The sequence below is a fragment of the Neorhizobium sp. T6_25 genome (assembly GCF_002968555.1).
GTDB lineage: Bacteria > Pseudomonadota > Alphaproteobacteria > Rhizobiales > Rhizobiaceae > Neorhizobium.
Map to the genome: position 1 here is coordinate 286158 of NZ_PVBL01000001.1, position 57671 is coordinate 343828.

Below are 57671 nucleotides of genomic sequence, written 5' to 3' on the forward strand. Positions count from 1 at the left end.
ATGTCGATCGGGCCTGCCTCGCCAACCATCGCCTTCACGTCCGCAGCATCCGTGACGTCGAGGCCGACGATCTCCATGGCGGACGAACGATCGGCAAGATCGGCCATCTTGGACGGCGTGCGGCTCGTCGCCACGACCGTCGCACCATTTTCGGCAAAGGCGAGCGCAATGGCCCGGCCGATGCCTTGGCCGGCACCTGTCACTAGAGCGCGCTTCTTTGCCAAACGACCGACCATCCACCTTCCTCTTCCACAGGCGCAGGCTAAATGACTAGTGTGCACACTAGACATAATTTGATTTTTGGCAAGGCGGTTTTTGGATCACGAGATGGCGATCTGCGGTTCGGCCCGTGAAGCCGACGAATTGAAGGGATGCATTCGACCTGATAGTTTCCTTGCCTTGAGGCCGCTTGGAGGCGGCCCAGGCGTCGAAAGCGGGGGCCGGAAGCAGGGAGGCAAGATGGTGGACGAGCGCGTGGCCAATGCGGAGAAGCGTCGGCCGAAGGTCGCGGGCGGTGCTGCGCCTCGTCTCTACCAGCAGGTCTACGAGATCATCGCAGGGCAGGTTTCGCAGGGCGCGCTTCCGCCCGGCAGGCGCGTCACCGAAAGCGCGATCGCCGAGCAGTTCGGGATCAGCCGGGCGCCGGCAAGGCAGGCTCTGGCAGAGCTGGAGCGCGAAGGGTTCATCGAGAAATCGGCCGGCCGCGGCTATCAGGTAAGTGCCTGGGAGCCGGGAAAAGCAGCGCGGCCGGCGGGGCTTTCCCATATGGGAGATGAGCTGCGCCTCACCCAGTTGTCGAGCTGGGAAAGAATCTACGGCGAGGTGGAAAGCGAGATTGCCGCACGATGTTTCTTTGCCGGCTGGCGCGTCAACGAGGCAGAACTTGCCCGCTTCTACGATGTCAGCCGCACGGTGGCCCGCGACGTCGTCGGTCGGCTGCAGCAACGCGGCATCGTGCGCAAGGACGAACGGGCACGCTGGGTCGCGCCTGCCATGACGCCGGATCACGTCGGCGAACTCTACGAACTGCGCTGGCTGCTGGAGCCCGTGGCGCTTGAAAAGGCGGCGCCAAGGGTCTCGTGCGAGGACCTCGGCGCCATGCGCGACCATCTGCAATCGGCGATGGACAACGCGGCCAAGCTTACGGGCCCGGATCTCGACCGGCTGGAGGAGGAGCTGCATGTCACGCTGCTCGGCCATTGTGACAACCGCACGCTAATGCAGGCGATCGGCCTTCCGCAGGCGCTGCTCGTCGCGCATCGCTTCCTCTACCAGTGGATGCCGCGGTTGTTCGGCTCGGAGCCTTTCCTGCCGGAACATATGGAAATCGTCGAGCGGCTTCAGGCCGGCCGGGTGGGAGACGCCGGGGCCTCGCTGCGACAGCACCTGCAGATTTCGCGTCAGCGCGCGATCGACCGCATCACGCGGGTAACGCGCGAAGTGCATCCGCATGACCTGCCCTATCTGGAAAAATTCGACTGACCTCCGCGCGGCGCGGGGAGCGGCAGCACTGAAGACCGGCAGATTTCGCCGGCACCGGGTACCTTTGCGCAGAACTGGATATCGCTTCACGCGCCGTCTTCGACCAGAAGCCGAATGACGCTCTGCTTCATGTGGAAACTCATGAGTTCGTGTGCCCGCACCGGGTCGCCGGCCTTGATGGCTTCGAGCACGCGTTGGTGCTCTTCGACGACACGCGGCGCCACCTGGTCGGGCGGCCGTTCTTGCAGCTTGCGGGTGAACTCCATCATCAGCTTGATCTGGTTGCGCATCGTGCCGAGCGCAAAGGGGAAATACGGATTGCGAGTGGCTTGCGCCACGGCCATGTGAAAGGCGAAGTCTGCTTCAAAGACGCCCTCACCGGGCGGCAGGGTCAGCATCCGCCGGTGCGCTTCCTCGATACCGCGGATCCCTTCGGGATCGCAAAGCCGCGCCGCGTCCTCCGCTGCCGCACATTCCACCACCTGGCGAAACCGCATGCAGCGCTTCATGTCGAACACCGTCTGGATCGACAGCCCCTGAATGTCGGCGGCTGACGGCACCACGTCCGCCCGAGGTTGTACGAAATTGGCCGAGCCTCGCCTGGAAATGATCCGGCCGGCGTCGCGCATCTTCACCAGCGCCTTTCGCAGGACCGGACGCGATACGCCGAATTGACGGGCAAGCTCCGCCTCCGGAGGCAAGCGTCCGCCGCCCTGCCAGGCCGGTGCCTCCAGCATTGCTTCCAGCCGGGCGAGCACATGCGACGACAGGTCCCTAACGGCGCGGGTTTGCTGAATTATCTCATCCATTGCCACATCCTATCCCCGGCATCCGCCCTTTCCAATAGCGTCGGACGATTACTAATATTTACTTATATTGACAAATGAGTTCGCCTGCGCGACTTAATTGAGGATTGCCGCGCAAGGCGGCTGCCTGAAACCCGCATGACCTGAGAAGTGCCCGACATGACAGAGGACCGGATGTTCATCGAGCCGAATTCGTCGACCCACGCCGCAAACAGCCATCTCGCCCGGCATACGCCGCGCATCGTTTCCGTGCGGGCGATCCCGGTTGCGGGACGCGACAGCATGTTGCTCAACCTCAGCGGCGCGCACGCTCCCTTCTTCACCCGCAACCTGGCGATCATCGAAGACGATTCGGGTCATGTGGGCATCGGCGAGGTTCCGGGCGGCGAGACGATCCGCCGCACGATCGAGGAAGCAGGCCCTCTCCTGATCGGCCGGACGATCGGGGGTTATAACGGCCTGCTCGACCAGGTGCGCAAGACTTTCGGCGACCGTGACAGCGGCGGCCGCGGACTGCAGACCTTCGATCTGCGCACGACCATCCATGTGGTGACGGCGCTGGAATCGGCGCTGCTCGATCTTCTCGGCCAGCATCTCGGCGTGCCGGTGGCGGCCCTTCTCGGCGACGGCCAGCAGCGCGACCGGGTCGAGATGCTCGGTTACCTCTTCTACGTCGGCGATCGCCAAAAGACTGACCTCCTCTATCGTGATGGCAAAGGCGAGACCGATGCATGGATGCGGCTGCGCGACGAGGAGGCGCTGACGCCGGAAGCGATCGTTAGGCTCGCCGAGGCGGCGCAGGAGCGCTACGGTTTCCGCGACTTCAAGCTGAAGGGCGGCGTCTTGCGAGGCGACGAGGAGATCGAGGCGGTGACGGCCATCGCTCGCCGCTTCCCCGAAGCGCGCGTCACCCTCGACCCCAATGGCGCCTGGTCGCTGGAGGAGGCGGTTCGCCTCTGCAAGGGACGCGGCGACGTGCTCGCCTATGCGGAAGATCCCTGCGGCGCCGAACAGGGCTATTCCGGGCGCGAGATCATGGCGGAGTTTCGCCGTGCCACCTGCTTGCCCACCGCCACCAACATGGTGGCCACCGATTGGCGGCAGCTCTCGCACGCGATCCAGCTGCAATCGGTCGACATCCCGCTCGCCGACCCGCATTTCTGGACCATGCAGGGCTCCGTGCGCGTCGCACAGGTCTGCCAGACCTTCGGCATGACCTGGGGCTCGCATTCCAACAACCATTTCGACGTGTCGCTGGCGATGTTCACCCATGTCGGCGCGGCAGCGCCCGGGCGCGTGACCGCACTCGACACCCACTGGATCTGGCAGGACGGACAGCGGCTGACCCGCGAGCCGCTGAAGATCGAGGACGGGCATATCGCGGTGCCGGACCGGCCGGGGCTCGGCGTCGAGCTGGACATGGAGCGCGTCGAGGAAGCCCACCAACTCTACCTGAAGCACGGGCTCGGCGCGCGCGACGACGCGACCGCCATGCAATATCTCGTCAAGGACTGGCGCTTCGACAACAAGCGGCCGTGCCTGGTGCGCTGACGAAAGAACCACCGTGCCGCCATGCGCCGCGGCGGCCATCACCAAGAAGCGGCGTCAAGGATCATTGAGGAGGATGAACCATGAAAGCACGAACACTGCTCGCCATTTCGCTTAGCCTCGGCATCGCTCTTGCCGCAGGCGCTGCCAGGGCATTCCCGGACGGCCCGATCACCATTATCGTGCCCTTCCCGCCAGGTGGCGCGACCGATACGACTGCGCGGTTCATGGAGCCGCACATGTCCAAGGTATTGGGAGCGAACATCGTCGTCGAAAACAAACCGGGCGCCACCGGCGCGATCGGCGCCGGTCTGGTCGCCGATGCGGAAGCCAACGGCCAGACGCTGCTGGTCGCCTCGCTCGGCACCTTCGCCACCAACCCCTATCTTCAAAAGAAGCTCTCCTACGATCCGGTAAAGGACTTCGATCTGCTGACCGTCGCGGTGAGCACGCCCAACGTGCTGGTCGCCACGCCGAAATTCAAGCCGGGCAGCGTGCAGGAACTCGTGGCTGCTATGAAGGAAAAACCGGAAAGCGTCACCTTCGCAAGTTCCGGCACCGGCTCATCCGACCACCTGACTGCCGCGCTCTTCTGGCAGGCGACCGGGACCAAGGGCGTGCATGTGCCCTATAAGGGAGGCTCCGCGGCACAGGCCGATCTCGTCGGCGGCCATGTGGACGTGTCCTTCCAGAACCTCGGTGCGATCATCAATTTCGTGCAGGGCGGGCAGATGAAGGCGCTCGCACAAACGGGCGAGAAACGTCATCCGCTGCTGCCGAACGTGCCGACGCTCACCGAACTCGGATACAGCAATATCGTCGTCAACGCCTGGCAGGGCGTGGCAGCCCCGAAGGGTCTGCCGGCCGACGTCAAGGCAAGACTCAACCAGGCGATCCAGGCTTCGCTCAAAGATCCCGAGGTCGTTGCCAAGTTCAACAAGCTGGGCTTCGACGTCGTTGCCAATTCGAACGAGGAATTCGGCACCTATCTCAACAAGGAGATGGCGCGCTGGAAGGACGTCATCGAAAAGGGCAATATCAGCGCGGAATAACCTGTGGATTCACGGGCCGCCTAAGTCTCTTGAGCGGCTTCCTCGCAACATCGGGGAAGTCGCCTCACGGTCTGAAAGAGACCTCTCCGGCATCCGGCGCCGCATCGGCGACCTCGATGCGAAAGAGATCTTTGATCGACGCTACCACGTCTTCGATCCGTTCAACGGGGCTGCGGCTCTCCAGCTCTACCGGTACCACCTCCAGCACGCTTGACAACTTGAACGATCGGACACCGTCAGTCACGGTTGTGTACAATCTCCCGTTTTCAATCCTGATGCCTTCAGCAAAAAAATCGTCACTGTCCTCGACTGCCACCAGAAACATTCACAACTCCACGCGTCTTCGGATAGCCCATAAGATCGAGCGGAATGCATCATTTCAAATCGAGAAAACGAGGTAGGCCCGGCTGCTCCTTTCGGTGGTGCCGGGTGAACATGTCCACAATAAGCTCTGTTCAGCGGCAGGCGCGGTTTTCTTCCACATATGGAGGCGGAAATAGCTCGTCTGGTGGATATGCGAATCACCAGCAGTCAACAATGATGGCGATGCGGGAAGACCCCCCCATCAGCAATGGTCCCGCCTCGCGACTGGAGTCCGGAATCCAGTCGCTTGGGCTCAATCGTGCAAGGCCAGGGGGACCGGTGTTAGCGGTTCCGGCAGTCGAAACTTGCCGCGCTGTCGACATTTCCGTCCCCCTTGTAGTGGGCGTAAGACGGGTAGGGGCATAGCGGACGGGTCCGACCGGGGAAAGCCTTTCCCGAAGCTTCGACACTTCGTGGAGCTTCATCCTTTTCCACCCAGTCGACCAGCTCGGTCAACATGTCGAACTGGTCGAGACCGGCAGGGCCGCCACGGCAATGGGCCATGCCTGGAACGAGATAGAGCTTGGCCCAGTCCTCCACACGCTTGCCGGTCTTGGTCGCCGTGCTCATCCGGTTGAAGAAATCGACCGTATCGTTGGAGGAGAACCACGGATCACTAACCCCATGGAAGAAAATGATCTTGCTTCCCCGGGTGGCGAAGGAACTGAGGTCCGTCCATTGATCGGCGTTGATCAGCCGCTGCTGCGGATCGCCGATATCGGCTTTCTCGACGGCATCGTCCACATCGAAACTCATGGCGTTATTCTTGAACTGCCGGTTGCGCTTGTCATCGAACCGCATGAGTCCTGGAATGGAATCTGCCGTACTGATGACGCCCGTATCGTAGGGAAACGCTACATAGGCAGGCCGGCCTGATGCATCGAGCGTCGGCGAAAACATCTCCGTCACCACGTCCACCTGCTGTTTCGTCAGGCAGCCGTCGGCTTTACCGGCAGGGCAAAGGAGGCTCGCCGGATCGAATTTGCAAGCGGCCGTATTTGCGATCATTCCGTCCTCGATGCCATCAAGACCATCGCAAGACTTCACTATCCCCTTGAGAACCAGATCGCGATCGGCATCCGAGAAGGCTTTCGCTCGGTCCGGCGCGCCGTCAGGGCCGGCTGGAGATATCTTGTTCATCGCGACGTTCTTGGCGGCGAGCGACATGTTCGAACGGCTTGTGCGCATGGCAGGAGCCCCGGCGATAATGCCGTCGAACAATGTGGGAAAGCGTTGCGCCGAGGCCATGGCCTCGCGCCCGCCGGTCGAGCATCCTGCGAAATAAGAGCGATCGGCGACTTTGCCGTAATAGGCGGCGACCAGCGCCTTGCCGAGCACCGTGACCTTCTCGACCGACCAGCCGGCGAAATTCAGCGTGGCAATCTGATCCGCCCTGAAGGAGGCGTCCCAGGCTTCGCCCTTGTGGCCGCTATCATGCGAAATGACGGCGAAACCACGAGAAAGGCCGTTCTGCGTTCCGGCGGCCACGTCCCCCAGGGCTGCCCGCACGACGCCATTCAGGCCTCCGCCGCCTTGGACCAGAAACCTTCCCGTCCAACTGTCCGGCAGGGCAATGGAAAAACCGATGGCATAAGGCTTGCCGTCCGCGCCGGTGCGGTGTTCGAACGACCCGCTGACGAGACAATGCGCCGGCCCCTTGTCCTTGATGTGATCGGCGCTTGCGACCTTCATGTCGAACCCGGGCAGATGCAGGGTCTTCGCCGCCGAGCATTTGGCTTCAGGCGACGAATCCGCGGCGACGGCCGGGGTCAAGCCGGGCACGAGGGCAACAAAAGCTGTGGCAACAACCAGCCTGATCATATCCGATCGTCCTCCTCCATGACGCTGCTTCCTCAAGCCGCGCCGCAATCGCACCAGATTTCAGGCTCCCTGTCAATCAACGGCGGCGCTGCTTGCCTGCCCCCAGTCGGCTATTCAGGCTGCCCGCCGATCGTTTCCAATTGAGCCGGCGGAACGGATATGGACGGCCACTTGATAGCGGTTCTCACTTCCTTCATTGCGGCTACCCGACGCGTTGTCTCGACGAAATCGAGCACGATCTTCGATTTTTCCTCCGCATGCCAGGCGACGAGCAGTTCGACTTCGGCGGGAATGTCGTCAAGCCGCCTGTACACGAGAAAGGGGCTTGGGTTGTGGGCAAGCCAGGACGGCGCGATCGCAATCCCGACGCCGGCCGCCACCAGCGTGCCGATCGCCAAGGTATGCGACACCTCCTGCACGATGACCGGATAGACGCCGACGCGGCGCAGTGCACCCATGATTGCATGATAGTAGCTCGCCCCGACAGTCGGGGCATAGGTGATGATGGGCTCGCCGGCGAAATCCTTGACCGTCAGGTCTTCCTTCTGCGCCAGCCGATGATCCCTGGGCAGCACCGCCACGAAACCTTCCTGCAGGATATGCTCGGTCTTCAGGAAACCTGCCGGATTGGTCGGGCGGATGAAGGCCACCTGAACCTTGCTGCTCTGGAGCAGTTCGAGCTGCTGGGCCGTACCCAGCACCTGCACGTCGACGGTCATAGCCGGATAACGTTTTCGAAACTCCGAAATTACCGGCGGCAGGACATGCGATAGCGCCACATGCACGCCGCTGACGGAAATCGTTCCGCTATCGTCACCGGAAATGGAACGGGTATGCGTGACCGCCCTGTCGATGCCGCCTAGGATTTCCTGGGCGTGACGCAGGAAGATTTCCCCGGCCGGCGTCAGCTTCACCCGGCGGGTGGTGCGGCGGAAAAGCTTGGTGCCGAGGCGATCTTCGAGCTGCCGGATCTGCTGGCTGAGCGGCGCCTGCGCCATGCCGAGCTTGTCGGCGGCGCGGCTGAAATGCAGCTCTTCGGCGACGCAAGCGAAATAGTGGAGGTGACGAAATTCGATGCCGTATTTCATATCGGAAACATATCAATACCCCCGTGATTTTGTAATAGATAATAGTTTATTCCCGTGATTAGTTTCCAAAAAAGACAACAAGAACTGGAACAGCTGGAGCTTCGGCTTCCGAAACGGAGCGTGAATGACGCGTTTCTGGGTGTTGAAAATTCTGCGGACCGTGTTGACGCTTTGGTTCGTGGTGACTTTCGTATTCGTGGTGCTGAGAACGTCCGGGGATCCGGTCGTGGCGCTTGTCGGCGCCGATGCCACGCCTGAGGAAGTCGAACAGTTCCGCCAGCTCTGGCGTCTCGACGATCCGCTCTGGATTCAGTATTTCCGCTACGTTGTCCAGATGGCGACCGGCCAGTTCGGCATTTCCTATCGCGACGGTCGCGAAGTCATCGACATCATCGCCGAACGGGTTCCGTGGACGCTGATCCTCGGCCTTTTTTCCTATATCGGCGCCATCCTGATCGGCGTGCCGGCCGGCGTCGTTGCCGCCATCAAGCGCGGTTCGACCTTCGACAACCTGATCATGGCGACGGCGGTTTTCGGCTTCGCGCTGCCGAACTTCTTTCTCGGCATCCTGATGATCCTGCTCTTTTCGCTGAGCCTGCAATGGCTGCCCAGTTCCGGCACCGGCACCGTATTGCACCTGATCATGCCCGCCATCACGCTTGCCACCTTCACGGCCGGCACGCTCGCCCGCTTCACCCGCTCGGCGATGCTGGAAGTGCTCGACAAGCTCTATATCCGGGCCGCCGCCGCCAAGGGCGTCGGTTACTGGAAACGCATCATCTTCCACGCGCTGCCGAATGCCAGCATCCCGCTCGTCACCATTATCGGCCTCAATCTCGGCGAGTTGATTGGCGGCGCCATCGTCGTCGAGACCGTGTTCGCATGGCCGGGCGTCGGCCGCTTGCTGGTGACGGCCGTCTCCTCGCGCGACCTTGCGGTCGTGCAGGGGCTGGTTCTGATCATGGCGGTGACGATGGTGCTAGCAAACCTCGTCGTCGACCTGCTCTACGGCCTGCTCGACCCGCGCATTCGCGTGCAGAATTGAGGGCCGGCGGATGAAGCGCGTTTCCCCGATTCTCGTCTTTGCCATCGTCATCCTGGCGATCGCGGTAGTCGTCGCCATCATCGGCAATGTCTTCACGTCGCACGGCATGTCGCAGCAGAACCTGCTCGCCCGCCTGAAGCCGCCGGCTTTCATGACCGGCAGCAACCCAAATTTCCCGCTCGGCACGGACCGCATCGGCCGCGACATGGTGGCAAGAGTGATTGCCGGCCTGCAGATGTCGCTTTCGGTGGCGATTGCCGGCACGATCATCGGCGCCGTCTTCGGCTCCGTCATCGGCTTCATCTCTGCGCATTTCCGCGGCTGGGTGGAGGAAGTGCTGATGATGCTGGTCGACTTCCAGGCGTCGCTGCCATTCATCCTCATCACCCTGACGCTGCTTGCCTTTTTCGGCAACAGCATGACGCTGTTCATCATCCTGATGGGCCTGTTCGGATGGGAGAAATACGCCCGCCTCTCCCGCGGCGTGGTTCTTTCGGCGATCAACCAGCCTTATGCCAAGGCGATCGTCGCGCTCGGCGCCGGCAACGGCCGGCTCTACTTGAAACATGTGCTGCCGAACGTGGCGAGTGCCCTGATCGTGCAGGTAACCCTGACGTTCCCGCAGATCATCCTTCTGGAAACCTCGCTGAGCTTTCTGGGCCTCGGCATCCAGGCCCCGCAGACCAGCCTTGGTCAGATCCTCGGTGATGGCCGGGACTACCTTTCGACCGCCTGGTGGATCTCGATCTGGCCTGGCCTGGTCATCTTTCTCGTCACGCTCTCGATGAGCATCGTCGGCGACTGGCTGCGTGACCGGCTCGATCCGATGCTGCGTGCCCGAACAACCTGAAAATGCCGTTCGAACATAAATGAATAAGGGAAGGTGGAACGATGTTTACAAGACGTGAAGTGGGAAATCTCATTCTCGGAGCCGGAGCGCTGTCGATGGTGGGCAGCCTGCCGAAAGCGAATGCGGCGGACAGGCCGTCGCTCAATATCGCGGTCGACAATCTCTGGGCCAATATGGCAACGATCAACGGCATCTCGACGACGTCGCGCCGTATCTTTCCAAATTTCTACGACAATCTCGTCGACCGCGACTACATCAAGGACGAGAACGGCCTGATCTTCGCGCCGAAGCTCGCGACCAAATGGGAGCAGAAGGGTAATATCTGGACCTTCACTTTGCGGGAGGGCGTGAAGTTCCACGACGGCACCGAGATGACCGCGGAAGACGCGGTCTTCACGCTGTCGCCAGAACGTCTCTGGGGCGCAAAACCGTTCGAACCGCGCGGCAAGACTTTCACCGCCGGCTTCAAGCGCGTCGCGGCGACCGGGAAATACACGTTCGAGATCGAGACCGAGCGGCCGGACCCGAACATCCCGAGCAAGCTCACCGGCTATATCGGCTTCGTCGTGCCGAAGAAATATTACATGGAAGTCGGCGTCGATGCCTTCGGCCAGAAACCGATCGGCACCGGCCCCTACAAGGTGACCACCTTCCGCTCCGGCGAAATCATGGTTCTGGAGGCCTTCGACGACTATTGGGACGGCCCGCCGCCCGTCAAGCAGATCTCCTGGAAGATCGTTCCGGAATTCGCCGCCCGCATGGCCGGTCTGGTCTCCAAGGAATTCGACTTCATCGTCAACATTCCGACCGACCAGGAAGCGGCGCTCGAAAAATACCAGGGCGTGACGCTAAAGCGCGTTCTGGCCGACAACTACCCGGCCCTTGCCTTCAACACGCGTCCGGACCCGGTTGACAATCCGCTGGTCGATCCGAACCTGCGCTACGCCATGGTCCAGGCGATCGACATGAACGCGATCGTCCAGGCGCTCTTCAACGGCACCACGGAACATCCGGCGGTTCCGTTCAACTTCACGGAATACGGCAAATTCTATGACCCGAACTTGCCGGTGAAACTCCCCTACGATGTCGCGGCCGCCAAGGCGCTGGTCGCCAAGACCAAATACAAGGGTGAGAAGCTCCTCTGGCACATCACCCGCCAGTATTATCCGAACTATGAGGCGGCAGCCGAAATCATGGTCGAGCAATGGCGCGAGGTCGGCATCAATGTCGAGGCGCAGATCCTCGACAATTTCGAACTCGTCTATCGCCGCCCCTACCATCTGATGAACATGTCGATGAGCTCGGATTTCATCCCCGGCGATCCCTACCAGCCGCTGTGGCTCGATTGGGGCCCGACCGCATCGCGCTCCACCGCCACCTGGAAGACCTGGGATCCGACGCCGGAATATCTGGCTGCCGGCAAGAAGTTCGACGAGGCGATCGAGTTCGAGGACCGCAGACGAGCCTATCTGGAACTTTCGGACGCCTGGCAGAAAGTGACGCCCGGCTACTACATGTGGAAGAGCGTCTACAACTGCGCCCACCGCGCCGGCATCCAGTTCAAGTTCAAGCCGAACGGCGAAATGCGCATCTACGGCGATTACTTCAAGTTCGTATGATGAGCATCAAACGCAAGCATGCGCTGAAGGACATGACGTTCGCGGAGTTCCGCGAACGTCTTTCCGAAAAGCCCGTCATCCTGCTGCCCTTCGGAAGCCAGGAGGAACAGGGACCCCACGCCCCGATGGGCGATTTCATGCTAACCGAAGCGGTGGCGGCAAAGGTGGCGGAAGCGTCCGACGCAATCGTCGCGCCGATCATCCCGTTTGGTTATGCCGATTTCTTCAAGACCATTCCCGGCGGCATCCAGTTCCGGGCCTCGACCTTCTCGGCCGTGGTCGAGGACACCGTGACCGCATTCCTGGATCACGGCATCGAGCATATCCTGATCCTGAACGGCCATACCAGCAATGCGCCGCTTTTCGACCAGACGCTTCGCCGTATCCGCGCCGAGCGCGGGGTTTCGGTCGCCTTCATCAATCTCTGGCAGGCAATCCCGGATGCGCTCTGGAAGGAGCTGCACGGCTCTGCCGCAGCCCGTGGCCATGGCGGCGATCCGCTGACGTCGATCTACCTGCATCTCTTCCCCGAACTGATGCGGATGGACCTCGCCCGCCCCTCAGTGCGCGAAAAAGCCTTCGGCCTGCCGACCGGCGGCGTCAACAATGTCCAGTTCGAGGGCATACCGGTGCATGTGCCGCTCAATTGCGACGAGGTGAATGCCGACGGCATGCTCGGCGGCGACCCTTTGCTTGCGAGCGCCGAGAAGGGCGCGAAAATGGTCGAGCATCTGGTCGGCTTCTGCGCCCGCTTCGTCGAACACCTGCGCCGCTGCGACATGCGCTCGGTGACGGCCTTTTCACCGCAGGCGGAAAAGGCGGCATCATGAGCAACGAGCGGCTCTCGATCGAACATCTGAACGTGCCGTTGCCAAAGGGGGCCGATCGCGCCTTTGCGGTCGAGGATCTGTCGCTGTCGGTCAGCAAGGGCGAGATCCTCTGCATCGTCGGCGAATCCGGTTCCGGCAAATCGCTGACCGCCCTCGCCACCATGGGCCTCCTGCCCCGCAACCTCGGCAAGCCTGCAGGCAAGGTGATGTTCGAGGGCAAGGATCTTCTCACCCTCGACGAGGCGACCCGCCGGGACATTACCGGCCGGCGGATCGCCATGATCTTCCAGGAGCCGACCGCCGCCCTCAACCCGATCTTCCGGGTTGGAGAGCAGGTGTCGGAGACTTTCCGCATCCATACGTCGCTGAGCAGTGCCAAGATCCGCAAGAAGGTCATAGATCTCTTCCGCGAAGTGCAGCTCCCCAATCCGGAGCAGATCTTCCATTCCTATCCGCACCAGCTTTCCGGCGGCCAGTGCCAGCGGGTTATGATCGCTACCGCCCTTGCCCTCGATCCTTCGGTGCTGATCGCCGACGAGCCGACCACCGCGCTCGACGTCACCACCCAGGCGCAGATCCTCAAGCTGATGCTGGAGCTTCGCGCCAAGCACGATACCGGCATCATCTTCATCACCCATGATTTCGGCGTGGTCGCCGAGATCGCTGACCGCGTCGCCGTCATGCAGACGGGCAAACTGGTCGAGATTGGCACCCGCGACGAAATCCTCAACCACCCCAGGCAAGACTATACCCGCCGCCTGCTCGCCGCCGTGCCGACGCTGACACCACGGAAAGAACGCGAAGGCCTCGGCAAGCCGGTGCTGATCGCAAGGAACATCGTCAAGACATTCGCCCGCTCCGGCCTCTTTCGCGGCGGCCGCACCGTGAAGGCCGTGGACGACGTCGATATTACCATCCGCCGCGGAGAGACGCTGGGCCTGGTCGGCGAATCCGGTTCCGGCAAGTCGACGCTGGCGCAATGCGTCATCCGGCTCGTGCAGCCGGAAAGCGGCGACATCCTCATTTCCGGCGGCGATTTCGCCGGCCTCAACGGCAAGGCGCTACGCGAGGCACGCCGCAAGGTTCAGATCGTCTTCCAGGATCCGTACACTGCGCTCGATCCGCGCCAGAAGGTCGGCGACTCCATCGCCGAAGGTCCGGTCATCCATGGCCTCGACCGCAAGGCGGCGATGGCCCGCGCGCTCGACCTGCTCGAAGCCTGCGGCCTCGACCGCGCCTCGGCCACCCGGTTCCCGCACGAGTTCTCCGGCGGCCAGAGGCAGCGCATCTGCATCGCCCGGGCGCTCGCCGTCGAGCCGGAACTGCTGATCGCCGACGAGAGCGTCTCGGCGCTGGACGTCTCGGTGCAGGCGCAGGTGTTGAAACTGCTCGCCGACATGCAGGAAAGACTTGGGTTCGGCATCCTGTTCATCACCCACGACCTGCGCGTTGCGAGCCAGATCTGCGACAATATCGCGGTGATGCGCAACGGACGGATCGTCGAACGGGGCGATCCCGCCTCGCTGTTCGGTGCGCCGAAGGAAACCTACACCAAGGAACTGCTCGCCGCCGTGCCCGGCCGGGGCTGGCAGCGCCACGCCAGTGAAAACGAGGCCGGGACGGTAAAATCCCGGGAGGAAACCCCATGAAGAAATATCATATCGGCAGCGTGCCGAAACAGGTCGACCCGGAACTGATCGCCAAATTCGAAAGCGTCGAGGTGGCGACCATCGGCCATTTTCGCCACCGCGGTTTCGTGCATCATTCGATTTCCCCCGTTGTCGAGCCGGGCAGGACGCTGGTCGGCACGGCGGTAACGGTGGCGATCCCGGCAACCGACTCCACCCTTCTCCACCACGCGATCGGTTTCATCCGCCCTGGCGATTTCCTGTTCGTCGACAGGCTCGGTGACGACCGGCATGCCTGCATCGGCGGCGGCGTCGCCTTCGCGATCAAGACGGCCGGCGCCATCGGCGTCGTGCTCGACGGTCCCTGCACCGATGTCGAGGAAATTCTTGAACTCGATCTGCCGTTCTGGTCACGCGGCGTCTCCGGTATCACCACACGGCTCAACGATCTCGGCGGCTCGCTCAACCTGCCGATCTCTTGCGGCAACGTCCCGGTCATTCCGGGCGATATCGTGGTTGCCGATGCGAGCGGCATCGTGGTGATCCCGGTCGATGAGGCGGAAGACGTCGTCGAGGAGGCAATCGCGCGTCAGGCACGGGCGGGCCGCAACAAGGACAAGATCGCAGCCGGCGAAAAGCTCGGCGATCTCTCCGGTGCCAGCCGTCTGGTTGCCGCTGCGCTGGAGAGCAAATGATGGAAAACCCGCAATATAATCATCTTCGCGTCGAGCGCGGTATCTATCGCAAGATCGCCGGCGTCAGCGAACGCGGCGTCGTCACCTCCCAGCACTACGCGGCGGCGGAGGCTGGGGCGGCGGTCCTGTCGGCGGGCGGCAATGCCGTCGACGCTGCGGTAACCGCCGCCTTCACCTTGCAGACCGTCGAACCCTGGATGACCAGCCTGGCGGCCTGCGGCTACATGCTGATCGCCCAGCCGGACGGAACGGTCGAGGTCGTCGAATTCACCGGCCGCGTGCCTTCGTATTTTGACGAGGAATTCTACAGGCCCGATCCCAGCATCAAGACCTTCATCGGCCACCCGGCATCGGTCGACAACCGCAATGTCCGCGGCTTTACCGCGGCCGTCGTGCCCGGATGCGTGCGAGGCTTCGCTGAAGCGCTGAAGCGCTACGGTACGATCGGCTTCGACCGGGCCCTGACCCCTGCGATCGAGCGTGCCCGCAAGGGCATGTATGTGGACTGGCACACGACGCTGGCCATCACGATCGCCGAAAGCGAGCTCGCCATGGATCCCGGCGCCCGTTCGATCTTTCTCACCGGCGGCCACGCGCCGGAGCCTGGAGCGACGCTGCCGCTCGATCAGCTCGCCAGGACGCTGGAGCAGCTGGCCAACGAAGGCCCGGATTCGCTCTATGGCGGCGCGATCGGCGAGAAGCTAATCGCGGACCTCAGTGCCGGCGGCAGCTCGATCACCCTGGAGGACTTGGCCAGTTACGCCCCCCTCCTCTATCCGTCCCGGACCATGCCATTGCAGGGCAAGACCGTGCATGTGGCGGGGGAAACCAGCGCCGGCCAGCGGCTCTTCGACGCGCTCGATCACTTCGACAGAAAGCGCGGAAAAGGCCCGGTCGACGCTGGTTTCTTCACGGCCATGGCCGAAGCCCTCTGGGAAAGTTTCGGCGCCCATCGCAAACGCCTCAATCCGGCCGAGACCACCAACAAGACCAGCACCACGCAGGTCAACGCGGTGGATTCCGAAGGCCGGATGGTGGCGATCACCTTCACGCTGCTCAACCGCTTTGGCGCCCGCGCCCTGTCGCCCTCGACCGGAATCCTCTTGAACAACGGCATGTCCTGGTTCGACCCGACACCCAGCCGCACCAATTCGCTGACGCCGAACGCCTACGCGCCGAGCAACATGTGCCCGGTGGCGATCACCGACGAGAACGGCACATTCGCGGCTTTCGGCGCCGCCGGTGGCAACCAGATCGTGCCGTCGTTGGCCCAGCTGACCGGCATGATCCTGCATGCCGGCCTCGACATCGAAGAAGCGATGAACATGCCGCGCATGACGACCGGCCCGCATAACGACATCATCGTCAATGTCGACATGCCGGCCGAGCAGATCGAGGCGCTCGAAAGGATCGCCACCGTGAAACCCGCCGCCGCGGTCGTCTATCCCCGGCCCTTCGCCGCGCCGGGCATGGTCGGCCGTCGGGGCAATGCCTTTATCGGCATGCCCGACATCACCTATCCCGCCGCTTATGCCGCCACAGCCTGAACGAGACCAAGATGACAGAGCTGACTTTCGCCCCGGTCGATATCGACGGCGTTCTCAAGATCATTCCGCCGACGGCACCGGCTGTCCCGCTGGTGTTCGACTCTCCCCATAGCGGCCTGACATTGCCGGATTTCGAGCGCACGGTTTCCGACGAACTGGTGCGCGTCGCCGCCGACACCCATGTGGACGACCTCTTCGGCTTTGCTCCGTCGATCGGCGCGCCGCTGCTGATCGCGCATTTTCCGAGGAGTTTTCTCGACCTCAACCGGTCGCGGAAGGATGTCGATCTGGAAATGATCGAGGGCGAGTGGCCGCATCCGGTCCGCGACAGTGCCTCGGCCCGCCGCGGCATGGGCATCACCTGGCGTTACGCCTGGGGTAACACGCCGATGTATGATCGTAAGTTGACGGTGAAGGAGCTGGAAGGCCGCATCGACACCTATTGGCGGCCCTACCACCGCGAGTTGGTTCGCCTGCTTGACGAAACTTACGCCGCCTTCGGCAAGGTCTATCACGTCAACTGCCATTCTATGCCGGCGATCGGTCATGTGCTCTCGCCCGATCCGGCCGGCACCGTCCGCAAGGACATCGTGGTCGGCGACTACGAAGGCATGTCGAGCGAACCGGATTTCGTGAAACTGGTGGTCGAGACGCTGGAAGGGTTTGGCTATTCGGTGTCGCTCAATGTGCCCTTCAAGGGCGCCGAGCTGGTTTCGGCCTATAGCTCGCCTGGAAAAAACCGCCACAGCATCCAGATCGAACTCAACCGCAAACTCTACATGGACGAAGATACCCGCGAGAAAATCGCCGGTTATGAGGAGTTGAAAGTCAATCTCGCCAGGCTCGGCACGGTCCTGCGAGATTACGTCCTGCACAAAAGCTGAGGGGCATCGGGCGCCACCCGGTCCAGCGGCAAGCGCGCATAAGCTCTCCTTAACGCTCAATACGTATTGTGGGCATGCAACAGGCCAGTGCGGAATGGTAGGCGATCTTCTTGACGACAGCGGTTCCCCTTCGATTACATTCATCGTCGCTGCCCGAGGCTCCGGAGGGCTGGGCCGCTCCGATGGCGGTCGACCAGAACATCGCTTCTCGACGGGCAACTGTTCTCGTTATAGGCACAGATGCGGCCAAGCTGGATCTGCGTCAGCTCCCAGCAGAACACATCGAGCTTTCGGTTGTTCCAGCGGAGGACCGCCTGGAGAACCACCAAGCAATCGTCGAGGCGTCACAACCCCACCTTATCCTGCTCGACATTCAATTCGCAGACTTGTGCGGCGTCCACATCTCCCGCCGGCTGAAGCACAGTTCGGTGGCGTCTGAAATACCGGTGATCCTGGTCACTGCCGAGGGCGATATCGAGGGAAGGATCGCTGGTTTTGAGGCCGGTGCGGCTGACTGTGTCTCAAGCACGATCGACAGCAGGGAACTTGGTGCGCGCGTCATCGCACAACTCGCATTGAGCCGCAGTCGCAAGCAGATCCTTAGCCAGGACGAACAGCTTCGGACCGCACTCGCCAGCATGAGCCAGGGCGTGTGTCTCTTCCACGCGGACGGTACACTGGCCTTGTCCAACAGTCGCTACGCCGAGGTTTATGGAGTCGATCCGGCCTTGATCCAACCCGGGCAGTCGCTCGAAAACATCATAAAGTTGAGGGACGAAGTCGGAGCCGTTCCAAAGATGTCCATGGAGGAATACCTCGAATGGGCGCAGGACACCAACGCCGGCGATTCGTCGCAAGTCTGGGTCAAGGAACTTAAATCCGGCAAGGTCATCCGGGGCTGTCATCAGCGTACGGCTGACGGGGGCTGGGTGTCGACGCATGAGGACGTGACCGAGGCGCGACTAGCCGAACGATCTCTTGCTGAAGCTCATGCGCAGGCCGAGCGCGCAGAGCAGGAGGCAAGAGCAGCCCATGCGCGCCTGCTCGCCGCCTTCGAAGTCGTCCCGGAAGGCCTGGCACTGTTCGATGAAAACGATCGGTTTGTGATGTGGAACCGCCGCTACGAACAGCTTTACGCCGATAGCGGTGCTCCCCTCGTCAAGGGCATGGGTTTCGAGGACAGACTTCGCAGCGGGCTGCAGCGTGGCCAGTATCCCGACGCGATCGGCCGCGAGGAGGAATGGCTGACCGATCGATTGGCCCGTCACGCCGAACCGAACAGCGCCCATGAGCAGCGCCTGCCAGGGAACCGATGGGTCCGAATAGAAGAACGACGCGTTTCCGGCGGCGGAAGCGTGGGGATTCGCGTCGACATCACGGATCTCAAGATGCGCGAGGCGTCCTTCCGGCTCCTGTTCGAAGGAAACCCCCTGCCGATGTGGGTTCAGGACCGGGGGACCCTTCAATTTCTCGACGTCAACCAGGCGGCACTTGATCACTACGGTTATGATCGCGACCTGTTTCTTTCCATGACACTCCTGGACATTCTTTCACCGGAGGACCGGGAAAGAATGAAAACCGCGGTCCCGGGCGCGGAGCATGGGAGCGACGCCGATCATTCTCAGCGGCATCGGACGGCTTGCGGAGCCGAAATCGAAGTCTTTATCTATTCGAGCCAACTTGCCTTCGACACTCATCCGGCCTCACTGATTGCCGCAGTCGACGTCACCGAGCGAAAACGTGCGGAAAGGGCACTGCTTCAGCATCGTGACGTTCTGGAGGAAACAGTGCGCAGCAGAACCGCGGAAATTGCCCGTCAGGCTGCGGAACTGGAACGGATGCTCGATCAAGAGCGGCAGGTCAACGAACTGCAGCGGCAATTCGTCTCCATGGCTTCTCACGAATTCCGGACACCTCTTTCGATCATCGACGGCGCGGCGCAACGTCTCGTTCGCCGCAAGAACGCGGTGACATCGGAATTCATCGGTGAGAAAACGGAGCAGATCCGCAGCGCGGTTTCGCGAATGCTGGAGCTGATGGAGAGCATTCTTGCGGTTGGCCGCCTGGATCACGGCCACATCGACGTCGGCCGCCAGCCATGCGCATTGGGCGATATCATCAGGACCTGCAGTGCGCGGCAGGAAAGCATACGCAAATCGCACCGGTTCCTGCTCGATCTGGAGCGGCTTCCCTCGACTATCTATGGCGACGGCGCGGCACTGGAGCAGGTGTTCACCAATCTCTTCTCAAATGCCGTTAAATACGCGTCCCATTCTCCAGACGTCTATGTCACGGGGTGGCAGCAAAACGACTGTGTCCAGATTACCGTTCGCGACGAGGGTATCGGCATCGACGCGGACGACTTGCCCAAGATGTTCGGGCGCTATTTCCGGGCGAGAAGTTCATCCGGCATCGCGGGGACGGGTATCGGCCTCAACCTGGTGAAGCAGGTGGTCGAGTTGCACAGCGGCGAAATTCACGTCGACAGCGTCAAGGGTGAAGGAACCGTGTTTACAATCAAGCTGCCGATCGCGACGCCTAAGCAAACGGAGGAAGACGCAGGCCAGATGTTGACCGACCAGATGGGCCTGCCGATCGAGGTCCAGCCCTAAAGTAATAACAGATAAGCTCGAGGTGATTGCGGGACGCGGCTCCGATCGGTTCAACGGCCCGTCTTGTCCCCGGTCATCTGGGCCCTAAATCCGGCACATGGACGCTGAGCGAATCACAGGTTCTACCAAATCGGCAAGACCGTCTTCGCGGAAACCTCTCCAGAGGCCGAGCCCGGCCATTGTGGAACAAGTCGAGCGCCTGCTGGGTGGGCGCACCCGGAATATCCGGCTCAACGGAGAGCTGGCCCGGCTTTTTCGTGAACGCTCCTGGCCGCAGACTGCCAAGATCATTCGCGCATGGATGATTTGGGTCAGCGTGCTCGACGTCCTGACGTTGGGCCTCTACGCGATCCTGCTTCCGACCGAAACCGTGAAGTCGATGCTTGGGCCGGCATCCATCCTTCCCCCCGCAGCTCTCGTCGCGGCGGTGGTGTTTCTGCGGCCGCGCGCTTTGTGGCTGCAGGGAGTTTTCCTACTCTCGGCTGTCTTTTTCATCCTCCTGTCCGTAGCCCTGGTGGGCGTCAGCGCCGGTGGCGAGTTTTATGAGCGCCATCTGACCATCATGCTTTTTGTGGCCGTCACTGCGATCATCATATTCCCCATCCTGCTTGGCTGGGCCATGGCGATCGGTGCTTCGGCCCTTGGTATCTACCTCGTGTTTCAACTGCACAATCCAGGTATCGAGGTGGGCAGTGCTCTGGCCAGCGCTCTGTTTTTCGCAAGCGGTGTGGCAGCAACCATCGTTGCCCGACGCACCGCAACGATCCTGGCTCACAAGAGCTTCTTGCTCGAGTTGCGAGACCGAAGTCGCCTTGCGGAGCTTGCTGATGCCAATTCCCAGCTGGAACTGCTTGCACGAACCGACCCGCTGACCGGTGTCGCCAACCGGCGCTCGATGATGGAAACGCTCTATCGTTTCTGGAACGAGGACCTTACGCGAACGAGTGGTGCGGCGATGCTGATGTGCGATGTAGATGACTTCAAGCGCCTCAACGATAGCCTCGGGCATGCCGAAGGCGACCGCTGCCTGGTGAAGGTTGCCGGTATCATTCAGAGCAGCATGAGAGACGAGCGGGACGAGGTCGCCCGCTACGGCGGCGAAGAGTTTCTCGTCTTCCTCCCCGGCGCTGATGAACAGGAGGCCAGGATTGTTGCCGAAAGAGTCCGCAGCCGCGTAGAAGCGGCGTCGCTTCCGAACCCCACCTCCCGCGTCGTTCCTTATGTTACGGTCAGCATCGGGGTAGCGGCGCTGATGCAGGACCGCGAACTCGTATCGGCGGAGCATCTTCAGCGCCAGGCGGATGCCGCGCTCTACCTTGCCAAGAAGGCCGGCCGGAACTGTCTGTTAGTCCATGCCCCGGAGACCGGCCAAACCTCCGATTAAACCTGCCGTGCCATGGCGGTTAGCTGGGGACGGAATCAGGTTCCAGCATCCCGTCTGCCGAACGAGCCAGCGAAATCCTCCTTGAGCAGGAGTGACGAACCCGGCTATCGATCAACCGCAAGCCGGCGAGCCCAGCCTTACAACATCGAAGTCTACATATGATGATGGCTTAGCGGTTGCACGCCAAGCCATCATCCCCTCTTCGAAAGAGATAGTGCCGTTTACGGCGAAAGTTCCTCCAGAACCTGACCCTTGGTCTCGACCGCGAAGAGGGCCGTCACCAGGGCACCGACGAGAAGGATCGCTGCGAACGCGCCGAAGACATACTGGATGCCCATCGACGACATGACCCAACCCACCGCGATAGGGCCTGCGGAGGATCCGAGACGAAGCCAGGCGCTGCCTGTGCCCGTGCCAATGGCACGAAGGCGGGTCGGATAGATTTCCGCCGAATAGAGGTAGAGCGAGAAAGTGACGGTCTGGACGATGGCGTAAGCGAGACCGGCCAGGATCAGGACCTGTGTTGCCGACGTCGCACCCAGCCAGGCGAGGATGACAAGCGGGATCGGCGCGATCAGAAGGGCACCGGTGTACCAGCGCTTGCGACCGACCTTGTCGATGAGCAATGCGCAGATAACCGCCGCGATCACGCCACCGACCGAGGTGATAAACCCGTATAGGATACTGGTTTCCAGCGGCAGGTTGAATGTCTGGCGATAGAGGGTCGGAAGCCAGGTGATCGTCCCATTGGCGACCATATAGGCACAGAACCACATCGCCCAGATCGACAGTGTGCGCTTGAGATAGATGCCCTGGAAAAGTTCACGCCAGTCCGATCGACGACGGACGGGGGCGGCAATGATTTTCGGCTCCGGCAGCTCCTTGCCGGCAGCACGAGCGCTGTTCTCCAGCTTGGTGACGATCCGGTCGGCTTCCTCATAGCGGCCGTTGGCGGCGAGCCAGCGAGGCGATTCATTGAGGAACCAGCGCAGCGGGATCATCAGGACGGCCGGGATCAGGCCGACGACGAACATCGCCTTCCAGCCATAGGCCGGGACCATGAAATAGCCGATCAAGCCCGCGCCGACGAGGCCGAGCAGAAACATGACCTCATACAGCAGGAAGAAGCGGCCCCGCCCCTTCGAGCTGATCAACTCGTTGATATATGCACTCGCGACCGGAACTTCTCCGCCGGTTCCGATGCCTTGGATGAAACGAAATGCCATCATCATGCCGGCACCGGCCGCAAAAAGGCATGCGACGTCCATGCTGACGAATAGCAGGATGGTGAATAGCAGCACTTTGAGACGGCCGATGCGTTCGGCAAGCCAGCCAAAGCAAATGGCGCCGATCAACTGCCCCAGGTAGCCCATCGACAAGATCATCCCCGTCTGTCCCGGGGTCAAACCCCACTCGCGGACAAGAACCGGCATGGCATAGGCTATGGCAATGACGGTGTAGCCGTCAAAGAACGTCGCTGCGCCGACGATATTTCGAGCCCAGAAGACCTCCCGGGTCACTGGCAGCCGTTCCAGGCGGGCGCTTATTTCAGCTTGGGTATCGACGGCCGGCGACTGCGCGGCCATCCGTTGTTCGATATTCATGTTTCCTCCCTCTGCCTGGCCCACTCTCCCGGCCTGGCGTCGAACCTACGCGTTGGATGTCTTAAACTTCGGGACCCTTTGGCATGGTGTGGTTGTGGATCCGGAAGGCGTGGCTGTCTCATCGGCTAACCAGGCACCAGCGTGACTGACGGTGCGACCGCGGCGCATCACTCCCCGATGCGCCCGCAATCCCCTCCCCGTAAGACGCCCCCGCTCGAGAGGCGGGGGCGTCCTCAGTCATTCAGCTGCCAGAAGCTGCTCAACCCGGCCGATGCCGGCAGCTTCAAAGGCTGCAAATATCTCAGCTTCGGCCTTTTCGCCGAGGTTCTTCAGCGGCTCGCGGATGGTGGCATGGTCAAGCACACCACGATGGACAAGCCCAAGCTTGAGGGCGACGGTGCCTTCCATATGGGAACCACGGTGGTAGACGGCACGGGTGACCGGAAGGAGACGTTCGAAGATCCGACGGGCTTCCGGATAGTTCTGCGCCTTTCCTGCCTTGATCAGGTCAATCAGCAGCTCCGGTGTGATATTGCCGTAGCCGACAAGCAGGCCGTCGACATCGAACATGGTCGGCAGCAGCCATTCGTCATGGCAGCTCAGGATCTGCAGGTTCGGGTTGGCCTTCTTGAGTTCCGGAATCTCGACGTACCAGCGCTTCATGTTTCGAACGCCGTTTTTGGTGGCGACGACGCCATCCTGGGTCGCGATCGCAAGCTGGGTGTCCAGGTCATAGGAAGCCTTGGTGGCATCCGGGTACTGGAACAGGATGCACTGCAGGCCCGATTCCTCCCAGATCGCCTTGTAGCGATCCTGCGGGGCGCCTTTCTGGAACCCGAAACGCAGCCAGCCGTGGTTCGGATAAACAAGTGCACCCGTCGCGCCGGCAGACTTGCACTTTTTGGCTTCTTCAGCGGCGACCTTGGTGCCCTCGCCGGTGATGCCAGCAATGATTGGAACCCGACCATCGACGGCTTCGACATAGGTGCGGATCAGCTTCAGGCGCTCTTCCTCGGTCAGGAACGTACCCTCGCCGGCATGGCCAAGGATAACCAGGCTCTTGACGCCGTCCATGCCTGCAAGCCATTTGGCGATACGGGCATTGGCCGGATAATCGACCTCTCCGTCGCGGGTAAACGCGGTAACGGGTGCCGGGCTCAGACCTCTCAGATCCATCGTTGGCATAGGTTTTCTCCTCCTAGATAGCCGCTGTCCGCCTTCGTGATCAGCGATGGGATCGTTAATGGGAACGTTCCCACTATCGTTTCCGATTTTACTGGAGTCAACATTTTTTTTGTTGCATGGTTGGTGCGTTGATCGCGAGAACGCCGCAGATGGAAAAAAGCGAAATGGAATCAAAGCCCGAAGAAGCGAGCCGTCAGACACGGGTGACCATCCTTGATGTTGCGTCGGCAGCTGGCGTTTCGAAATCCACGGTATCGCGCATCCTCGATGAACGACTTCCCCGATCCGACAACGAAACCTCGCGCCGCGTCCGGAAAATCGCCGAGGACATGGGTTATGTCAGAGATGTCTCCGCGGCGAGCCTCCGACGCGGCAACACGATGACGGTTGGCGTGATCGTGCCCCGGCTGACCGATACCGTCATGGCAATGCTTTATGAAGCCCTGGCAAAAGCGTGCAGCAAAAGTGGCCGCTTCGCGATTGTCGCAACGACAGATGACAAGCCCAAGGCCGACAGACTTGCTGCCGAGTCTCTTCTGAAACGAGGCGTCGACGGCTTGATCCTTTCGACTGCACGCGAGGATGACGACTTTCCCGACGAGCTGGGGGCCCGAGGCGTACCGTTTGTCCTGGCGTTGCGTACCGATGGACGGAGCCTGTCTTCGGTTGGCGACGACCGGCTGGGGGGATATCTGGCGACGCGCCACCTCCTGGATCTCGGTCATCGTCGTATCGGAGTAATTGCCGGTCCTTCATATGCCTCCAGCTCGCGCGGGCGCGTCGAAGGCTATAGGCAGGCACTGGAAGAGGCCGCTATCTCGGTCCGCCCGGATTGCATTGTGCCGTCGACCTTCGGGATCGACGCCGGAGCGGATGCGGCCCTGGAGCTCATGCGCCTCGAAGATCGCCCGACGGCGATCTTCGCCGTGAACGACAACACCGCAATCGGCGCTCTTTCCGGCCTGTCACGCCTAGGAATATCCGTACCCAACGATGTTTCAGTCGTCGGATACAACGATATCCCGATCGTCAGTCATCTTCCGACCCCGCTCACGACACTGCGCGTCCCCTTCGAGCAGATTGCTTCAAACGCTTTGGATCTGCTCACAAGCGGTGCCACTTCGGCTGACGATCGAATCCGCATTTCGGCACCGACCCTCATACCCAGAAAATCGTCCGCCAGGCCCAGGTCTTGAAGGACGTTGAACTATTGCCCTCCTGATCGCTTGGCAAGACGGCAGCGCCGTGCGCCGGCCATTCAATGGAAGCGCCGCTCCGACTGCCGCATCTGGATGGGACCAAATTCACGCTACCTGCCTCCATCGTGCCCCGACTTTCATGCCCACTATAACCATACGAGCGGCATCCTCCGCCGCCCGCGCAAGCAGTTTTGGCGCGAACGAAATGGCATCTTCCAACGAGCAAGGTCTGCTCAATATCGAGGCGAAGGCATCGATACCGTGCTCGAAATTGAGCCGTACGCCCTTTCCGATGGTCCCGGCGAGCGCGATGACAGGCACACCGGCGCTTTTTGCCCGTGCGGCCACTTCGGCCGGCACCTTTCCAAAAGGGGTCTGCCCGTCAAGACTGCCTTCCGCGGTGATGACCAGGTCGGCCTGCCGGATGAAACGGTCGAGCTCCAGATATTGCATGACGATGTCGTAGCGTGGGTGCAGCCTGCCGCCGAGGAGACCGAGGACCGCGGCACCGAGCCCGCCCGACGCGCCAGAGCCGGGCGCCAGGCCGACATCGAAACCCGTCGAGCTTTGGATAGCGCCGGCATACGTCTCCATCGCCGCGGCCAGCAGTTCCACCTGTTCCGGCGTGGCTCCCTTCTGTGGTCCAAAGATCCGCGCGACGCCCCGCTCGCCGAGAAGCACATTATGCCAGTTCACGGCAGCGTCGACGCGCACACGGCCAAGGCGCGGATCTCGGCCGCTCACATCAATTGCGGCGAGGCGGGTAAGTGCTGCGCCGCCACGAGGCAAAGCCTCGCCCGACACGTCAAGAAGCCGGATACCGAGTGCTTCCGCCATACCGGCGCCGCCGTCATTGATACCGCTGTCACCGCAGCCAAGAAGGATGCGGTGCGCGCCCCTGTCAAGCGCGGCGCGGACGAGTTCGCCAACGCCGTAGCTTGTCGTTAGGCAGGGATTGCGCTGGTCGCGCGGCACGAGGCTAAGTCCGGCGGCGGCAGCCATCTCGATCACGGCAGTTGGCTCGCTGTCGCCGCCCAGGAAGCCGAAATGTGCCTCGACCGGATTGTTGACCGGACCGGTCACCGTCAGATGATGCAGGGTGCCGCAGGTCGCCTTAATGAGCGCCTTGGTAAACCCCTCGCCGCCATCGACCATCGGCGCCTTGAGGACGGTTGCGCCGGGAAGGGCGCGCAGGACGCCAGTCTCGATGCAATCCGCTGCCTGATCGGCCGAGAGGCTTTCTTTGAACCCGGAGGGCGCGACGAGAACCGTGAATGTCATGGGGTGTTCCTTCCATTGTGACAAGGATGTGACGGGGGAGGAACGGGGCAGAACCTAGTCTATTCCGGCAGCGTCAAAATAAATTAGCCGACTAACAAAAAGGCCGCACGCTGCGGCCTTTCCCTTGTGTTGTCCCGACATTCAGTGCAGCGGCAGGCCCTGCAGCGGCCAGGCGAGCGTGGCAAAGACCACAATCAGCGCGAGGAACGGAACGATCAGCAAACCGGCAAACCGGATCAGGTCGGCTTGTCCGAAAGGCGGCGGATCCATGGCGGCAAATAGCGCCACCGGCTTGGCGGAGACCATCAGCGTCTGACAAAAGCCGCTTCCCAGTGTGACAACCATCACCAGATTGAGCGGATCAACACCGAGGGCTGCGGCGGGCAAGGCAAGCGCAGGTATGAGGACGGTTACCCTCGCCGTGCGCGAGGTGATGACGAGATGCGAGAGCGTCGAGACGATTGCTGCGAAGGCAATGATCAGCGCAGGCCAGGTGCCAATGCCATTGCCTGCAAGCCCAACCACCCGCTCGGCCAGCACCTGTGCCGTCCCCGTCTCGAGCAACGCCTCGCCGATGACGAGCGTGCCGGCCAGGAAGAGCAGGAGGTTCCACTCCACGGCCTTGAGAGCTGTTTTCAACGGCAGGCCGGAGACCCTTTGGTTGGCCATTAGAAGGGCAGCGGCGATGCCAATGAGAGGCGTGCCGATGCCGTGCATGGGCTGGGCCGCGAAGAGGAGGATCATTGCGCCGGTGATGGCGAGAACAGTCCATTGCTGGGGTGTCAGGGAGGTGGGAGTTTCGTCGGCGATCGGCTTCGCGATCGCCATCGCCCGCTCGTCCGCGGTAAGGAAAAGGCGCAGCAGCACCGCGCAGGCGCCGAGCGAACACAGCAGCGAGAACGGGCCGGCCAGCGCGATCCAGCCCAAAAAGCCGGGACTTTGCCCGCGCAGGTGCTCCATCATGCCGGCGGCGACGAGATGGGCGCCGGCACCGATCAGCGACGCTCCAGCGGAAAGCAGGATGACCGAGGGAAAAAGCAGCGCGAGCGCCAGGTTGACCCGCGCATTGCCGATCGCCGCAGCGAGGCCGAGATAAACGGGCGCCAACATCGCCGCTCGGGCCGAGGTCGAGGGAATGATGAAGGCGGTGGCGAAGATCAAGAAGGTGAGCGCCCAGAACAAGCCCTGCACGGTCCCGAACCGTGCGAGCAGCCGGCGGATGATGTGTTCGATCACGCCGACCTGCCGCAGCACACCGGCAACGACGAACGCCGCCAGCATCAACCAGACGATTTCATTACCGAGGGAGCGATAGAGCACGTCCTCGTCGATCGCGCCGAAGACAGCCAGAACCCCGGCACCGGCGAGTGCAACGGGCGTATCCGGTAGGTCGAGAATGGTCCAGGCGGTCGTCGTTGCGACGAAGACAGCGAGCGTCAGCCGCATGGGCATGGTGAGGCCGTCAATTGCCAGGAAGATCAGCATGGCGCTGAACGTGAGCACGATTGCCGCCGCGATCTGCTTGACGCGGGTAAGCGGTACCATGCGCTCCAAGGTCGGAGACGGTTCCCCACGCCGATCGGCGTGGGGTCCGGGAGGGGCGATTGCATAAAGGGCCATCATACCCTCCTTTCAGTCTCTCAGGCTGCGGTTCAGTCGTCGTCCGACGACGAATTCGAAGAGGAATTGGAAGAAGAATTCGAATTCGAGTTGCTCGATGAGTTAGACGAGCCGTTCGAACTGGAATTGCTCGACGAATTGGAATTGCTGTTGGAGTTCGAGTTCGAGCTGGAATTGCTCGAGGAATTCGACGAGCTGTTGGAATTGCGGTTCGAGCTCCAGCCACCGCGCCGATCGTCATCCCGACTGCGGCTGTAGCGGACGTGGCTCGCCGCGTTGCTGCGCGTCATTTTCTGCAAAAAGCGATGCACCGGGTCGTCGGCGACAGCAGGTGCAGGCGCTGTGGCGCCGATCAACAGGAACGCGCTCAGGGCTGAGATGAACTTCTTCATGGCAGTTCTCCTTTGAGGGACAGCCTCGTTGGCTGCGAGTGAGAAACGGCACCGGGCGCGGATTATTCCAGGTAAAACAGAATATTTTTCAACGCGATAGGCCATATACGGGGGTCCACGCGGCACCGCCGCCGCTGTGCGAGCCAGCGACGGGCAGATCGGGCGGTCCTCGTAGAAAGGTCATCGCTGGGCGCGGGCGAACCGGCGATACCAGCCATCGGCGGCAAGCGTCTTGCGCAAGATTGTCTTTCGCACAGTGCCCTCGGCAGCGCTTTCGGCGCGGATATCGGCGGCGAGGTCGGATGTCTCGCGGCGGAAGGGGATAACCTGGACGATCGGCGTGCCACGTTCCAGCACATGCAGGCCGTCCTCGCCGGTGGCGAAGAAGGGGAAGTGAATTTCCGATTGGTAGGTGTCTGTGTCGACGACGCCTGCGACGACCTCGAAGACACCGTTCGGGCGGTTGAGCGGCGGCACGAACAGGCAACTCCAGCCGGGTGGAGTGCGGATGGTCCAGTAGTTGTGGAATTTACAGGGCGGCATTGAATCACGCGGATGGCCGGCGACCTGATGGCCGGCGTGATTGCTGACCATCGTCCGGTCGAAATCCCAACCGCAATCGACGTCCTTACCGTCAGCAGAAATTTCCAGCCGGACAGTGGCTGACAGGCCGATTACCCAGCCAGCGGCCATGGCGTCGAGGAACGGCATGCAGCGCTTCACCGTCAGGCCGCTGTTTGTGGGGGAGACATGGGCGTGGTCCACCGGTGGAAGCTTCCGGAACCAGTCCGGGAGCGCCGTTTTTGCCCGAATCGGCGGCGGGATCACTCCTTCGTCTTCCTTGCGGCACGAAAAGATCAGTCGGGGCTGTGGCTTCCTCAGAAGGGTAAGTGCCATGGCGGTTCTCCTCATGAATTGATGCGAGAAGAACGACGCCGGGAGAGATTTATTCCTGATTTGCGAAAATAATCGTCAGGGTGCGAGGGCCGCTCGCTCCTCTTCGGCCGACAGCGGTGTACCGGCCTGGATCGACGAAAGATATGCATCGATCGTTTCTTGCGAGGAGGCCGGCACATAGCCCTCGGTTCTCGCAGATGTCAGCGCGAGCTGTGTCACCCAGGCTTGATCCTGTCGGCAGGCGATGGAGAGCGTGCTGCTCGACGGTTGCTTCAATTCGTACTCGCGGCAGAGAGAGCCGTTTTTGTCGCGAAAGGTGGCGATGATATGCAGCATCTCCCCGGACCCGAGCGCGATATCCCGACCGGACGCTTCGCGGTCCAGCACCGCGGCGACCTGGGCGCTGGAATTCATCGTGGATGGGTACAGATTGAGGCCTACTGTGAAACCGACAACACCCGTGATCACCAAAACAATACCTGCCGCCAAGGGCATGACCCAGCGGTGCTCTGCCCAGCGCTTCACCTGCGGCCTCGGGCGCAAGTCCACAACGTTGCTGGCTTCGGATTGCCTGCCTTGCGCTTCCTCCGCTATACGGCGCACCGATGCCAGCAGCGCCTCCGGCAACGGCTCGTCGATCAACGGCTTCAACGCGCTGGCGACCAGCAGGCGGCTTTCGAGGAACACAGCCAGCCGCTCGGCCAGTGCCTCGTCCGCTGCAAGGGCTGTTTCAAGCCTGACGCTTGTCGCCTCGTCGAGCTCGCCGTCAGCGAACGCCATCAATGTCTCGTCGTCAAAATCATATCGGGTCATACGATGCCGCCTTTCGCATCGGACGAACGTCGTTCCCCGAAACTTATTCCTGTCAGCTCTGCAAGATTTTTTCGTGCCCGGGCGAGACGGCTCATCACAGTTCCAATCGGGATCGACAGCACTTCGGCTGCGTCGTGGTAGCTCAGCTCTTCGACACAGACCAGCACCAGCACTTCGCGCTGTTCGTCTGGCAGCTTCTGTAGCGCAGCGGTGACGTGGAGCAGGTCCAAGCGAGCAAGTGATGCGGCTTCGCCGGATGGAACGGAGATCCCGCTTGCTTCCTCCAGGTCGGCTTGGGGACCGGCCGTTTTTTGTCGCCTCAGATGGTCGATCCACAGATTGCGTAGAATGCGAAACATCCACGCGTCGAACCTGCTGTCGGGCGCAAAACTGTCAGCGGCAAGGATCGCGCGCTCGCACGCCGCCTGCACCAGATCGTCGGCAAGCTCCCTCGAGCGGCAGAGCGATATCGCAAACCGTCTCAGGTTCGGCAGGAAGGCAACCAGCCGTTCCGGTACTGTCTGCATGTCGGTGGCCATCCCACTTTTTTGCATGGCAGGGAATAAGCTGTCGAGTCAAACGTACTTCCGGGAAAGTTTAATCGGAAGCGGCTTCGCAGTCTGAGAAACTGGATCGGGAAAGCTGCCACGGAGACAGATCATGCTGCTCATAGTCATAGTAAAATCATTGCGCTGCCTTGTTGCCGTCATCACCGTGGGAGCAATCATGGCCATGCCCCTGCCCTTGAGCGAAGTTCTATTCACCATTCCCGCCGCGCTTGCCGATGACGACGATGGAGATGACGATGGTGGCGACGATGACGGCGGCGGTGAACGTGGAGGACGCGGTGGCAGCGACGGATATTATCGTGGTGGAGGCGGATTAAACGACCTACGTTCGCTCTTTCGCTGGCCTTCCCGCGAGCGCCGTGCACCCGCGAGCGGTGCAATCCCAGTGCCAGTACGTTCGCAAAACGAGCTTGTCGCGATGGGCCTTGAGGAAGCCGCTATCACCGGGTTGATCCAGGAGGGGTTCGTCCTTGAAGATCGCACCCAGGTTTCGATCATTGGCAGCGAAATGGTCCGGCTTACCGTGCCGCGTAACATGACGCTCGATGCAGCGCGTGCTGCAGTTGTTGCTCGCAGCGCGACGGCGTCGGTCGATTTCAACCACTTCTATCAGCCGCAAACGGAAAACGGGGGAGGCTGCACAGGGCATGGCTGTGCCCTTGTCCGCGAGATCGTTGGTTGGCCGGCTGGCGAAGTCGCGGGATGTGCGAAGCAACACCGCATCGGTCTCATCGACACGGCGATCAATATCGACCACATGGCCCTGATGAATACCCGGCTGGAGGTCATTCGTCTCGGTAACGAGGAGGAGACGAAATCCGGGGCGCAGCATGGCACTGCTGTCGCCGCCCTTCTGGTCGGCGCCTCAGACAGTCGGGTTCCAGGCCTGCTGCCGGGAGCCGAGCTCATCGCCGTCGATGCCTTTCGGCGATTTGGCAGATCGGCGGATATTGCCAGCACGTATGATCTCGTGCGCGCGCTCGATCTGCTAAGCCAACGTGACGTCAAGGTCGTCAACCTGAGCTTGACCGGTCCGGCAAACGCGCTGCTGGAGAAGTCAGTGGAAGCGGCGACCGCCCGCGGCATGATCCTCGTGGCGGCCGCCGGCAATGACGGTCCAAATGCCAAGCCCGTTTACCCTGCGGCCTATGGTGATGTGATTGCCGTGACGGCGGTCGACAAGGCGCGCAACCCTTATCGACGCGCCGTTCGTGGCGACCATATCGACATTGCTGCTCCCGGCGTCGGCGTCTGGACCGCCGCGTCCATTTCCGGAGCCCGGCAGAAAACCGGAACATCCTTCGCCGCACCCTTCGTAACGGCAGCAGTCTCGATGTTAATTGCTGAGGAGCCAAATATGTCGCTTGAAAGACTGGAAGCAAAGATAAGTCAATTGACCGACGACATCGGGGAGCCCGGGAAAGACCCTGTGTTCGGTTGGGGTCTCCTAGACGCAAGCGGGCTTTGCAAAGGCAACGGCGAGATCAAGCCGTCCGCACTATGAGCCCCAGCGTCGTCGCTCGTGTCCTTCGGGCGGGAACGGCTGGAACGCGGAGCAGAGAAATTGCGGCATTTCAGCCGCGCGCGGCAACTGTGGACTCACGGGCCATGCCAACCGAAAAGATTACGCGGGCGAGATGGCAGCGCCCTACTAGGCCCTGCCAAAGATTGAGGACCAAAAGCGCTCCGGCGGACACAGGAAAGGCTCTAAGCCAGACGGCGACGGGAACTCTCCTATCTGCGAAGGGTAAACGCAGCGCGAAATGCCTCGAGGGCACCCTCCGGATCGTCCTTTGCAAAAGCCTCCATGCCGACGGGCCCGCGATAACCCATCTCGTGGAGCGCGCGCGCTATCATCGGATAATTGACCTCGCCGGTACCTGGCTCGCATCGACCGGGCACATCGGCCACCTGCACCTCGCCGATCCACGGGAGGCAGGCACGGCAGGTTTCGATCAGGTTCCCCTCGCCGATCTGCACGTGATAGAGGTCGAGGTTGAGGCGTAGACGCGGATGGTTGACCGACGCGACCAGAGCCAGGGTATCCTCGGCACGTCCGAACGGCGTGCCGGGATGGTCGACCGGCAGGTTGAGGTTTTCCAGTGTGAAGACAACATTTTCCTCCTCCGCCATGTCTGCGATGCGGCAAAGCGTGTCCCTTGCCTTCAGCCACATCCGTCCTGTCACCACATCGCTGGGTCGGGCCGGGAGCCCGCCCTCGCCAAGCCCGGTTCCATGCAGGTTAAGACGCGCGACGCCGAGCCGCTTGCCGACCATAGCCGTCTCGCGCGCGGAACGCAGCAGCTCGTCGGCGCCCTCGTCGTCGGCAAGTCGGCCGGTAAGATAGCCATTCATGATCGAAAACGTGGCCCCCGATCTCTCCAGCCTGGCGAGATCGTGGTCCGGCCAGTTCCATAGACCGACTTGAAAGCCCAGGTCGGCCAGCCGCGCGCAGCGCCACTCGATCGGCTTGTCGCGCCAGAGCATTTCCGCGCAGGCGGCAAGCGTGAAGGGTTGATCCATGTTTACTCTCTCGAATGTTGTGGGGCGAAAGAAGGTGCGTCTTCAATCAGGCTCGGCGCTGCCGCAGGCGAAGTCGGCAACCGTGCCGGATGCCGACGACATCACGCGCTCCCTTCACGTTTTCTGGCTTTCGATGCGGATCACAGCGCCATTCGAGGCAGCCATAGCGTGAATGACCTTCTCGATGTCCAGCCCTTGGGCGAAATCGGGACCTGAGTTCCGACCGCCAGCGATCGCCACCAGCAGGTCGCGCGCCTCGACCACCTTCTGCTCGTTGAAGCCGAAATTGTGTCCCGGCGCCGGACAGAAGGCGGTAAAGTCCGGCTGCCCGGGTCCGGTCAGATGACGCACGAAGCCGGCCTCGCCAACTCGATGCACCCACAATTCGTTCATGTTCTCCTGATCGAACACGATCGTGCCGTCGCTGCCATGCACTTCCCATTGCAGCCGGCACTTGCGGCCCCGCGCCACGCGGGAGGTGGCAAACGAACCCTGAGCACCCGAGGCGAAGCGCAGGAGCGCCAGAGCACTGTCCTCGTTCTCGACCCGTTTCGGCCCATCCGGAGAGGGGCGCGTGGGGATGGTGACCTGGGTCTGGGCGACCACATCGGTGACCGGCCCCATCAACGCCAGCATATGGCTCACGAGGTGGCAGCCAAGGTCGCCGAGTGCGCCCAGTCCGCCACCCTCGTGAGTCATCCGCCACGACCACGGGAGGAGCGGGTCGGCCGAATAGTCTTCATCATAGACGCCGCGGAAGGCGACCGCCCGCCCGATCGCGCCGTCGCGGATCAGGCCACGCGCCGCCTGGAAGGCCGGGCTCCTGAGATAGTTGTAGCCGAGGATGGTCACCTGGCCCGGATATGCGGCCGCCGTCGCCGCCATCGCCTCGGCGTCTGCGAGCGTTAGCGCCATCGGTTTTTCCAGCCACACGTGCTTGCCGGCCCTGAGCGCCGCCTCGGCCATCGGGCGGTGCATCCCGTTCGGGGCTGTGATCGAGACGATGTCAACCTTCGAATCGGTTACCGCTTCCTCCCAGCGCGCGGAGGCGCGGGCAAAGCCGAACTGGCGGGCAAAGGCCTCGGCACTCTCCGGCGTGGCATCCGACAGGATCTCAAGCCGGTGATGCGCGCCGCCGAATACCGCGGCGACGTTGCGCCAGGCCATGGCGTGGCACTTGCCCATGAAGCCCGTACCGATGAGGGCGACCCCGAGCGGAGTTTGAGGCAGTGAAGATTTATCCATTCGGGCTACCTCAGATCGTTCCGCCGAGCGAGCCTTCGAGCTCGGCCATTTCCTGGCCGCCGGCCATCAGATCCTGCAACTGGGCGGCAGTGATTTCGCCGCGCGTAGCGGTGCCGAGCGTCTGCCCGCGGTTGAGCACGGTGAAGCGGTCGCCCACGGCAAGCGCATGGCGGACGTTGTGGGAGATGAACACGACGCCTATTCCCTGAGCACGCACGCGCTTGATGGTCGCAAGCACATTGGCGGTCTGTCGCACCCCAAGCGCCGAGGTCGGCTCGTCGAGGATCAGCACCTTGGCTCCGAAATAAACGGCACGCGCAATCGCCACCGTCTGCCGCTCGCCACCCGAAAGCGTGCCGACCGCCTGGTCGGGACCGCGCAGGTTGATGCCCATCTTGCGCATTTCTGCCATGGTGATCTCGTTGGCGGCGTCGATATCGAAGCGCTTGAACAGGCCCCGCCCCTTGGTCGGCTCGCGTCCCATGAAGAAGTTGCGAGTGACGGACATCAGCGGGATCATTGCCAGATCCTGGAACACCGTGGCGATGCCGGCCTCCATGGCGTCGCGCGGGCTGTCGAAGGAAAGCGGCCTTCCCTCGAAAGTGATGGAGCCTTCGGTCGGCTTGTGCACGCCCGACATGGTCTTGATGAAGGTCGACTTGCCGGCACCGTTGTCGCCGAGCAGGCAATGGCATTCCCCGGCGAGCAGGTCGAAGGTCACGCCATTGAGCGCGATGACGTTGCCATAGTGCTTTTTGATGTTTTCCATATGGATGATAGGGGCGGACATCTCAGCGCTCCCCGGTCACACGTCGGCGGATGACGTTGTTGAAGATCACGGCGAGCAGCAGCATCGAGCCGAGGAACACCTGGAACCAGTCCTGATCGAAGCGGGTATAGGTCAGCCCGATGGTGACCATGCCGAAGATGATCGCACCGAAGAAGGCACCGATCGCGGAACCGTAGCCGCCGGTCAGGAGGCAGCCGCCGATGACCGCGGCGATGATCGCTTCGAACTCCTTCATGAAGCCGCGGCGGGCATCCGTGGAACCGGCATCGATCACAGTGATGATGGCAACGAGCGCGGCGGCCATGGCCGTCAGCATGAACAGCGAGATCTTGACCCGACGTACGGGCACACCGGAATTCTGCGCCGCCAAGGCGTCACCGCCAGTGGCGAAAATCCAGTTGCCGGCCGGCGTGCGCAGCAGGACATAGGTTGCGACCAGCGCGAAGACGATAAACCAGATAATCTCGACCGGGATGCCCGGCACCTTTGGCACGCCGGATTTGAAGCTGTCGACAAGACCCGCCTTTGCCATCCATGTCAGAATAAATCCAAAGGCATCGCCGGAAAAGATCGGCGCCAGGAAATCGCCCTCGACCGCTTCGCGGATACCGCGCAGCTGGGTCGAACCGCCGGTGAAGATTTTCAGGCCGACCAGTGATGCGCCCCGCAGCACGAAAAGACCGGCCAGCGTCACGATGAAGGAAGGCAGCCCGGTGCGCAGCACGATCAGCCCGTTGGTCACGCCAAGTGCCGCGGCGAGCCCCATCGTCAATGGTATCGCGATGATGAGCGGCATGCCGACATTGACGACGAAGACGCCAAAGACCATGCCCGCAAAGGCCACCATCGAGCCGATCGACAAATCGAATTCGCCGCCGATCATCAGCATGGCCGCGGCGATGCCGAGAATGCCAAGCTGTGCGGCCGGGGTCATGAAGTTCATGATCCCGGATAGCGTGAACATGGTGCGGTCTGCGGTCAGGAAAAAGAACACGGTGACGAGAACGACCCCTCCGATCGCCCCCAGTTCCGGCCGCTTCATGAGTTTCGTTGCGAAGGACTCGGTTTTGATCCGTTCGTCCGCTCGCGCCAGCGTTTCTGTCGACATTGACCTGTCTCCTGATCGGTGGCCGAGCCGCGACGTGGAACGCTGCGGCCCGGCAATCAACTGCGGTTAACGGATGCCCTTGGCCGAAAGATCGATGACCTTGGCGGCAGCCTCCTTGGTAACGAGGTTCGGTCCGGACGGAACGTCGCCGCCTGGAACAAGGCCATACTGCGCATTGAGCGCGAGGAAGGCGACCGGCAGATAGCCCTGCAGGAACTGCTGCTGGTCGATTGCGAATGCCGCCTTGCCGTCCGCGATGAACTTGAGAAAGCCGGCCGAAAGGTCGAAGGTGGAGATCAACACGCCGTTGCGTCCGACCGCCTGCGCCGCCTTGACGCTGGGCTCGCCAACGAGCGAGGCGTTGAGTGCCAGGATTACATTCAAGTCCGGATCGGACTCCAGCGCTGCGCGCACCTTGGCTTCGACTTCCGCCGGATCGTTGGAGGTCGGGAGCACCTTGACTGCCTTGCCAAAACCCTCCTTGAAGCCGGCGCAACGCAGGTCGAGCGAAACGTTGCCGACTTCCTGGTTTACGCAAATGGCCTTTTTGCCGCCGAGCTCGGCAAGCTTCTGGCCGGCGATCTTTCCGGCGTCGAATTCCGATTGACCGACATGCAGCAACGCACCGAGTTTATGCGCGACATCCGAACCGGAATTCATGGAAATGACCGGAATGCCGGCGGCAACTGCGCGCTTGATCGCCGGACCCAGCGCGTCGCCATCAGGAATCGAGACGACGAGGCCATCGGGGTCCTGGTTGACCGCGGCGTCGATCATCTGGCCCATCTGGACCATGTCGAAGGTCTCCGGCGAGCGGAACTGGACTTTAACGCCTGTGTCCTTGGCCGCCTTTTCGACGCCGTTTTTCACCACCGACCAGAACGGATCGTTCGCCTGCCCGTGAGCAACGACGATGATGTCAGTTGCAAGGGCCGGACCGGCCATGGCGACTACCGCGGCGATGGCGACGGATGCTAATAATTTCTTCATGCTAACCTCCCGATTAAGTCCCCTTGGACGTCACTCCCGTACGTCCATTCCTCCGGCCAGGCAGGCCGGAACCGAAAGCCGGCGGCGACACCTCCCGTGCGCCGCGGCAATGCGTGCACGATGGCCACGGCCACCGCGCTGATGTTTTAAGGCGCCAGATCGACCGATTGGCCAGACCGTGCCGATTGGGTCGCAGCCTCGGCCATCGCCAGCGCCGCAACGCCGTCCGCCAGCGGGACCGGGATGGGGGCACCGTCGAGAATGGCGTGCAGGAAGGCATCCCATTCCGCAGCATAGGCGCGCATATAGCGCTCTAGGAAAAAGAACTCTGGCTTGGCGCTTGTCACGCCGGCCTTCGTCGCCTTGGACACCGTGTTTTCGAGCACGTTTGCCGCCGACAGCAGTCCCTCAGCGCCCAGCAACTCGACGCGCTGGTCATAACCGTAGACGGCGCGGCGGCTGTTCTTGATAACTGCGATGCGCCCGTCGGCGTAGGTCAGCGTCACGACGGCGGTATCGACGTCGCCGGCCGCGCCGATTTCGGCATCGACAATCGACGTGCCAGTCGCGTGAATGGTCTTCGGCGCGTCTCCCATCAAGAAATTCGCCATGTCGAAGTCGTGGATCATCATGTCGCGAAACAGTCCGCCCGACACCTTGATATAGCTGACCGGCGGCGGAGCCGGGTCGAACGAGGTAATCGAAAGCAATTCCGGCTTGCCGACTTCGCCGGCGTCCAATGCCGCCTTGACCCTTGCGAAATTTGGATCGAAGCGGCGATTAAAGCCGATCATGACCGGAACGCCGGTGGCCGAAGCCACCGCCAAGCATGCCCGGGCCCGTTGAAGCGAGAGGTCCACCGGCTTTTCGCAAAGTACGGCTTTGCCGGCCCTCGCGGCCTCCTCGATCAGGTCGGAATGGGTATCGGTAGAGGTCGCGATCAGCACTGCGTCGATCGAGGTGTCCTTGAGGATCGCCTCGGAACTGAGTGCCTTCGCACCGTAGGAGCTGGCCAGAGATTGCGCAGCCTCTTCGTTGACGTCCGACACGGCGACCAGTTCGCTCCTGGCATGACCGGCAATATTAATGGCGTGCACACGGCCAATACGGCCGGCACCGAGCAGTCCAATTCTCAGCACTGACATCCTCCTGAAAGCGGCCTCCCGCTGCCTTGAAACGGACTATCTCTACATTTGCTCGCGCGAGCAAGAAAAATCTGCTCCCGCGAGCAAAAAAGATGGGATAAAGGAAAAAGGCGCTATCAATGGAGGCTAAAGCAATACAAAACAGAGTCGGGAGATCGGAATGCCAAACGAAAAGAGACCCCCTTTTGCCGAAAACGTCACGGCGGACGATGTCGCAATCGCCGCAGGCGTGTCGCGCTGGACGGTCAATCGCGCCTTCCGCAAAGATGCATCCATCTCGCCGAAAAGCCTCCAGAAGGTGATGGTTGCGGCAGAACGCCTCGGCTATCTGCCTGATCTGCGTGCCGCAAGCCTCGCCTCGGACAGATCCAACCTGGTAGCGCTGCTGATCGACGACTTCGCCAATCCGCACAAGCTGGTCATGATGGAGCACCTCACTCGTATCCTGCGGCGCGAGGGCTGGGACATCCTGCTGGTAAATACGCTGAACAGAGACGATGCTGGCCATGCGCTTTTGAATGCAAGCCAGCGGCGCGTCGACGCGGTAATCCTGATCGGCATCCAGTTTGACGACGACGTGCTGGAAACCGCGCTCCAGGCTCGCCGCTTCCGCAAGCTGATCGTCTTCGCCCGTAGTTCGGAGAATCCGAACACCATCTCGATCGCGGTCGATGATGTCGGAGCAATGACAGAACTGGCGCGTTACGTGCATCAACGCGGATACCGGCGCCCTCTATTCCTTGCTGGGCCGCAAAGCTATTCGGCACATCTGCTCCGGAAAGAAACATTCCTGGAATACTGGGGGAAACATTTCTCGTTCCAACCCGAGTCGGTGACGGTTCCTGCCTATGATCCCGCGCTGGCCGGAACTATCATGATGGAAACGCTAAGCCGTCGAGGGCCATCAGAATTGCCGGATGTAATCGTCTGCGAGAATGATGCACTCGCAATGGGGGCAAGTGACGTTATTCGGCACAAGCTGGGACTGGAAATTCCCAAGGATATCGCCATTACAGGCTTTGACGACGTGCCCCAGGCGGACAATCCAAACTACCGCCTCACCACCTATCGGCAGCCCCTTACGGAAATGGTTGAATACCTCGTCAAAGTTTTGGCGGATCCGGAAGAACGGGATCTCAATCGCCTTTTTACGGGAAGACTGATACCGCGACACAGCGCTTAGACCCCACGGTCTCTAGTAAGCATGCGGGTCATAACCCCTAATTACGCCCCATGGCGATCGACGTCCACGGCTCCAGATGATCCCAGAATGGGACAAACTCCATCCTTTCCGCGGGGTCGCTCGTGATAAGTAAGCAGACTGGGTCCGACCTGTCCGATTTCTTCGGTCATTTCGCGTCCACGCGCTAATCGAGCAGTTTCCGCTTGCGTAAATAGTCTAGATACTTTGGCTCGGAATCCTCAAAAATCTCCTCGCCTTCTGCCATATACGCCCGCAGAAGCGGATCCGTAGACTCTTCCAGTCGACCAAGGTCATAGAGGCACGTCCCGATGCCAAGTTGCACGAAGCCGTTCGCATAACCGTCAGCCCTGGCGGCGGCTTGGTGGAAGGAGGAGAGCGCTTCCTCCGTCTCGCCTTTCTGCTGTTGCGCATCGCCGATAGAGGCATAGAGCCACATCGTGGCATCCCATTTCTGTCTTGGCTCCGGTAGGAGAGTCAGGGCCGAGCGCCAGACCGCAATCGCACCATCGGCATTGCCCGCATCCAGCATATCGTTTCCCTGTTCCGACAAATCGGTGACGCGGTCATGAATTTCATCCGGAAGTTCTTCTTCCATGTCACAGTTCTTTCTGCGCGCGTTCCTTCAGATAAAACTCGAGATAGGACATATCTTCGCCGGCAAACCCCTCACGTCCATAAAGCTCGTGAACCTTGGCAAAGATGTCATAGGCCTCAAAAGTCAGACCGAGCTGATAGAGCGAGCGGCCCTCCAGCATCAGTACAAGATGGTCGCGATGCTCGGGATCGTCGTACATCCGATAGGTCGTATCGATCCATTGCTTGACACCTGCAGCATCCCCCACAGCGGCATATTTCGTAACCAAGCTGCGCGACATGATCTGCGGATAGAAATCCCATTGCTCCTGTGGAGCAGGCAAAAGCGACCATGCCGAAAGACCAAGTGCGATCGATTCCGATACATTGCCCTCGCGGTTTTTTGCTCCCGCCTCTCGCAACACACCATCGATCTTCTCGGCCAGATCGGTGCGCAGGGTTTTCTTCTCCCTCATGTAGCTCCTCATTGCGTTAAGGGGGGCAGATAGAGATGAGGTCTGCCCGCCGAAAGCTGATGCATAGCAACATCGCCCACGGCGGGATTTATCCAACTTTTAATTCAGCGTCGCCATTGTGTGAGACCGAGAATCTGAAAACTGTTCCAGTATCGCCGAGGCCAAGTTCCTGAAAGCTCCCCGATCTACAGGGGGGCGAAGCGCACCCATAACCGATTTTCGTCCGCCTGTTCGGGTCAACGGCGCCTTACCCTATGCGGCGAACAGGCACCACATCACTCGGGGTAATCTTCATCAGGCTGAACTCGTCAAGTTGAGCAAGAATGCTGAAGTGTTCGAGCGCCGACAAGCGCTTGATGTTCTCAACCCGTTGAAGCGGACCAAATGCCCCGGATATTGCCAAAGCCGGCACGAAGCCGAAGCATTCGCCTTTCTTGAGCGCTCCGTAGGCGGCAACGCAGCGATCGAACATTGGCTCGCCGTTGACATCCAGGAAGTCCGCATCCTCGCGATCCGGTACCATTCCGCTTGCCACATGATCGGCTGAGGCCTTCTGCTGCCAGCCGGGGATCGTCAGCGGCGGGCAATATAGGGTTCCCAACGGCAGCTCGATATCGACTTCGAAGAACTTTGGAGACCAGCATCGCAACCGGCCAAAAGCCGTATACCCAACGACATGGCATTCATGATGATTGAAGTCCGGGTCCGCCTTGAATATCAGCGCCAGAACGCTCTTGAAGTCTTCAGGGTCGCAAAGCTGAAAAAGGCCCCCGTGAAATGAAGGAAACCCATATTCCGATATGAATTCGACCAGGGATGCGGGGTATATTTCGGACAGGCGGGAAATGACCGCTGGATCAGGCTTTTCTCCCGCAAGGGCCGGGTTGTATTTGTCCAGGTAGTATTTGAAATTTTCGTGCATCTCGAAGCCCTATTCGCAAACCTTCAACTCGACATTCATTTTTTCGCCAGATCGACCGGAATTTCGCATCTGTTCGGCCTCCTCTTTCAGAGAAGCCGCCCGGCTCTTCTGAGTCCACTGATTTCCTATGTAGGAGTTTACCTCCGAATCGCCCAGTACAGGATTGCCTGCCGCATCGGTGGAAAATATCGCCGGATTTCCGCCTGCAATCATATCCAGAAAATGAGTGGCCGCTTTGCCCTCGACCGCGTCGGCGATCTGTGCCTCTGTCTGGCCCTGCGAGCGCAGATACTGCTTATACAGGTTTCGATGTTTTTGCTGGAGATACGGCTGCCGAAGAGCTTCGGTACCGCCGGCCTTGTCCAATACCCAATGGGAATAGGCCATGTCGTCGGCGGTCATGTTGTTGTTGATATAGTCCATCTGCTCGGCAAGCTGCCGCTTGTATTCCTCCGTTTTGCCTTTCAGTTTGTCGGGCACGTCGAAGCATTCCACCTGGAATCTCCGGGTGACCCGCCCGCCATCCTTGCCGTCTGCGTTTTCGCCTTGATTGTGACGCTGGGGAACGTTGGCGTCATCGACCGCGTCTTCCGCGCGTTCTGCTTTATGGATCGCGCTTGCCGCGTCGCCCGCCTCCTCGAGTGCTTCGCCGGCTTCCTTCAAGGCCTTGATCTTTTTGCCCGGAGAAAAAATGCTCGCAAGCACGCCGACGCCAGCGCCGGCAGCACCGGCTACGCCGTGTTTCTCGTAGCCCTGCTCGACGCTATCAATGGCCCCTTCGACCTGATCGACGGCCCATCCGCCGGCGGATTTCGCACTTCCGATAGGGTCATTAACGACCTGCTCGCCGACATTCAGGAGGCCGGACCCTATGTTCTGCGCACCCTGCCAAAGTTCGGCGCCGGTCGGGATGCTGTCATAGGCACCTTTTACATCATCAAGGAACTGCGACGGGTTTTCGAACCACTGGCCGGCTTTTTTCACAGCCCCGTCCAGAAGCGCCGCTTCGTCCGATGTTGCCGTCATTCCGCTCCAAAAATCGCCGGCCGCCTGTTCGTACCACGCCTTGTCCTGCCCGTCCGTCGCGTTGGGCGGCGGCTGGATATCCGTTGCACGAACGTAGCAATATTCGCCATCGGTATTGCCATTGTTGAGCGTGCAGAGGTCTGCATGGCGCTGGACAGGCTTTCCGTTGACGGTCAGGATCGGCGAAGAGGTAACCGGCTCGACCACATCCCCGACCGTCCCGGACTTGCATCCGAGCCCGACCCCCGGCTCATCGCCGTAGCAGCGCGAAAACTTCGATTCGTGATGTTTGATGCGCTCGCCGTTGGCAAAGACGTCCGGCGAATAATTGGTGTCGTCGTCGGCCTTGCCCCAAGCCGGAAAGGGACAGGGTTTGTCCGGAGCCCGGCAGACATCCGGCGAAAGACTGAGTGCCAGCGCGTCCTTGTTGTCCGGTATGATTTCGGGCGGCGCGGGCGCGGGCGCGGCGGGACGCGGCTGGCTTGCCGGCTTTTCCTCCTCTTTCTTGGGAGGCGGCCAAGGACCGTCGTAGTAGAGCATCGGACTGCGGCCATCCGGCGCCTTGGTGATCAGCGTGCCCGATATCGGCGGCCCGATGATCCTCGTTCCAGGTGGCAACCCATAAAGAGCGGCAAAATCCGCGTCGTAGATCGGGTCGGGAAATTGCCTATCGCCCATCAAGCCACTCCCTGAGCGGAACTTGCAAAGGCGAGACGCGGCAGCCCGCGACGTTCAGGCCAGGGGAAGCCGATCCGCCATGTTAGAAAAACACGCCCGACCCCAGGCCGCATGTCGAAATGAACGCCATCGAGCACCATCGCGCCACGCGCCGGCCCCTTGCCTTGGTCGATCGTGACCTCCAGCCGGACATCGGGCAGACGACCGCGAAACACATCCATGCCCGGCAGGAGGTGATCCAGCTCGAATGCCTCGCTGCCCTCCAGCCAGGGATTGGCCACCAGATCAGAATGCGCCGCCTGCCAGAAGGAGAGATCAAAGTCCTGCGGCAGCAGCGGATGCCTTTTCTTCAGCCAGACGTCGTCATAGGTGCCCGCTTTGTTGATCCGGTCCTCCCAGAAAGGCGAAATCGGACCCAGGCCTGCAGGCGCAGGCCTGTCGCTCACGGAGTGAATGGGCACATCCGCGTCCTCGATCTGCGGCGCACGCCATTCAGGTCTTTCGCGAAACCGGGTTTCGTCGACAAGTCCGATCCCCACCGGATTCCGCTCGAACACCTCCCCATCTTCCATCCTTCCACCGAAGGCAAATCGCCAGTCGATGGGAACATGGGTGACGGGCTCGCCCGCCGTAAGGTCCCAGCCGGCGATGACATCCTCTTTCTCGCGGTCGATGAGCCCACGCCAGGTCTTGCGGGTTTTCGCACGCCAAAAACGCGGCCCATAAACCCGCAGCCGCTTTTGAAGCGGGCCAACCTTCAGGCCGCATGTCCACGAGGAAGCTGCCACGCCGCCCGGCGCAAAAGCGGCGCCGATGAAGGTCACGTCTGTGCCCGGCTTGAAGGGTGCCAGATCCGTGCAAGCCACCTGCGGCGTCTGGTGCGGATCACCATCATAGGTGTCCGACATCACTAGAGGACTCTGGACATTATCCAGAACCAGAGGACCGTCCTTGCTGAGGCGAAACGTGCCGCGCGCCACCACAACGCCCAGCAAATCACCGGCGAGATTGTACTGCCGGAACGCGAGCGCTGGGAAAGGCGTGCGATTATCGACCGACATCGGAGCGTCAGCCCTTTGCTGTCGTGTCGGACGAAGTAGGCGATGCCTCCGAAAATCCTCCGCCCGGCTTGTTCAGGTCGACAACCTTGCCGTTGATCTGCGTCGGACCGGATGCGGTGAAGTTGAAATGCGTGCCCAGGATGATGACGGTGCCGTCCTTGCGCATGATGAATTTGGACGCGCCGCATTCGATGACGAATTCCTCGCCGACGATCACCTTCTTGAATTTACCCACCTTTTCGAGAGACGTCTGCCCGACATTCGTGACCTTGCTTACGCCGATCTGTTCAACCCTGGCGACGCCCACCGTGTCGGATTTGAAGGAGCCGACAATGGTGTTCATGATTCCGGGCAGCGGGAACAGGCTTGAGGCCGCATCGCCGACACCGGTGCCGGAGCCCGCCAGTGCGGTGCCCGCGTCAGCCCGCGGGCTCGGGCCGGAAACGATACCCTGGCGGCTGCCGAGACCGCCGGCACTCAAGAAGCCGAGCGCCGAGGAAGCAAGCGTACCCGCGAATGCGGCAAGGCCCGGTCCGCCGCCGCCGGCGATCTGACCTGCCTGGCCAAGAAGCGTCGCAGTCTGGCCGGCAAGCCCCTGCACCGCGGACATTAGCGCCATTGCTGCAGGCCCCGTGCCACCGACGACCGTGTTCATCGAGCCGCCGACTTCATGCTTCTGGTTGCCGCCCACCTCGACCGTGCGATTGGAACCGATCGCCGAGACCTCGTGCCTGTCGACGCGCTTGGTCCGGTCGTTGAGGACGCGGGTGGTCTGGTCCTTCTGGGCATGGAAGAACATGTTCTCCCGGCCGGCATCGTCCTCGAACGTCATCTCGTTGAAGCCGTTGCCCTTATGGGTATTGGAACGCATCACCATGCGCGTCTTGTTGGCCGGCAGGTCGTAGGGCACCCCGTTTGACGGATTGGGCACGACGCCCGTGACCAGCGGCCGGTCCGGATCGCCGTCGATGAAGGCGACCATGACTTCCATGCCGATGCGCGGAATGACCTGTCCACCCCAGGCGGAGCCGGCCCAGTTCTGCGCCACGCGGACCCAGCAGGTGTCGGAGCCGTCCTTCTTCGCCTTGCGGTCCCAGGGGAACCAGAGCTTGATGCGGCCGTACTGGTCGGGATGGATTTCCTCGCCGGCCGGCCCCGCGACGATCGCAACCTGTGTTCCTTCGATCCGGGGACGCCTGGTTTCCCGATGCGGCGTCATCGGCACGCGGGATGGGGTCGCTTCGAACGTATTGGTATATTCCGGCTCGTTCGTATTGGTCTCATAGGAGCGATCGACGACCTTCTGGGTCATTTTGGTCACCACATGCTCCTCGTAGACATGGTCCGGATGGGCCACTTCGTAGGGCGTGAACCGACGCCCGACTTCGAGGATGCGCGATGTCGACGAACTCGAGACGCGGTCGTGATCGGCCTCGCTCGCCTGCATGCGCAGCTTTTCGGCACGCTCGGCCTGAGCAACTGTGGATATGCGGGCCGGGTATTCGTAAAGCTCGCGTTTGATCGCCTCGGGCATCTGCACCAGCGACGGCGTCATCGTGCCGGGCACCATGCGCGGCGTCTCGAAATTCCAGTCGGCACCCGCACGCTGGCCGGGCACGTAGGAATACCGCCGGCTCCAATCGTTGATATGGTTACGGTCGGAGGAGCCCTGCGCCAGACGGACCCGTCCCTCGCCCTGCGCCGAAGGGGATGGACCAAGCCAGGAACTGGCATTGTCTCCCACATGCAGCTTGTGCTTGCCGTCCTCATGGCTGAACCAGTAGAACAGCCCGTCCTCTTCGAAACGGCGGGTGAGATAGGCAAGGTCGGTCTCGTTCCACTGCACCGAATAATGTTGCGGCGGCGGTGGCGTCACGATGCCGGACGTGTCGGGCGCCGGGATGCCGTGCTCGGAAAACAGCGTCTCGACGATGTCGATCGCCGTCTTGTCCATCCAGATACGGCAATCGGAACGTCGCGACAGAAGCCACATCTGCGGCCGCAGCACCATCGAATAGGAGCGCAACCCGCGGGTGATCGGCGGTCCTTCGTTGAGTTCGGTCACCAGGCCGTTGAACGGACGGCGCACGCCGCCTTCTCCTTCGCCCTGCTCCACCTCGACCGAGACATCCACCAACCGGCCGATAAGTTCTTCCGGCTTGACCGTCGGCTTCTTGGCGCGCGCCGACAGCTTGATCTCGAAGAGCGAAGAAACGCCTTCCTCGATCGTCACCCGTTCCGGCAGAAGCTGGTCTTCGCCCAGCGGCGAAACGACCTTCAGAATGCGGCTTGCCTGGATGAAATCGGCGGCAAAGGTTTGCAAATCGTCCATACGTCAAGTCCCGTCTAAAAACGCTCAACTACTGTTGCTGCGGTCGGGGATGAGTTCTGAAATAACCCGGCAATGCCGAGAAATAATCTTTGAGCATCCTGGTATTGGCCTGGTCGGATACCTTTTGGTAAGCGTCAACAAGCGCTTGCCGCTTGGCCTTGCCTTCTGCGCTTTGATAAAAATCGGAAAGAACCGAAAGATCTTCCTTTGGCAAAGCGGCAAGGATGAACGTCAGCCGCGCCTTTTCTTCCATCCGCGCAACATCTTTGGGCACCGGCTTTTCGTTCTCGGTCCTGTCGCGCAGGGATGTGATGACGCCTGCCAGCTCGGACTTCAGTTTCTCCGGTGACGCGGATGCCAGTTCAGCCGAATTTGCGTCGGAAAATGCCTCCAGCGAGACGTACATGACCTGCGCGGTGAGAGCGGTTTCGGCAGCCAGGTCCGGCGACGCCATCAGGTCCGCCAACTGCTTGATGCGGGGCCCGTCATCGGCGCCGGCGATGCGGGCCTCGATCTGTTTTGCGGTCACCCGATCCTGGCTTTCGTACATCGCGATGATTTTCTTGCGGCCATCCTCGAACGCCGCGGCGGCCTTCGCCAAGGCCGTCGGCTCGACTTTCCCATCAGCGACCTCGGCCAGGCTGTCCGATATCTCCGCAACCATGCCTTTCGGATCGAACGAAGCGCGGACGGCCGGTTCAAGGATGGGTCCAGCCTTCGAAGCCTCGGCATCCCCTCGATCGGTCGCGGCTTTCACGACGCTTCCAACCGCCGACGGCATTGCCGAAAGGCGTGGGCCGACCTGCTCCATCCGAAGAAGAGCTTCGTCGATTTCGCCGGAGGCCGATGCAACGGCGGGCGCCGATACCGTCGTGGCAAAGGCCAGGGCGACATTCCGTGACCACCGCAGAATGGTGCCGGCCCGAGCCGATGACGAAGATAAACCGATCAACTGCATCCGCTGCACCTCAGATCATCCGTACGTCTATCAGTTGCCTGGGGCGGGCGTCGTTGTAGAGCTTGTTGATGATCTGCTCGGCCTTCATCATCTGTGCGTGGCCGGTTGGGTCGAGCAGCTTCCTCTCCACAAAGCTCTGGCTCGGATAGAATGGCCCGTTCCCGGTGCTGATGCTGAGCTTGTTGACGCGCTCCCGGATACCGGAGCCGATACTCTCGTATTCGATGCGCTGGCCCGGATCGTAGGACGCAAAAGGCCTGCCGTTGAATCGGGGATGAACGGCCTTCGGGTAACGGGGGTCGGACGGCATCTGCGAGATCGACTTTTCGCCGTATTTCGTTTCGCGGCCTATGGCACCGACGCTTCCGCCATAAGACGGTGCGTAGGTGACGAGCCTGTCGGAATCCAAGACTGCGCTCATGTAGAAGAGCAGTTCCATTTTCTCGGCCAGCTTCTTTTCGTCGATGCTGCTGCCGGTCGGCGGGTTGCAGAACGGGATCCTGGCCGCCATATCGGCAACCTTCCCCTTGTCCGCCTCGCTGATGGAATTGTCTTCCTTCACGCCTTCGATGAACTCATGCGTGCAGATATGGCTGGCACGGATGAAGTCCATGAGACGTGACTCGTAGTTGACCGAGGTCGGTGCGGAGACCTGTGTCCCAGTGCTCGTCAGGCCTTCCACCAGTTTCGTCACCTGCTTGTTGGCAACCTTCTTGGCCTCGTCCAGAACACCGCCCAGCGCGAACATGAACGCCTTGTTGTTGTTCGCGGCGGCCATCAGATTGAACGTGCGGTTGAGATTGTTGTTGCAGATCACGCGGACAATCGCGCGGCCCGCCAGGACGCGTACCGAGGTCGTAGCAAAGGCGGCCATCATGACGCTGCCGGTCAGGACCGAAGCAGCCAGCACAAACATCTCGGCGGTGGCGCGATCGCGCTCTCCCTGGGCCTTCATTTCGTTGTTGTAACTCAATACCGCGGCGTCATATGCGCGCACGTAGGGGCTGGCGACATTCAGCTCCCATTGGGACTTGTGTTTGGGAAGCTTTACAAGAATATCGCCCAAGCGTTGATTTGCGGATGCCACGATCATCTCCCATCGTCCAAAGCCGAAAAATATGTCTCAACTGTCTGCGAAAACGTCCGTCACCCGCTCAAGCGGAGACGGGTGGGGTAGCGCATGGATGCGACGCCGGCCGAAAAGAGCCGGCGCCGGCAATGTTGAGCGGCCTTAGGCGGCCTTGGCGGTGGAAAGATCGTAGGACGCGATCATCGGCGACTGCGGCGAATGATTTTCGTCGTAAGGCGTGTACTTCACTTCCATCTTGGTGAAGTTCAGCTTGATCGTTTCGATCGGGCGGTCGCCGTTGGAATCGATCGAGTAGCTGGCGATCAACGTGTTGGTCAGCGAGTATTCGATATACGTGTCGCCCGGGTTGCCCGTGGTCACCAGGTGGATCACAGTGCGCTTGCCGGTGCGGCCCGAGCAGGCTTCCTGGAAAAGTTTGGTCGACGAGGAGTCGCTGACCTTGGTGAGGATGACTTCCGAGACAGTCGGCTCGGAAGCTTCACGGTTTGCCGCGGAACCGGCAGACGTGTTCATGTTGCGGGCAACGTTCCAATGGATGGCTTCGATATCCATCCACTTGCGGTGCTGTTCATGGGTTGCGTCACCCTGAATACCGTCGATCTGCAGATAAATCGGCATGCTATCAGCTCTCCTATTATCGGATTAAATGCCTAGTTGCGTCTAAGGCGCAGTTGCCTTTCGTCTTGCTCCTCCCCGGGTGCGCTTGCGGCCCGAGGGTTCTTCATCCGCCTGCCGACTATGATCCGGTTCGGCGAATTTCTGTTGCACGGTCGCGCTTTCGGTATCGATGCCGAAGCGCTGACCGTCGAAAATGATGGTGATGCCGGCGCTCTTGCGACCTTCCGCGACAGCATCGAGGAAGAAGGTGGAAAGCACGGGCAGAAGATCGCGGGCGATCATGATCTCGATGGCGCGGGCGCCAATCTCGCTGGTTTTCGCCCGGGAGACCAGCGCTTCCCGCGCGTGGGTGGACAGGTCGAGCGCCGTGCCGTAGGCCGCGCCAACGCGGTCGCGAATGCGTCCGATCTGGATATCGACGATGCCGGACAGCGTCTCGCGGCCGAGCGGCATGAAGGGCAGCACCGCGGTACGTCCGAGGAAGGCCGGTTTGAAATGTTTCTGCAACTCTGGAAGCAGAAGCGCTTCGAGCGCCTCCCCTTCCGGCATCGTGTCCGGATCGGCAGCAAGCGCCGCGAGCAGTTCCGAACCGGTATTGGCCGTCATGAAGATCGTAGTGTTCTTGAAATCGATGTCGCGACCCTCGCCGTCGCGCAGCGTTCCCTTGTCGAACACCTGGTAGAAGATTTCCTGAACGCCCGGATGCGCCTTGTCGATCTCGTCGAGCAGCAGCACCCCATAGGGCCTGCGCCGCACGGCTTCTGTCAGGACGCCGCCTTCCCCATAGCCCACATAACCGGGTGGCGAGCCGAGCAACATCGAGATTTTGTGCTCTTCCTTGAATTCCGACATGTTGATGGTCGTCAGATATCGGCTGCCGCCATAAAGCATGTCGGCCAGCGACAGCGCCGTCTCCGTCTTGCCGGTGCCGGACATGCCGACGAGCAGGAAGACGGCCGGCGGCCGGCGCGGATCGGACAGACCGGCGCGGGCAGCGCGCATGGTCGATGCGATCCGTTCGATTGCCGCATTCTGGCCGAGCACGCGCTCCTTCAGCCGCAGATCGAGCGTCTTCACCGTCTCGACCTGGTCGGACAAAAGCTTGCCGACCGGGATGCCTGTCCAGCGGGCAACCACTGCCGCTACCGCCTCCTTATCGACAACGCGCGGCATGAGCGGTATCTCTCCGGCGACCGCCGTAAGGCTTCGCTCGGTGCTGGCAAAGGCGGTGCGGGCGCTTTCGGGCGTCATCGCCTGCGGCGGGAAGGGCGCGATATTGGTGCTGCCGCTCGCCTCGCCGGCCGGAGACAACGGCACGATGGCAGGATCATGCGCGAAGACGTCTTCAAGGCGATCAGCTTCGCGCGCAAGCCGCATCTCCTCGTCGAACTTTGCCCCCAGCGCCTCGATTTCGGCACCGATCTCGTCTCGTTCTCGCGCAATCTCGGCAAGCCGGGCGACATTTCCCGGTGTTTCGGGCTCGCCCGACAACCATCTGGCTTCGGTTTCCAGAAGATCCCGCTCGTTGTTCAGCAGCGTCAACGCTTCCGGCGACGTCTGCCGCGCCAGCGCAACCCCGGCCGCAGCCGTATCGATCAGGCTGATCGCCTTGTCGGGAAGCTGCCGGGCCGGCAGATACCGGGCCGAAAGGCGAACGGCGGCGACCAGCGCCTCGTCGCGGATCCGCACCTTGTGGTGTGTCTTCAGGCTCTCGGCCACCCCGCGCAGCATGCGCACCGCCGTCTCTTCATCCGGCTCCTGCACCTGCACCATCTGGAAGCGCCGCGTGAGTGCTGCATCCTTCTCGATATAGCGCTTGTATTCGCTCCAGGTCGTTGCCGCGATTGTCCGCAACTCGCCCCGTGCCAGTGCCGGCTTCAGGATATTGGCGGCATCGCCCTGCCCGGCCTGTCCGCCCGCCCCGATCAACCCATGGGCTTCGTCGATGAACAGGATGATCGGTTCGGGTGAGGTTTTCACGGCATCGACGACGCCATGCAGCCGTCGTTCGAACTCACCCTTCACGCCGGCACCCGCCTGCAGCAGGCTGAGGTCGAGAAGCAGCAGCTTCACCTGCTTCAGCCGCTCTGGCACGCGTTCGGCGGCGATCTCCAGGGCGAGCGCTTCGGCGACCGCCGTCTTGCCGACGCCGGCCTCGCCCACCAGGATCGGATTGTTCTGCCGCCGGCGCATCAGGATGTCGATCAGCTGGCGCAGTTCGCGGTCACGACCGATGACCGGGTCGATCTTTCCGGCGCGGGCATCAGCCGTCATGTCGCGGGTATAGAGGCGCAGAAATTCGTTCTCCGCCGACGAAAAAGCCGGCCTTGAAAGAGCCGGCTCAGATGGGTTATCCGTTTGATCGGCCTTCGCTTTCTCAAGACTGTCGTCGAGACGCGTCCGGTCGAGGCTGCGCATCGAAGGCGCGATGCCGCGCACGACCGAGCGCAGAGCGTGATCGGCGGTCAGTGCAGCCAGCAGGTCCGGCAGCGTGATGGTACTGCGCCCGAACTGAAGCGAGGCGACAAGCCACGCTTCGCGAGCCAGCGAAAGCAGGTTCTGGGAGAGTACGAGCGACGCATCGTCTTCCCGGCGTATATCGGCAATCGCCGCATCGAGCTCGGTGCGGAGCGTCTCCGAAGGAACCCTGAGATCCTCGAATACAGCTGAAACTTCAGGGATATCCAAAATCGCGCGAAGCCAGTGACTGACCTCGACGACGGGCTGCTGATGACGTGCAGCAAGCGAAGCGGCTGTCTCAAGACCGACACGCAAATTTGGCTCAAGCGTTCTAATCAGACGGCTGAGATCGATGTGCGACATCCGGCAAGCCCTGTATCTTTTGGTCGAGGTGCAGTGTTCTTTCGAGATGCGAGGCAACAACTAGGGCGGTTACCGGACCTTGTCCAGATCAAAAGTTGCGCTATGTCAAAAAATAGCGATTACGATAGTTGTCATGAAACTGTCACCTGCCTCCGGAGCTTGACAAGCCAGTATATGGCTCACAAGATGACGATCTGCAAATTTATGCTCCCGTTTTTGGAGAATATGATAGCGTGAATGTGCTAAAAATAGCCACCCCTTTTGAAGAAGGCGCTCCATGCGGAGAAAATCTCCGAGATAATACTTCTGTGCGTGAAATATACTATAGAATTAAGGACGCCAGAAACGCCGCGAGGACCGCCGAACGGGGAACAGTTCCAGGTGAAGCTATTGGTCTTTCACCTGCTTGGCATGATGTCAGCAATCTTGGATTGCAGATTCTTTCTTCCGTGAGCAAGGACATCGAAGTATTGGCCTGGCTGGCGGAGGCGCAGCTGCGGCTGCGGGGCTTCGAGGGTCTGCGCGACGTCTACGAAGCCATTGTGTCGCTTTTAGACAACTATTTTGACTCTGTCTATTCGATCAGCGATGCCGATTTCGAGGAACGGTTTGCGCCTCTCGCAGGCCTGAACGGCGTCGGCGGCGAAGGTACGATCATCCAGGCGATCCGCCTGACTTCATTGATTCCTGGCGGAAAGTTCGCCCAGTTTTCACTCTGGGATTTCCAACTTTCCCAGCGGGCGACCGAAAGCGAGCGGCGCCAGGAATTGCAGCAGGCGGCGACGGAAGCCGGTGTCGCACGCATGTCAGGCCACCTGACGGTACTCACGGAATGCATTGCCGCTTTCGACCGTCTGGTCGCTATACTTGATGCTCGCTGCGGCGATCAGGCGCCACCGAGTTCGAATACACGCAATGTATTGCATGAGGCGGCTTCTGCAATTCGCGTTCTGGCGGGTATCGAAGCCGTCGTTCCCGCGCCGGAGCAGCAGGTGCCGCACAAGCCGGACCTTCGCCCCGCCAACACGAACGAGGCCGAGACGGAACCTGCAGCCCAGCCGCGTCAGATCACCGCCGAAACTATTCGCTCCCGCGAGGAGGCTTTCGAGCTGCTGGCTGCGGTGGCGCGCTATTTTCGCCGGACGGAGCCCCATTCACCGATTTCCATGTCGATCGAGACGCTCGTGCGCCGCGGCCGCATGGATTTTTCCGAGCTTCTTGCCGAGCTTCTGCCCGAACAGCATGCGCGCAATGCGGTGCTGACGGCGGCCGGCATCCAGCCCTCAGCCGACAGGGGAGGTTGAGGGGTCTACGACCGCTACGGGCCGCCGCCCGACAGCAATCTGCAACAGTCTGAATTCGTAATCTGCCGATGGCAGGAAGGAGAATCCCGATGGCAAGCGTGCATGAGAAACTGGAGAGGGTTCGCAAACCCCGGGTCCACATCAAATATGAAGTGGAGACCGAAGGCGCGATGGTGGTGAAGGAACTGCCCTTCGTCGTCGGTGTGCTGGGCGATTTCTCCGGCAATCCGACCCAGCCGTTGAAACCGTTCGGCGAGCGCAAGTTCGTCCAGATCGACCGGGACAATTTCGACGACGTGATGCGCCGCATGACCCCGGGTCTCACCATTTCCGTCGAAAACACATTGCAGAACGACGGAACCGAGCTACCGGTCTCCCTGAAATTCGAAAGCATGGAGGATTTCGAGCCGGGCTCCGTCGTCAACCAGGTGCCGGCTCTGAAAGCCCTTCTCAACGCCCGCAACGAACTGCGCGACCTGATGAGCAAGGCCGACCGTTCCGAGGAGCTGGAACGGCTGCTCGAAGACATCCTTCAGAACAAGGCCGATCTCTCCCAGCTCGTTGCCGAGCTCGGCAACGACAAGAAGAAAGACGCAGTGAACTGAGTGTCGTTTGCGTGCAGCCGGCTGCGCGCTTTGAAATTCCTGCCCATCTGTTGGTTGGAGCAGCCGCTTGCTCGAAGGCGTCAACACTTTGAGACCGCTGCTTCCCTGAAAAGGATTTGAGACATGAGCACCGACACGCAATTGCAGACGACGGAACAGATTGATTTCGTTCCGGATCAGGACCTTCTCACGAAAGTGGTCGCAGCGACCCGCCAGACGGAGCCGAACCGCGCGCAGGACCTGCTGCGCACCCTCACCGACCAGGCTCTGAAAGGCACGGTCACCTATGACCGCAATCTGACCATCACCCTGAACAACGCGATCGCGGAAATCGACAAGACGATTTCCAGGCAGCTTGCGGCGATCATGCAGGCGCCCGAGTTCGTGAAGCTCGAAGGAGCCTGGCGCGGCCTCAACTATCTGGTCAAGAACACCGAGACCAGCGTCAACCTGAAGATCCGCGTGCTGAACGCCTCGAAGCGCGACATCTCCAAGGATCTGGCCAAGGCCGTCGAGTTCGACCAGTCGCGCCTTTTCAAGTCAGTCTATGAAGACGAGTTCGGCACACCGGGCGGCGAACCGATGGGCGCGCTGGTCGGCGATTACGAATTCGACAATTCCTTTGAGGACGTTCAGCTGCTGCAGGGCGTGTCGATGATCGCCGCGGCCGCCTTTGCGCCGTTCATCTCGGCTGCCAGCCCGCGCATGTTCGGTTTCGAGGACTTCCGCGAAGTCGCAAAGCCGCGCGACCTCGAAAAGATCTTCGATACGGTCGAGTACGCCAAATGGCGCGGATTCCGTGACAGCGACGATTCGCGGTTCGTGACGCTCGCCATGCCGCGCGTCCTCGCGCGCATGCCCTATGGCCCGAAGACCAACCCGATCGACGAGTTCAACTACGACGAGACGGGCGGCTCCGATACCGGCGAACTGCCGCATGACAATTATTGCTGGATGAACGCCGCTTATGTGATGGGCACGCGGCTGACCGAGGCCTTCGCCAAGAGCGGCTGGTGCACCGCGATCCGCGGTGCGGAAAACGGCGGCAAGGTCGAGGGCCTGCCGATGCACATCTTCTCCAGCGACGATGGCGATCTCGACCTCAAGTGCCCGACCGAGGTCGGCATCACCGACCGCCGCGATGCCGAACTCGGCAAGCTCGGCTTCCTGCCGCTCTGCCACTACAAGAACACCGACTATGCCGTGTTCTTCGGCGCCCAGACGACCCACAAGCCGAAGCTTTACGACCGGCCTGAAGCCAACGCCAACGCGGCGGTCTCTGCCCGCCTGCCCTACATGATGGCGACGTCGCGGTTCGCTCATTACCTGAAGGTCATGGGCCGCGATAAGATCGGCTCCTTCATGGAAGCGGAAGACTGCGAAGCCTGGCTCAACCGCTGGATCGCCAATTACGTCAATGCCAATGACGAGGCGGGCGAGGAATCGCGTGCCAAATATCCGCTGCGCGATGCCCGGGTGACCGTTCAGGAGATTCCCGGCAAGCCGGGCGCCTACAATGCGGTCGCCTGGATGCGCCCCTGGCTGCAGATGGAGGAGTTGACGACCTCGCTGCGGATGGTCGCTCGGATCCCCTCCAAATCCTGATGCGACGCACGCGCGGCGTCCCCTCGCCGCGCGTGACCCCCCGCATTTGTTTTCACGCAGTTCCGGACCGACACACGACTACGCTTTTCTGGAACTGGCCGGATTTGACACCAGGATGACGATGGGTTCTTGCACAGAATGGAGGCGTCGGGCGGACCGGTTGATCGCATTGATCGACGAAGCCCTGAACCGCCAGGTGAATGCGATCCTGCATCACCCAGACTTCCAGGCCATGGAGGCCAGGTGGCGCGGCCTTGCCATGCTGGTGCGTGCATCCGGCCCGAGCGGCGATGTGAAGGTCAAGCTTCTGAGCATCGGTTCGCAGGAGCTTGCGCGGAACATGGAGCGCGCCTCGGATTTCGATCAGAGCCACCTCTTCGAGCTGATCTATAGCCGCGAATTCGGCACGCCGGGCGGCGAGCCCTACGGGCTGCTGATCGGCGACTACCACTTCTCGCCGAGCGAGCCGCAAGGCGGAGACGCCGTCAGCCTCCTGACGCAGCTCGGCATGGTGGCCGCAGCCGCCTTCTGCCCCTTCGTCGCCGGTGCCTCGCCCCAGGCGATCGGGCTTGAGGACTTTGACGAACTCGGCCGCGTCCAGGATTTTTCCTGGCTCGCCAGCGATCCGACCCGTATCCGCTGGAACGCGCTTCGCGCCCGGGAGGACTCGCGTTTTCTTGGCCTCGTCGGCCCGCGAATCCTGATGCGCTCGCCGCTCGAACCCTACGACCGTCGGCGCAATGACGGCTTTCCCTTCCGCGAGGACATCGCGGCCCACGGCAGTTCGCTGCTCTGGGGCAACGGCGCCTTCGCCTTCGGCGCCATCGTCATCCGCAATTTTATCGATTCCGGCTGGTTCGCCGATATCCGCGGCGTCACCCAGGACAGGATCGACGGCGGTCTGTTGAGCACGTCGGAGCTACGCCCCTACGACTTCGGCACCGAAAGCAACGGGCTTTCAGCCCAGGCGCCGGTGGAAATCCGCCTGACGAGCGTTCAGGAGCAGCAGTTCTGCGATCTCGGCCTGATCCCCGTCGCGACCACCTATCTCTCCGCCTCGGCGATCTTCAACTCCAATCAGTCGCTGCACGCGCCGCCGCATTATTCCAGCGAGCATGCACGCCAGAACGCCCGGCTCGCCGCCATGCTGCAATACGTGCTCTGCGCCTCGCGCTTTTCGCATTATCTGAAGGTCATCATGCGCGACGAGATCGGCCAGCTCTCCGACGCCAACTCCATCCAGCGGAAGCTCGAGGACTGGCTGACCGGCTATACGCTCGGCAATGACGACGCCGATCTTTCGCTGCGCACCCGCTTTCCCCTCCGTTCGGCCGGTATCACCGTGGCGGAAATCCCGGGAAAGCCGGGCACATTCTCCTGCACCGTTCGCCTGCAGCCGCATTTCCAGCTCGACGACGTCTCCACCAGCTTCCACCTCATCGCTGAGACCGCGAACCCGGACCAGATCGTTCCCCGCCCCGTCGCCAATACCGAGAGGATGTCCGCATGACGCTTTCCGAAAGCATCGCCAACCGCTTAAGCGACAATGCACTCGATGCTGCGCTCGACATGGCAAAGGCGCACCTGAAGTCCAATCCCTCGGACCAGGAGGCCCGCCACCTCTATATCGACCTGCTGGTGCTTGCCGGCGACTACGAGCGCGCCGACACCCAATGCAGCTTGGCCGTCACCTTCGCCCCCGACGCGACCATGGGCTTTGCCCTTCTGCGCAACGAGTTGCGCGGCATGGCGGCACGCGACGCCTGGTTCCGGAGCGGTGC

The 57671-nt window shown here is 61.4% G+C and carries 50 protein-coding genes (2 of these 50 cut by a window edge); 22 read left to right on the forward strand and 28 right to left on the reverse strand.

Annotated elements, in window-relative coordinates:
- Positions 1–236, reverse strand: the 5' portion of a protein-coding gene (locus tag C5L10_RS01300; protein WP_105428183.1) for an SDR family oxidoreductase. It extends 508 nt beyond the left edge of the window; the window shows 236 of its 744 coding nt (coding positions 1–236); its start codon is at positions 234–236; its stop codon lies beyond the left edge, outside the window.
- 223 nt (positions 237–459) lie between these two features.
- On the opposite strand from C5L10_RS01300, the gene C5L10_RS01305 reads away from it, so the two are divergent.
- Positions 460–1482: a GntR family transcriptional regulator gene (locus tag C5L10_RS01305; protein ID WP_105428355.1), complete on the forward strand. Its 1023-nt coding sequence runs from the start codon at positions 460–462 to the stop codon at positions 1480–1482.
- A gap of 86 nt (positions 1483–1568) precedes the next feature.
- On the opposite strand, the gene C5L10_RS01310 is transcribed toward C5L10_RS01305, so the two are convergent.
- Positions 1569–2291: a FadR/GntR family transcriptional regulator gene (locus C5L10_RS01310; protein ID WP_105428184.1), complete on the reverse strand. Its 723-nt coding sequence runs from the start codon at positions 2289–2291 to the stop codon at positions 1569–1571.
- Between the two features lie 156 nt (positions 2292–2447).
- On the opposite strand from C5L10_RS01310, the gene gudD reads away from it, so the two are divergent.
- The gene (gudD, locus tag C5L10_RS01315; protein ID WP_371411898.1) at positions 2448–3839 is read left to right on the forward strand and encodes a glucarate dehydratase; all 1392 of its coding nucleotides are present in this window, start codon (positions 2448–2450) and stop codon (positions 3837–3839) included.
- Positions 3840–3919: 80 nt separating this feature from the next.
- Positions 3920–4888: a tripartite tricarboxylate transporter substrate binding protein gene (locus tag C5L10_RS01320; RefSeq protein WP_105428185.1), complete on the forward strand. Its 969-nt coding sequence runs from the start codon at positions 3920–3922 to the stop codon at positions 4886–4888.
- A 64-nt stretch (positions 4889–4952) separates the two neighbouring features.
- Here C5L10_RS01320 and C5L10_RS01325 read toward each other — a convergent pair whose 3' ends face one another.
- The 3 genes from C5L10_RS01325 to C5L10_RS01335 form a co-directional block, all read right to left on the reverse strand.
- The gene (locus C5L10_RS01325) at positions 4953–5213 is read right to left on the reverse strand and encodes a hypothetical protein (RefSeq protein WP_105428186.1); all 261 of its coding nucleotides are present in this window, start codon (positions 5211–5213) and stop codon (positions 4953–4955) included.
- A gap of 320 nt (positions 5214–5533) precedes the next feature.
- Positions 5534–7072 (reverse strand): tannase/feruloyl esterase family alpha/beta hydrolase, encoded by a 1539-nt coding sequence (locus tag C5L10_RS01330; protein WP_105428187.1) that lies wholly within the window; start codon positions 7070–7072, stop codon positions 5534–5536.
- Positions 7073–7182: 110 nt separating this feature from the next.
- The gene (locus tag C5L10_RS01335; protein ID WP_245447885.1) at positions 7183–8160 is read right to left on the reverse strand and encodes a LysR family transcriptional regulator; all 978 of its coding nucleotides are present in this window, start codon (positions 8158–8160) and stop codon (positions 7183–7185) included.
- Between the two features lie 124 nt (positions 8161–8284).
- Between C5L10_RS01335 and C5L10_RS01340 the strand changes: the two genes are divergently transcribed.
- The 10 genes from C5L10_RS01340 to C5L10_RS01385 all read left to right on the forward strand — a co-directional run bounded on the left by C5L10_RS01340 (position 8285) and on the right by C5L10_RS01385 (position 21254).
- On the forward strand, positions 8285–9205 hold the full coding sequence (locus C5L10_RS01340; protein WP_105428188.1) for an ABC transporter permease: 921 nt from the start codon (positions 8285–8287) through the stop codon (positions 9203–9205).
- 10 nt (positions 9206–9215) lie between these two features.
- Positions 9216–10055, forward strand: coding sequence for an ABC transporter permease (locus C5L10_RS01345; RefSeq protein ID WP_105428189.1), 840 nt, complete (start codon positions 9216–9218; stop codon positions 10053–10055).
- Between the two features lie 41 nt (positions 10056–10096).
- Positions 10097–11674: an ABC transporter substrate-binding protein gene (locus C5L10_RS01350; protein ID WP_105428190.1), complete on the forward strand. Its 1578-nt coding sequence runs from the start codon at positions 10097–10099 to the stop codon at positions 11672–11674.
- Positions 11674–12504: a creatininase family protein gene (locus tag C5L10_RS01355; RefSeq protein ID WP_245447886.1), complete on the forward strand. Its 831-nt coding sequence runs from the start codon at positions 11674–11676 to the stop codon at positions 12502–12504. The genes C5L10_RS01350 and C5L10_RS01355 overlap by 1 nt, the downstream gene beginning before the upstream one ends.
- Positions 12501–14153 (forward strand): ABC transporter ATP-binding protein, encoded by a 1653-nt coding sequence (locus C5L10_RS01360; RefSeq protein WP_105428192.1) that lies wholly within the window; start codon positions 12501–12503, stop codon positions 14151–14153. Before C5L10_RS01355 ends, C5L10_RS01360 begins: the two co-directional genes overlap by 4 nt.
- The gene (locus tag C5L10_RS01365) at positions 14150–14827 is read left to right on the forward strand and encodes an RraA family protein (protein ID WP_105428193.1); all 678 of its coding nucleotides are present in this window, start codon (positions 14150–14152) and stop codon (positions 14825–14827) included. Before C5L10_RS01360 ends, C5L10_RS01365 begins: the two co-directional genes overlap by 4 nt.
- Positions 14824–16374, forward strand: a complete 1551-nt coding sequence (locus tag C5L10_RS01370) for a gamma-glutamyltransferase (RefSeq protein WP_205837005.1) — start codon at positions 14824–14826, stop codon at positions 16372–16374. The genes C5L10_RS01365 and C5L10_RS01370 overlap by 4 nt, the downstream gene beginning before the upstream one ends.
- Positions 16375–16385: 11 nt before the next feature.
- A complete protein-coding gene (locus C5L10_RS01375) occupies positions 16386–17258 on the forward strand; it encodes an N-formylglutamate amidohydrolase (RefSeq protein ID WP_105428195.1) in 873 nt (290 codons plus the stop codon).
- Positions 17259–17368: 110 nt separating this feature from the next.
- A complete protein-coding gene (locus C5L10_RS01380; protein ID WP_245447887.1) occupies positions 17369–19870 on the forward strand; it encodes a PAS-domain containing protein in 2502 nt (833 codons plus the stop codon).
- A 97-nt stretch (positions 19871–19967) separates the two neighbouring features.
- Positions 19968–21254, forward strand: coding sequence for a GGDEF domain-containing protein (locus C5L10_RS01385; RefSeq protein WP_105428197.1), 1287 nt, complete (start codon positions 19968–19970; stop codon positions 21252–21254).
- A 221-nt stretch (positions 21255–21475) separates the two neighbouring features.
- Here C5L10_RS01385 and C5L10_RS01390 read toward each other — a convergent pair whose 3' ends face one another.
- Positions 21476–22858, reverse strand: coding sequence for an MFS transporter (locus C5L10_RS01390; protein WP_105428198.1), 1383 nt, complete (start codon positions 22856–22858; stop codon positions 21476–21478).
- Between the two features lie 237 nt (positions 22859–23095).
- Entirely contained in the window at positions 23096–24043 is a 948-nt protein-coding gene (locus C5L10_RS01395) for a dihydrodipicolinate synthase family protein (RefSeq protein ID WP_172716863.1), read from the reverse strand.
- 164 nt (positions 24044–24207) lie between these two features.
- Between C5L10_RS01395 and C5L10_RS01400 the strand changes: the two genes are divergently transcribed.
- Positions 24208–25239 (forward strand): LacI family DNA-binding transcriptional regulator, encoded by a 1032-nt coding sequence (locus tag C5L10_RS01400; protein ID WP_105428358.1) that lies wholly within the window; start codon positions 24208–24210, stop codon positions 25237–25239.
- Between the two features lie 108 nt (positions 25240–25347).
- Here C5L10_RS01400 and C5L10_RS01405 read toward each other — a convergent pair whose 3' ends face one another.
- Positions 25348–26523, reverse strand: coding sequence for a glycerate kinase (locus C5L10_RS01405; RefSeq protein WP_105428199.1), 1176 nt, complete (start codon positions 26521–26523; stop codon positions 25348–25350).
- Between the two features lie 141 nt (positions 26524–26664).
- Entirely contained in the window at positions 26665–28143 is a 1479-nt protein-coding gene (locus C5L10_RS01410) for an SLC13 family permease (protein WP_105428200.1), read from the reverse strand.
- Positions 28144–28209: 66 nt separating this feature from the next.
- Between C5L10_RS01410 and C5L10_RS33465 the strand changes: the two genes are divergently transcribed.
- Positions 28210–28401 carry a hypothetical protein gene (locus tag C5L10_RS33465; protein WP_172716864.1) on the forward strand — a complete coding sequence of 64 codons (192 nt, stop codon included), beginning with the start codon at positions 28210–28212 and terminating at the stop codon, positions 28399–28401.
- Between the two features lie 314 nt (positions 28402–28715).
- On the opposite strand, the gene C5L10_RS01420 is transcribed toward C5L10_RS33465, so the two are convergent.
- The 3 genes from C5L10_RS01420 to C5L10_RS01430 all read right to left on the reverse strand — a co-directional run bounded on the left by C5L10_RS01420 (position 28716) and on the right by C5L10_RS01430 (position 30784).
- Positions 28716–29432 carry a DUF6065 family protein gene (locus C5L10_RS01420; RefSeq protein WP_105428201.1) on the reverse strand — a complete coding sequence of 239 codons (717 nt, stop codon included), beginning with the start codon at positions 29430–29432 and terminating at the stop codon, positions 28716–28718.
- Between the two features lie 75 nt (positions 29433–29507).
- The gene (locus tag C5L10_RS01425; RefSeq protein ID WP_105428202.1) at positions 29508–30245 is read right to left on the reverse strand and encodes a hypothetical protein; all 738 of its coding nucleotides are present in this window, start codon (positions 30243–30245) and stop codon (positions 29508–29510) included.
- Positions 30242–30784 carry an RNA polymerase sigma factor gene (locus C5L10_RS01430; RefSeq protein WP_105428203.1) on the reverse strand — a complete coding sequence of 181 codons (543 nt, stop codon included), beginning with the start codon at positions 30782–30784 and terminating at the stop codon, positions 30242–30244. Before C5L10_RS01430 ends, C5L10_RS01425 begins: the two co-directional genes overlap by 4 nt.
- 121 nt (positions 30785–30905) lie before the next feature.
- On the opposite strand from C5L10_RS01430, the gene C5L10_RS01435 reads away from it, so the two are divergent.
- Positions 30906–32318, forward strand: a complete 1413-nt coding sequence (locus C5L10_RS01435; RefSeq protein WP_245447888.1) for a S8 family serine peptidase — start codon at positions 30906–30908, stop codon at positions 32316–32318.
- 230 nt (positions 32319–32548) lie between these two features.
- Here the strand turns inward: C5L10_RS01435 and C5L10_RS01440 are convergent, their stop codons facing one another.
- The 6 genes from C5L10_RS01440 to iolG all read right to left on the reverse strand — a co-directional run bounded on the left by C5L10_RS01440 (position 32549) and on the right by iolG (position 38609).
- Positions 32549–33337 (reverse strand): TIM barrel protein, encoded by a 789-nt coding sequence (locus C5L10_RS01440; protein WP_105428205.1) that lies wholly within the window; start codon positions 33335–33337, stop codon positions 32549–32551.
- Positions 33338–33451: 114 nt separating this feature from the next.
- Complete coding sequence (locus tag C5L10_RS01445; protein WP_105428206.1) at positions 33452–34582, reverse strand: Gfo/Idh/MocA family protein; 1131 nt, start codon at positions 34580–34582, stop codon at positions 33452–33454.
- A gap of 10 nt (positions 34583–34592) precedes the next feature.
- Positions 34593–35372: an ATP-binding cassette domain-containing protein gene (locus tag C5L10_RS01450; RefSeq protein WP_105428207.1), complete on the reverse strand. Its 780-nt coding sequence runs from the start codon at positions 35370–35372 to the stop codon at positions 34593–34595.
- Position 35373: 1 nt separating this feature from the next.
- On the reverse strand, positions 35374–36480 hold the full coding sequence (locus C5L10_RS01455; RefSeq protein WP_105428208.1) for an ABC transporter permease: 1107 nt from the start codon (positions 36478–36480) through the stop codon (positions 35374–35376).
- 66 nt (positions 36481–36546) lie between these two features.
- A complete protein-coding gene (locus C5L10_RS01460; RefSeq protein WP_046665562.1) occupies positions 36547–37470 on the reverse strand; it encodes a sugar ABC transporter substrate-binding protein in 924 nt (307 codons plus the stop codon).
- A 146-nt stretch (positions 37471–37616) separates the two neighbouring features.
- Entirely contained in the window at positions 37617–38609 is a 993-nt protein-coding gene (iolG, locus tag C5L10_RS01465; RefSeq protein WP_105428209.1) for an inositol 2-dehydrogenase, read from the reverse strand.
- Positions 38610–38775: 166 nt separating this feature from the next.
- Here iolG and C5L10_RS01470 point away from each other — a divergent pair, with 166 nt between their 5' ends.
- Positions 38776–39798 (forward strand): LacI family DNA-binding transcriptional regulator, encoded by a 1023-nt coding sequence (locus C5L10_RS01470; RefSeq protein ID WP_105428210.1) that lies wholly within the window; start codon positions 38776–38778, stop codon positions 39796–39798.
- 184 nt (positions 39799–39982) lie between these two features.
- On the opposite strand, the gene C5L10_RS01475 is transcribed toward C5L10_RS01470, so the two are convergent.
- From C5L10_RS01475 to tssH, 10 genes are all read right to left on the reverse strand, one after another.
- The gene (locus C5L10_RS01475) at positions 39983–40414 is read right to left on the reverse strand and encodes a tetratricopeptide repeat protein (RefSeq protein ID WP_105428211.1); all 432 of its coding nucleotides are present in this window, start codon (positions 40412–40414) and stop codon (positions 39983–39985) included.
- A 1-nt stretch (position 40415) separates the two neighbouring features.
- On the reverse strand, positions 40416–40868 hold the full coding sequence (locus tag C5L10_RS01480; RefSeq protein ID WP_105428212.1) for a hypothetical protein: 453 nt from the start codon (positions 40866–40868) through the stop codon (positions 40416–40418).
- A gap of 247 nt (positions 40869–41115) precedes the next feature.
- Positions 41116–41790, reverse strand: a complete 675-nt coding sequence (locus C5L10_RS01485; protein ID WP_105428213.1) for a GAD-like domain-containing protein — start codon at positions 41788–41790, stop codon at positions 41116–41118.
- Positions 41791–41799: 9 nt separating this feature from the next.
- Positions 41800–43356 carry a PAAR-like domain-containing protein gene (locus C5L10_RS01490; RefSeq protein WP_172716865.1) on the reverse strand — a complete coding sequence of 519 codons (1557 nt, stop codon included), beginning with the start codon at positions 43354–43356 and terminating at the stop codon, positions 41800–41802.
- A gap of 137 nt (positions 43357–43493) precedes the next feature.
- Positions 43494–44555: a DUF2169 domain-containing protein gene (locus tag C5L10_RS01495; RefSeq protein ID WP_105428215.1), complete on the reverse strand. Its 1062-nt coding sequence runs from the start codon at positions 44553–44555 to the stop codon at positions 43494–43496.
- Positions 44556–44562: 7 nt separating this feature from the next.
- The gene (tssI, locus tag C5L10_RS01500) at positions 44563–46887 is read right to left on the reverse strand and encodes a type VI secretion system tip protein TssI/VgrG (RefSeq protein WP_105428216.1); all 2325 of its coding nucleotides are present in this window, start codon (positions 46885–46887) and stop codon (positions 44563–44565) included.
- 28 nt (positions 46888–46915) lie between these two features.
- The gene (locus C5L10_RS01505; protein ID WP_172716866.1) at positions 46916–47845 is read right to left on the reverse strand and encodes a hypothetical protein; all 930 of its coding nucleotides are present in this window, start codon (positions 47843–47845) and stop codon (positions 46916–46918) included.
- A gap of 10 nt (positions 47846–47855) precedes the next feature.
- On the reverse strand, positions 47856–48932 hold the full coding sequence (locus tag C5L10_RS01510; RefSeq protein WP_105428359.1) for a hypothetical protein: 1077 nt from the start codon (positions 48930–48932) through the stop codon (positions 47856–47858).
- Positions 48933–49076: 144 nt separating this feature from the next.
- Complete coding sequence (locus C5L10_RS01515; RefSeq protein WP_041365441.1) at positions 49077–49553, reverse strand: type VI secretion system tube protein Hcp; 477 nt, start codon at positions 49551–49553, stop codon at positions 49077–49079.
- Between the two features lie 42 nt (positions 49554–49595).
- The gene (gene tssH / locus C5L10_RS01520) at positions 49596–52376 is read right to left on the reverse strand and encodes a type VI secretion system ATPase TssH (RefSeq protein ID WP_105428218.1); all 2781 of its coding nucleotides are present in this window, start codon (positions 52374–52376) and stop codon (positions 49596–49598) included.
- Positions 52377–52609: 233 nt separating this feature from the next.
- Here tssH and tssA point away from each other — a divergent pair, with 233 nt between their 5' ends.
- The 5 genes from tssA to C5L10_RS01545 all read left to right on the forward strand — a co-directional run.
- Positions 52610–53680 carry a type VI secretion system protein TssA gene (tssA, locus tag C5L10_RS01525; RefSeq protein ID WP_105428219.1) on the forward strand — a complete coding sequence of 357 codons (1071 nt, stop codon included), beginning with the start codon at positions 52610–52612 and terminating at the stop codon, positions 53678–53680.
- Positions 53681–53769: 89 nt separating this feature from the next.
- Positions 53770–54285, forward strand: a complete 516-nt coding sequence (tssB, locus tag C5L10_RS01530) for a type VI secretion system contractile sheath small subunit (protein WP_046635796.1) — start codon at positions 53770–53772, stop codon at positions 54283–54285.
- Positions 54286–54408: 123 nt separating this feature from the next.
- Positions 54409–55890, forward strand: coding sequence for a type VI secretion system contractile sheath large subunit (gene tssC / locus C5L10_RS01535; protein ID WP_046610490.1), 1482 nt, complete (start codon positions 54409–54411; stop codon positions 55888–55890).
- Between the two features lie 121 nt (positions 55891–56011).
- Positions 56012–57400 carry a type VI secretion system contractile sheath large subunit gene (gene tssC / locus C5L10_RS01540; protein WP_105428220.1) on the forward strand — a complete coding sequence of 463 codons (1389 nt, stop codon included), beginning with the start codon at positions 56012–56014 and terminating at the stop codon, positions 57398–57400.
- A protein-coding gene (locus tag C5L10_RS01545; RefSeq protein WP_105428221.1) for a type VI secretion system accessory protein TagJ crosses the window boundary here: on the forward strand, positions 57397–57671 show its start. 556 nt of this gene lie beyond the right edge of the window; 275 of the gene's 831 nt are visible here — the first part of the coding sequence; the start codon lies at positions 57397–57399; the stop codon falls past the right edge of the window. The genes tssC (C5L10_RS01540) and C5L10_RS01545 overlap by 4 nt, the downstream gene beginning before the upstream one ends.

What these genes read in the sequence shown, in the direction of transcription:
- C5L10_RS01305 (WP_105428355.1), top strand. Translation starts at nt 460, where the DNA reads ATGGTGGACGAGCGCGTGGCCAATGCGGAGAAGCGTCGGCCGAAGGTC.
- C5L10_RS01310 (WP_105428184.1), bottom strand. Translation starts at nt 2,291, where the DNA reads ATGGATGAGATAATTCAGCAAACCCGCGCCGTTAGGGACCTGTCGTCG.
- gudD (WP_371411898.1), top strand. Translation starts at nt 2,448, where the DNA reads ATGACAGAGGACCGGATGTTCATCGAGCCGAATTCGTCGACCCACGCC.
- C5L10_RS01320 (WP_105428185.1), top strand. Translation starts at nt 3,920, where the DNA reads ATGAAAGCACGAACACTGCTCGCCATTTCGCTTAGCCTCGGCATCGCT.
- C5L10_RS01325 (WP_105428186.1), bottom strand. Translation starts at nt 5,213, where the DNA reads ATGTTTCTGGTGGCAGTCGAGGACAGTGACGATTTTTTTGCTGAAGGC.
- C5L10_RS01330 (WP_105428187.1), bottom strand. Translation starts at nt 7,072, where the DNA reads ATGATCAGGCTGGTTGTTGCCACAGCTTTTGTTGCCCTCGTGCCCGGC.
- C5L10_RS01335 (WP_245447885.1), bottom strand. Translation starts at nt 8,160, where the DNA reads ATGAAATACGGCATCGAATTTCGTCACCTCCACTATTTCGCTTGCGTC.
- C5L10_RS01340 (WP_105428188.1), top strand. Translation starts at nt 8,285, where the DNA reads ATGACGCGTTTCTGGGTGTTGAAAATTCTGCGGACCGTGTTGACGCTT.
- C5L10_RS01345 (WP_105428189.1), top strand. Translation starts at nt 9,216, where the DNA reads ATGAAGCGCGTTTCCCCGATTCTCGTCTTTGCCATCGTCATCCTGGCG.
- C5L10_RS01350 (WP_105428190.1), top strand. Translation starts at nt 10,097, where the DNA reads ATGTTTACAAGACGTGAAGTGGGAAATCTCATTCTCGGAGCCGGAGCG.
- C5L10_RS01355 (WP_245447886.1), top strand. Translation starts at nt 11,674, where the DNA reads ATGAGCATCAAACGCAAGCATGCGCTGAAGGACATGACGTTCGCGGAG.
- C5L10_RS01360 (WP_105428192.1), top strand. Translation starts at nt 12,501, where the DNA reads ATGAGCAACGAGCGGCTCTCGATCGAACATCTGAACGTGCCGTTGCCA.
- C5L10_RS01365 (WP_105428193.1), top strand. Translation starts at nt 14,150, where the DNA reads ATGAAGAAATATCATATCGGCAGCGTGCCGAAACAGGTCGACCCGGAA.
- C5L10_RS01370 (WP_205837005.1), top strand. Translation starts at nt 14,824, where the DNA reads ATGATGGAAAACCCGCAATATAATCATCTTCGCGTCGAGCGCGGTATC.
- C5L10_RS01375 (WP_105428195.1), top strand. Translation starts at nt 16,386, where the DNA reads ATGACAGAGCTGACTTTCGCCCCGGTCGATATCGACGGCGTTCTCAAG.
- C5L10_RS01385 (WP_105428197.1), top strand. Translation starts at nt 19,968, where the DNA reads ATGGACGCTGAGCGAATCACAGGTTCTACCAAATCGGCAAGACCGTCT.
- C5L10_RS01390 (WP_105428198.1), bottom strand. Translation starts at nt 22,858, where the DNA reads ATGAATATCGAACAACGGATGGCCGCGCAGTCGCCGGCCGTCGATACC.
- C5L10_RS01395 (WP_172716863.1), bottom strand. Translation starts at nt 24,043, where the DNA reads ATGCCAACGATGGATCTGAGAGGTCTGAGCCCGGCACCCGTTACCGCG.
- C5L10_RS01400 (WP_105428358.1), top strand. Translation starts at nt 24,208, where the DNA reads ATGGAATCAAAGCCCGAAGAAGCGAGCCGTCAGACACGGGTGACCATC.
- C5L10_RS01405 (WP_105428199.1), bottom strand. Translation starts at nt 26,523, where the DNA reads ATGACATTCACGGTTCTCGTCGCGCCCTCCGGGTTCAAAGAAAGCCTC.
- C5L10_RS01410 (WP_105428200.1), bottom strand. Translation starts at nt 28,143, where the DNA reads ATGGCCCTTTATGCAATCGCCCCTCCCGGACCCCACGCCGATCGGCGT.
- C5L10_RS01420 (WP_105428201.1), bottom strand. Translation starts at nt 29,432, where the DNA reads ATGGCACTTACCCTTCTGAGGAAGCCACAGCCCCGACTGATCTTTTCG.
- C5L10_RS01425 (WP_105428202.1), bottom strand. Translation starts at nt 30,245, where the DNA reads ATGACCCGATATGATTTTGACGACGAGACATTGATGGCGTTCGCTGAC.
- C5L10_RS01430 (WP_105428203.1), bottom strand. Translation starts at nt 30,784, where the DNA reads ATGGCCACCGACATGCAGACAGTACCGGAACGGCTGGTTGCCTTCCTG.
- C5L10_RS01435 (WP_245447888.1), top strand. Translation starts at nt 30,906, where the DNA reads ATGCTGCTCATAGTCATAGTAAAATCATTGCGCTGCCTTGTTGCCGTC.
- C5L10_RS01440 (WP_105428205.1), bottom strand. Translation starts at nt 33,337, where the DNA reads ATGGATCAACCCTTCACGCTTGCCGCCTGCGCGGAAATGCTCTGGCGC.
- C5L10_RS01445 (WP_105428206.1), bottom strand. Translation starts at nt 34,582, where the DNA reads ATGGATAAATCTTCACTGCCTCAAACTCCGCTCGGGGTCGCCCTCATC.
- C5L10_RS01450 (WP_105428207.1), bottom strand. Translation starts at nt 35,372, where the DNA reads ATGTCCGCCCCTATCATCCATATGGAAAACATCAAAAAGCACTATGGC.
- C5L10_RS01455 (WP_105428208.1), bottom strand. Translation starts at nt 36,480, where the DNA reads ATGTCGACAGAAACGCTGGCGCGAGCGGACGAACGGATCAAAACCGAG.
- C5L10_RS01460 (WP_046665562.1), bottom strand. Translation starts at nt 37,470, where the DNA reads ATGAAGAAATTATTAGCATCCGTCGCCATCGCCGCGGTAGTCGCCATG.
- C5L10_RS01470 (WP_105428210.1), top strand. Translation starts at nt 38,776, where the DNA reads ATGCCAAACGAAAAGAGACCCCCTTTTGCCGAAAACGTCACGGCGGAC.
- C5L10_RS01475 (WP_105428211.1), bottom strand. Translation starts at nt 40,414, where the DNA reads ATGGAAGAAGAACTTCCGGATGAAATTCATGACCGCGTCACCGATTTG.
- C5L10_RS01480 (WP_105428212.1), bottom strand. Translation starts at nt 40,868, where the DNA reads ATGAGGGAGAAGAAAACCCTGCGCACCGATCTGGCCGAGAAGATCGAT.
- C5L10_RS01485 (WP_105428213.1), bottom strand. Translation starts at nt 41,790, where the DNA reads ATGCACGAAAATTTCAAATACTACCTGGACAAATACAACCCGGCCCTT.
- C5L10_RS01490 (WP_172716865.1), bottom strand. Translation starts at nt 43,356, where the DNA reads ATGCTCTACTACGACGGTCCTTGGCCGCCTCCCAAGAAAGAGGAGGAA.
- C5L10_RS01495 (WP_105428215.1), bottom strand. Translation starts at nt 44,555, where the DNA reads ATGTCGGTCGATAATCGCACGCCTTTCCCAGCGCTCGCGTTCCGGCAG.
- tssI (WP_105428216.1), bottom strand. Translation starts at nt 46,887, where the DNA reads ATGGACGATTTGCAAACCTTTGCCGCCGATTTCATCCAGGCAAGCCGC.
- C5L10_RS01505 (WP_172716866.1), bottom strand. Translation starts at nt 47,845, where the DNA reads ATGCAGTTGATCGGTTTATCTTCGTCATCGGCTCGGGCCGGCACCATT.
- C5L10_RS01515 (WP_041365441.1), bottom strand. Translation starts at nt 49,553, where the DNA reads ATGCCGATTTATCTGCAGATCGACGGTATTCAGGGTGACGCAACCCAT.
- tssH (WP_105428218.1), bottom strand. Translation starts at nt 52,376, where the DNA reads ATGTCGCACATCGATCTCAGCCGTCTGATTAGAACGCTTGAGCCAAAT.
- tssB (WP_046635796.1), top strand. Translation starts at nt 53,770, where the DNA reads ATGGCAAGCGTGCATGAGAAACTGGAGAGGGTTCGCAAACCCCGGGTC.
- tssC (WP_046610490.1), top strand. Translation starts at nt 54,409, where the DNA reads ATGAGCACCGACACGCAATTGCAGACGACGGAACAGATTGATTTCGTT.
- tssC (WP_105428220.1), top strand. Translation starts at nt 56,012, where the DNA reads ATGGGTTCTTGCACAGAATGGAGGCGTCGGGCGGACCGGTTGATCGCA.